General features: G+C 63.4%; 55 protein-coding genes and 1 pseudogene (1 of these 56 cut by a window edge). 37 read left to right on the top strand and 19 right to left on the bottom strand.

Features of this window, described 5'->3' with window-relative positions; all coding sequences use genetic code 11:
* The 5 genes from ACO2Q4_RS05775 to ACO2Q4_RS05755 all read left to right on the top strand — a co-directional run.
* Positions 1-553, top strand: the 3' portion of a protein-coding gene (locus ACO2Q4_RS05775; protein WP_311758052.1) for an ABC transporter permease. The gene continues 572 nt to the left of window position 1, outside the view; the window shows 553 of its 1125 coding nt (coding positions 573-1125); its start codon lies off the left edge, out of view; its stop codon occupies positions 551-553.
* An 8-nt stretch (positions 554-561) separates the two neighbouring features.
* Entirely contained in the window at positions 562-2283 is a 1722-nt protein-coding gene (locus tag ACO2Q4_RS05770) for an ABC transporter ATP-binding protein (protein WP_311758051.1), read from the top strand.
* Positions 2280-3470, top strand: a complete 1191-nt coding sequence (locus ACO2Q4_RS05765; protein WP_423317965.1) for a mandelate racemase/muconate lactonizing enzyme family protein — start codon at positions 2280-2282, stop codon at positions 3468-3470. Before ACO2Q4_RS05770 ends, ACO2Q4_RS05765 begins: the two co-directional genes overlap by 4 nt.
* 84 nt (positions 3471-3554) lie before the next feature.
* The gene (locus tag ACO2Q4_RS05760; RefSeq protein ID WP_423317963.1) at positions 3555-4691 is read left to right on the top strand and encodes a mandelate racemase/muconate lactonizing enzyme family protein; all 1137 of its coding nucleotides are present in this window, start codon (positions 3555-3557) and stop codon (positions 4689-4691) included.
* Between the two features lie 53 nt (positions 4692-4744).
* On the top strand, positions 4745-5707 hold the full coding sequence (locus ACO2Q4_RS05755; protein ID WP_423317961.1) for a mannonate dehydratase: 963 nt from the start codon (positions 4745-4747) through the stop codon (positions 5705-5707).
* A gap of 42 nt (positions 5708-5749) precedes the next feature.
* Here ACO2Q4_RS05755 and ACO2Q4_RS05750 read toward each other — a convergent pair whose 3' ends face one another.
* From ACO2Q4_RS05750 to ACO2Q4_RS05725, 6 genes are read right to left on the bottom strand one after another with little or no spacing between them, the layout of a single operon-like run.
* On the bottom strand, positions 5750-6937 hold the full coding sequence (locus ACO2Q4_RS05750) for a galactarate dehydratase (RefSeq protein WP_423317959.1): 1188 nt from the start codon (positions 6935-6937) through the stop codon (positions 5750-5752).
* A gap of 31 nt (positions 6938-6968) precedes the next feature.
* Positions 6969-7751, bottom strand: coding sequence for an ABC transporter ATP-binding protein (locus ACO2Q4_RS05745; protein WP_395135316.1), 783 nt, complete (start codon positions 7749-7751; stop codon positions 6969-6971).
* A 3-nt stretch (positions 7752-7754) separates the two neighbouring features.
* The gene (locus ACO2Q4_RS05740) at positions 7755-8600 is read right to left on the bottom strand and encodes an ABC transporter ATP-binding protein (RefSeq protein ID WP_395135315.1); all 846 of its coding nucleotides are present in this window, start codon (positions 8598-8600) and stop codon (positions 7755-7757) included.
* Positions 8593-9507 (bottom strand): nickel transporter permease, encoded by a 915-nt coding sequence (gene nikC / locus ACO2Q4_RS05735; protein WP_423317957.1) that lies wholly within the window; start codon positions 9505-9507, stop codon positions 8593-8595. The genes ACO2Q4_RS05740 and nikC overlap by 8 nt, the downstream gene beginning before the upstream one ends.
* Positions 9508-9509: 2 nt before the next feature.
* Positions 9510-10586, bottom strand: coding sequence for an ABC transporter permease (locus ACO2Q4_RS05730; RefSeq protein ID WP_423317956.1), 1077 nt, complete (start codon positions 10584-10586; stop codon positions 9510-9512).
* Between the two features lie 22 nt (positions 10587-10608).
* Positions 10609-12204, bottom strand: coding sequence for an ABC transporter substrate-binding protein (locus ACO2Q4_RS05725; protein ID WP_423317954.1), 1596 nt, complete (start codon positions 12202-12204; stop codon positions 10609-10611).
* A 109-nt stretch (positions 12205-12313) separates the two neighbouring features.
* On the opposite strand from ACO2Q4_RS05725, the gene ACO2Q4_RS05720 reads away from it, so the two are divergent.
* The 5 genes from ACO2Q4_RS05720 to ACO2Q4_RS05700 all read left to right on the top strand — a co-directional run bounded on the left by ACO2Q4_RS05720 (position 12314) and on the right by ACO2Q4_RS05700 (position 19068).
* Entirely contained in the window at positions 12314-13003 is a 690-nt protein-coding gene (locus tag ACO2Q4_RS05720) for a GntR family transcriptional regulator (RefSeq protein WP_311758041.1), read from the top strand.
* A gap of 4 nt (positions 13004-13007) precedes the next feature.
* Positions 13008-13919, top strand: a complete 912-nt coding sequence (locus ACO2Q4_RS05715; RefSeq protein ID WP_423317951.1) for a dihydrodipicolinate synthase family protein — start codon at positions 13008-13010, stop codon at positions 13917-13919.
* A gap of 309 nt (positions 13920-14228) precedes the next feature.
* On the top strand, positions 14229-15449 hold the full coding sequence (locus ACO2Q4_RS05710) for an alpha-xenorhabdolysin family binary toxin subunit A (RefSeq protein ID WP_423317949.1): 1221 nt from the start codon (positions 14229-14231) through the stop codon (positions 15447-15449).
* Positions 15450-15589: 140 nt separating this feature from the next.
* Positions 15590-17929: a hypothetical protein gene (locus ACO2Q4_RS05705; protein WP_423317947.1), complete on the top strand. Its 2340-nt coding sequence runs from the start codon at positions 15590-15592 to the stop codon at positions 17927-17929.
* Positions 17926-19068 carry a hypothetical protein gene (locus ACO2Q4_RS05700; protein WP_423317945.1) on the top strand — a complete coding sequence of 381 codons (1143 nt, stop codon included), beginning with the start codon at positions 17926-17928 and terminating at the stop codon, positions 19066-19068. Before ACO2Q4_RS05705 ends, ACO2Q4_RS05700 begins: the two co-directional genes overlap by 4 nt.
* Positions 19069-19159: 91 nt before the next feature.
* On the opposite strand, the gene ACO2Q4_RS05695 is transcribed toward ACO2Q4_RS05700, so the two are convergent.
* Both ACO2Q4_RS05695 and ACO2Q4_RS05690 read right to left on the bottom strand, forming a co-directional pair.
* The gene (locus ACO2Q4_RS05695; protein WP_423317943.1) at positions 19160-20419 is read right to left on the bottom strand and encodes an ATP-binding protein; all 1260 of its coding nucleotides are present in this window, start codon (positions 20417-20419) and stop codon (positions 19160-19162) included.
* Positions 20420-20430: 11 nt separating this feature from the next.
* Positions 20431-21147: a response regulator gene (locus ACO2Q4_RS05690; RefSeq protein WP_311758034.1), complete on the bottom strand. Its 717-nt coding sequence runs from the start codon at positions 21145-21147 to the stop codon at positions 20431-20433.
* A 237-nt stretch (positions 21148-21384) separates the two neighbouring features.
* On the opposite strand from ACO2Q4_RS05690, the gene ACO2Q4_RS05685 reads away from it, so the two are divergent.
* A complete protein-coding gene (locus tag ACO2Q4_RS05685; protein WP_423317941.1) occupies positions 21385-21930 on the top strand; it encodes a hypothetical protein in 546 nt (181 codons plus the stop codon).
* Positions 21931-21985: 55 nt separating this feature from the next.
* Here ACO2Q4_RS05685 and ACO2Q4_RS05680 read toward each other — a convergent pair whose 3' ends face one another.
* Positions 21986-23920: a MacB family efflux pump subunit gene (locus ACO2Q4_RS05680; protein WP_423317939.1), complete on the bottom strand. Its 1935-nt coding sequence runs from the start codon at positions 23918-23920 to the stop codon at positions 21986-21988.
* A 3-nt stretch (positions 23921-23923) separates the two neighbouring features.
* Complete coding sequence (locus ACO2Q4_RS05675) at positions 23924-25135, bottom strand: efflux RND transporter periplasmic adaptor subunit (RefSeq protein ID WP_423317937.1); 1212 nt, start codon at positions 25133-25135, stop codon at positions 23924-23926.
* 235 nt (positions 25136-25370) lie between these two features.
* Between ACO2Q4_RS05675 and ACO2Q4_RS05670 the strand changes: the two genes are divergently transcribed.
* From ACO2Q4_RS05670 to ACO2Q4_RS05650, 5 genes are all read left to right on the top strand, one after another.
* Positions 25371-25610, top strand: a complete 240-nt coding sequence (locus ACO2Q4_RS05670; protein WP_311758030.1) for a hypothetical protein — start codon at positions 25371-25373, stop codon at positions 25608-25610.
* A gap of 251 nt (positions 25611-25861) precedes the next feature.
* Complete coding sequence (proV, locus tag ACO2Q4_RS05665; RefSeq protein ID WP_423317935.1) at positions 25862-27049, top strand: glycine betaine/L-proline ABC transporter ATP-binding protein ProV; 1188 nt, start codon at positions 25862-25864, stop codon at positions 27047-27049.
* Between the two features lie 21 nt (positions 27050-27070).
* On the top strand, positions 27071-27964 hold the full coding sequence (locus ACO2Q4_RS05660; RefSeq protein ID WP_423317933.1) for an ABC transporter permease: 894 nt from the start codon (positions 27071-27073) through the stop codon (positions 27962-27964).
* A 68-nt stretch (positions 27965-28032) separates the two neighbouring features.
* A complete protein-coding gene (locus ACO2Q4_RS05655; RefSeq protein WP_311758027.1) occupies positions 28033-28899 on the top strand; it encodes a glycine betaine ABC transporter substrate-binding protein in 867 nt (288 codons plus the stop codon).
* Between the two features lie 125 nt (positions 28900-29024).
* Positions 29025-29729: a GntR family transcriptional regulator gene (locus ACO2Q4_RS05650; RefSeq protein ID WP_311758026.1), complete on the top strand. Its 705-nt coding sequence runs from the start codon at positions 29025-29027 to the stop codon at positions 29727-29729.
* Here the strand turns inward: ACO2Q4_RS05650 and ACO2Q4_RS05645 are convergent, their stop codons facing one another.
* Together ACO2Q4_RS05645 and ACO2Q4_RS05640 are read right to left on the bottom strand one after the other, a co-directional pair.
* Entirely contained in the window at positions 29730-30548 is an 819-nt protein-coding gene (locus ACO2Q4_RS05645) for a sugar phosphate isomerase/epimerase family protein (RefSeq protein ID WP_423317930.1), read from the bottom strand. It abuts the gene before it with no gap.
* Positions 30549-30559: 11 nt separating this feature from the next.
* Entirely contained in the window at positions 30560-31300 is a 741-nt protein-coding gene (locus ACO2Q4_RS05640) for an SDR family NAD(P)-dependent oxidoreductase (RefSeq protein WP_311758024.1), read from the bottom strand.
* Between the two features lie 128 nt (positions 31301-31428).
* Between ACO2Q4_RS05640 and ACO2Q4_RS05635 the strand changes: the two genes are divergently transcribed.
* Positions 31429-32127, top strand: coding sequence for a hypothetical protein (locus tag ACO2Q4_RS05635; protein ID WP_423317928.1), 699 nt, complete (start codon positions 31429-31431; stop codon positions 32125-32127).
* The gene (locus tag ACO2Q4_RS05630) at positions 32124-33065 is read left to right on the top strand and encodes an NAD-dependent epimerase/dehydratase family protein (RefSeq protein ID WP_423317926.1); all 942 of its coding nucleotides are present in this window, start codon (positions 32124-32126) and stop codon (positions 33063-33065) included. The genes ACO2Q4_RS05635 and ACO2Q4_RS05630 overlap by 4 nt, the downstream gene beginning before the upstream one ends.
* Here ACO2Q4_RS05630 and ACO2Q4_RS05625 read toward each other — a convergent pair.
* A complete protein-coding gene (locus ACO2Q4_RS05625; RefSeq protein WP_423317924.1) occupies positions 33028-33690 on the bottom strand; it encodes a TetR/AcrR family transcriptional regulator in 663 nt (220 codons plus the stop codon). The genes ACO2Q4_RS05630 and ACO2Q4_RS05625 overlap by 38 nt on opposite strands.
* 181 nt (positions 33691-33871) lie before the next feature.
* On the opposite strand from ACO2Q4_RS05625, the gene ACO2Q4_RS05620 reads away from it, so the two are divergent.
* The 11 genes from ACO2Q4_RS05620 to ACO2Q4_RS05570 all read left to right on the top strand — a co-directional run bounded on the left by ACO2Q4_RS05620 (position 33872) and on the right by ACO2Q4_RS05570 (position 41335).
* Positions 33872-34702, top strand: coding sequence for a transporter substrate-binding domain-containing protein (locus ACO2Q4_RS05620; RefSeq protein ID WP_423317922.1), 831 nt, complete (start codon positions 33872-33874; stop codon positions 34700-34702).
* Positions 34703-34786: 84 nt separating this feature from the next.
* Positions 34787-35221 carry a type II 3-dehydroquinate dehydratase gene (gene aroQ, locus ACO2Q4_RS05615; protein ID WP_311758019.1) on the top strand — a complete coding sequence of 145 codons (435 nt, stop codon included), beginning with the start codon at positions 34787-34789 and terminating at the stop codon, positions 35219-35221.
* Positions 35218-36285: a Gfo/Idh/MocA family protein gene (locus tag ACO2Q4_RS05610; RefSeq protein ID WP_423317919.1), complete on the top strand. Its 1068-nt coding sequence runs from the start codon at positions 35218-35220 to the stop codon at positions 36283-36285. The genes aroQ and ACO2Q4_RS05610 overlap by 4 nt, the downstream gene beginning before the upstream one ends.
* Positions 36282-37115, top strand: a complete 834-nt coding sequence (locus tag ACO2Q4_RS05605) for a sugar phosphate isomerase/epimerase family protein (RefSeq protein ID WP_423317917.1) — start codon at positions 36282-36284, stop codon at positions 37113-37115. The genes ACO2Q4_RS05610 and ACO2Q4_RS05605 overlap by 4 nt, the downstream gene beginning before the upstream one ends.
* Positions 37112-37933 (top strand): aldo/keto reductase, encoded by an 822-nt coding sequence (locus tag ACO2Q4_RS05600; RefSeq protein WP_395135290.1) that lies wholly within the window; start codon positions 37112-37114, stop codon positions 37931-37933. Before ACO2Q4_RS05605 ends, ACO2Q4_RS05600 begins: the two co-directional genes overlap by 4 nt.
* A 26-nt stretch (positions 37934-37959) precedes the next feature.
* On the top strand, positions 37960-38622 hold the full coding sequence (locus tag ACO2Q4_RS05595; RefSeq protein WP_423317914.1) for an amino acid ABC transporter permease: 663 nt from the start codon (positions 37960-37962) through the stop codon (positions 38620-38622).
* Between the two features lie 12 nt (positions 38623-38634).
* A complete protein-coding gene (locus ACO2Q4_RS05590) occupies positions 38635-39279 on the top strand; it encodes an amino acid ABC transporter permease (RefSeq protein WP_311758014.1) in 645 nt (214 codons plus the stop codon).
* A 13-nt stretch (positions 39280-39292) separates the two neighbouring features.
* Entirely contained in the window at positions 39293-40054 is a 762-nt protein-coding gene (locus ACO2Q4_RS05585; RefSeq protein ID WP_311758013.1) for an amino acid ABC transporter ATP-binding protein, read from the top strand.
* A 95-nt stretch (positions 40055-40149) separates the two neighbouring features.
* Complete coding sequence (locus ACO2Q4_RS05580) at positions 40150-40581, top strand: GNAT family N-acetyltransferase (RefSeq protein WP_423317911.1); 432 nt, start codon at positions 40150-40152, stop codon at positions 40579-40581.
* 53 nt (positions 40582-40634) lie between these two features.
* On the top strand, positions 40635-40973 hold the full coding sequence (locus ACO2Q4_RS05575; protein WP_423317909.1) for a zinc ribbon domain-containing protein YjdM: 339 nt from the start codon (positions 40635-40637) through the stop codon (positions 40971-40973).
* Between the two features lie 32 nt (positions 40974-41005).
* Positions 41006-41335, top strand: coding sequence for a glycine zipper 2TM domain-containing protein (locus tag ACO2Q4_RS05570; RefSeq protein WP_311758010.1), 330 nt, complete (start codon positions 41006-41008; stop codon positions 41333-41335).
* 119 nt (positions 41336-41454) lie between these two features.
* Here ACO2Q4_RS05570 and ACO2Q4_RS05565 read toward each other — a convergent pair whose 3' ends face one another.
* The 3 genes from ACO2Q4_RS05565 to ACO2Q4_RS05555 all read right to left on the bottom strand — a co-directional run bounded on the left by ACO2Q4_RS05565 (position 41455) and on the right by ACO2Q4_RS05555 (position 45846).
* Positions 41455-42804: an amidohydrolase family protein gene (locus tag ACO2Q4_RS05565; RefSeq protein ID WP_423317907.1), complete on the bottom strand. Its 1350-nt coding sequence runs from the start codon at positions 42802-42804 to the stop codon at positions 41455-41457.
* A 286-nt stretch (positions 42805-43090) separates the two neighbouring features.
* The gene (locus ACO2Q4_RS05560) at positions 43091-43624 is read right to left on the bottom strand and encodes an acyltransferase (RefSeq protein ID WP_423317906.1); all 534 of its coding nucleotides are present in this window, start codon (positions 43622-43624) and stop codon (positions 43091-43093) included.
* A gap of 227 nt (positions 43625-43851) precedes the next feature.
* On the bottom strand, positions 43852-45846 hold the full coding sequence (locus ACO2Q4_RS05555; protein ID WP_423317904.1) for a TonB-dependent receptor domain-containing protein: 1995 nt from the start codon (positions 45844-45846) through the stop codon (positions 43852-43854).
* A 226-nt stretch (positions 45847-46072) separates the two neighbouring features.
* On the opposite strand from ACO2Q4_RS05555, the gene ACO2Q4_RS05550 reads away from it, so the two are divergent.
* Positions 46073-46906 carry an amidohydrolase family protein gene (locus ACO2Q4_RS05550; protein WP_423317902.1) on the top strand — a complete coding sequence of 278 codons (834 nt, stop codon included), beginning with the start codon at positions 46073-46075 and terminating at the stop codon, positions 46904-46906.
* Between the two features lie 4 nt (positions 46907-46910).
* Here the strand turns inward: ACO2Q4_RS05550 and ACO2Q4_RS05545 are convergent, their stop codons facing one another.
* Positions 46911-47702, bottom strand: coding sequence for a MauE/DoxX family redox-associated membrane protein (locus ACO2Q4_RS05545; RefSeq protein WP_423317900.1), 792 nt, complete (start codon positions 47700-47702; stop codon positions 46911-46913).
* Between the two features lie 84 nt (positions 47703-47786).
* Here ACO2Q4_RS05545 and ACO2Q4_RS05540 point away from each other — a divergent pair, with 84 nt between their 5' ends.
* A complete protein-coding gene (locus ACO2Q4_RS05540; RefSeq protein WP_423317898.1) occupies positions 47787-48167 on the top strand; it encodes a MerR family transcriptional regulator in 381 nt (126 codons plus the stop codon).
* A gap of 15 nt (positions 48168-48182) precedes the next feature.
* Here the strand turns inward: ACO2Q4_RS05540 and ACO2Q4_RS05535 are convergent, their stop codons facing one another.
* Positions 48183-48992: a helix-turn-helix transcriptional regulator gene (locus tag ACO2Q4_RS05535; protein ID WP_423317895.1), complete on the bottom strand. Its 810-nt coding sequence runs from the start codon at positions 48990-48992 to the stop codon at positions 48183-48185.
* Between the two features lie 120 nt (positions 48993-49112).
* On the opposite strand from ACO2Q4_RS05535, the gene ACO2Q4_RS05530 reads away from it, so the two are divergent.
* From ACO2Q4_RS05530 to ACO2Q4_RS05510, 5 genes are read left to right on the top strand one after another with little or no spacing between them, the layout of a single operon-like run.
* Positions 49113-50231 carry an ABC transporter ATP-binding protein gene (locus tag ACO2Q4_RS05530; protein WP_311758002.1) on the top strand — a complete coding sequence of 373 codons (1119 nt, stop codon included), beginning with the start codon at positions 49113-49115 and terminating at the stop codon, positions 50229-50231.
* Positions 50232-50253: 22 nt separating this feature from the next.
* A complete protein-coding gene (locus ACO2Q4_RS05525; RefSeq protein ID WP_423317893.1) occupies positions 50254-51396 on the top strand; it encodes an ABC transporter substrate-binding protein in 1143 nt (380 codons plus the stop codon).
* 16 nt (positions 51397-51412) lie between these two features.
* Positions 51413-52270, top strand: a complete 858-nt coding sequence (locus ACO2Q4_RS05520; protein WP_311758000.1) for an ABC transporter permease — start codon at positions 51413-51415, stop codon at positions 52268-52270.
* Between the two features lie 7 nt (positions 52271-52277).
* Complete coding sequence (locus ACO2Q4_RS05515) at positions 52278-53081, top strand: ABC transporter permease (RefSeq protein WP_423317890.1); 804 nt, start codon at positions 52278-52280, stop codon at positions 53079-53081.
* Positions 53082-53090: 9 nt separating this feature from the next.
* Positions 53091-53855, top strand: a complete 765-nt coding sequence (locus tag ACO2Q4_RS05510; protein WP_423317888.1) for an SDR family NAD(P)-dependent oxidoreductase — start codon at positions 53091-53093, stop codon at positions 53853-53855.
* A gap of 321 nt (positions 53856-54176) precedes the next feature.
* Here the strand turns inward: ACO2Q4_RS05510 and ACO2Q4_RS05505 are convergent, their stop codons facing one another.
* Positions 54177-54920, bottom strand: coding sequence for a helix-turn-helix domain-containing protein (locus ACO2Q4_RS05505; RefSeq protein ID WP_311757997.1), 744 nt, complete (start codon positions 54918-54920; stop codon positions 54177-54179).
* Between the two features lie 251 nt (positions 54921-55171).
* On the opposite strand from ACO2Q4_RS05505, the pseudogene ACO2Q4_RS05500 reads away from it, so the two are divergent.
* A pseudogene (locus tag ACO2Q4_RS05500) lies at positions 55172-55354 on the top strand (MFS transporter); the annotation flags it as partial.

Raw genomic sequence — 55354 nt, 5'->3', positions numbered from 1 at the left:
GGGTTATTACGGCGGGCGGGTCGACTTCGTGATCCAGCGGGTGATCGAATTCGTTCTGGCCCTGCCGACGATCCCGATCTGGCTGGCGCTCGCGGCGGCGCTGCCGCAGAACTGGCCCGCGACGCTGCAATACATGATGATCACCATCATCCTGTCCCTCACGGCCTGGGCGCAACTGGCGCGGGTGGTGCGCGGACGTTTCCTGTCGCTTCGATCCGAGGAATTCGTGGCCGCTGCCCGGCTTGACGGCGTCCCCGAGCGGCGGATCATCTTCCGCCACATGCTGCCCAGTTTCGCCAGCCACATCATCGCCTCGGTCACGCTGGCCGTTCCCGCAATGATCCTGGCCGAAACCTCGCTGTCCTTCCTGGGGCTGGGCCTGCAGCCGCCGACAATTTCCTGGGGCGTGCTTCTGCGCGAGGCGCAGAACATCCGCTCGATCGCGACGGCACCCTGGCTGTTCCTGCCCGGCGCGGCCGTGGTGGTCGCCGTGATGGCGCTGAACCTTCTTGGCGACGGCCTGCGCGATGCGGCCGATCCCTATAACAAATGAGTGCGCCCATGTCCGATGCCCCGTCGCCCGCCGGGCGCCCCCTGCTGGAGGTCCGCGACCTCGTCACCGAATTCCCCCTGCGGACGGGGGTATTCACGGCCGTGAACGGCGTGTCGTTTTCCATCGAGCCGGGCAAGACCCTGTGTGTCGTGGGCGAAAGCGGATCGGGAAAGTCGGTCACGGCGCGTTCGATCCTGCAGATCGTGGATGTGCCGGGCCGCATCGCTTCGGGTCAGATCCTGTTGAACCGGCCGGATGGCAGCTCTGTCGATCTTGCCCGGCTGGATCCGCGCGGCAAGGCGATCCGCGCGGTCCGTGGGGCCGAGATCGCGATGATCTTTCAGGAGCCGATGTCTTCGCTGTCGCCGGTCCATACCGTCGGTGACCAGATCATCGAGGCGCTTCGCCTGCATCTGAAGATGGGCAAGGCCGCCGCGCGCGCGGAAGCCATCAACCTGCTGCGGCAAGTCGAGATCCCGAATCCCGAAAAGGCGGTCGACCGCTATGCCTTTGAGTATTCGGGCGGGATGCGGCAGCGGGCCATGATCGCCATGGCGCTGGCCTGCAAGCCGCAATTGCTGATCGCGGACGAGCCGACCACCGCGCTGGACGTGACGACCCAGGCCGAGATCCTCGACCTGATCGCAAAACTGCAAAAGACGCATGGCATGGCGGTGCTGTTCATCACCCATGACATGGGCGTGGTCGCGCAGATCGCCGATGACGTGCTGGTCATGCACCATGGCGTCGTCAAGGAATATGGCCCCGTCGAGCAGATCTTCCATGCGCCCAAGGATGACTACACCAGGATGCTGATCGGCTCGGTCCTGAAGCTGGAGCGCAAGGCCGAGGCCCGCGTCAACCGCCCGCCGCTGGACATGAGCGCCGCGCCGATCCTGGACATCCAGGGCCTGACGATGAAGTTTGGCGAGCTGACGGCGCTGGACAAGGTGTCGATCACGCTGCAACCGGGCGAGACACTGGGCATCGTGGGGGAAAGCGGGTCGGGCAAGACGACGATGGGCCGCGCGGTGATGCGGCTTTACGACCCGACCGGCGGGCGTATTTTGTATCGTCGCGCGGATGGGAAGCAGGTCGACCTGACCGCGCTGCACGGGGCCGAGCTGAAGGCCGTACGGCGCGAATTGCGCATGGTCTTTCAGGACCCGTTCGGCTCACTCAACCCCCGGATGACGGTGGCCCAGATCATCGGCGAGCCGCTTCTGGTCAACGGTCTGGCCCGCGGGCGGGCGCTGGACGAACGGGTCTGCCACCTGATGGAGCAGGTCGGGCTGAACCCCTCGACCCGCGAACGCTATCCCCACGCCTTTTCGGGGGGGCAGCGGCAAAGGATCGGCATCGCGCGCGCCATCACGCTGAACCCGCGCGTGATCGTCGCGGACGAGGCGACATCGGCGCTGGATGTCTCGGTCCGCAGCCAGGTTCTGGACCTGCTGATGCGGCTGCAGGACGAACTGGGGCTGGCCTATATCTTCATCAGCCACGATATCGGCGTGATCCGCTACATGTGCGACCGGGTGGGCGTGATGTATCGCGGCAAGCTGGTCGAGGTGGGGGCGGCCGAAAAGGTCTGCAATGATCCCGACCACCCCTATACCCAGGCGCTGCTGTCCGCGATCCCGCGACCGGACCCGCGCGACCGCGACCGTTCCCGCCGCTTCCGCTATCGCGCCGAGGATGCGCCTGCGCCGACAAGGGCTTTCGGATGAAGATCACCGCACTCAAGACCTTCCTGATGCATGCCGAATGGCCCGGCGCCCCGCTGGAGCCGGCGCCCGGTGCATCGGGCACGCGCAACTGGCTGTTCCTGAAGATTGAGACGGATGCGGGGATCACGGGGATTGGCGAATGCTCGGGCTGGCCGCGCGTCGTCGAAACCGCCCTGCGCGACCTGACCCCGCTGCTGGTCGGAGAGGATCCGCGCAATACCGAACTGATCGCTCAGAAGCTGACCATCGCGATGATGGGGCATGGCATGATCGGCACGGTCGGTGGCGGTGCGCTGACAGGCATCGACATGGCGCTATGGGACATCAAGGGCAAGGCGCTTGGTGTCCCGGTCTGGATGTTGCTGGGTGGAAAGCTGCGTGACCGCATCCCGATCTATTCCCATGCCAATACTCCGGCTCAGGCGCTGGCCCTGAAGGCGCGTGGCATCAAGGCGATCAAATGCGGTGGCGTGGGCGATCCGGTGCGCAAGTTCGCCGACCTGCGCGAAGCGGTCGGGGACGATGTGGACATTGCCATTGACCTGCATGGCCCGCCGTGGCTGACCCCGGCCGATGCGGCGCGGGTGGCGCGCGCGCTGGAACCTTACGACCCGCTATGGATCGAGGATCCGGTCGCGCCCGAAAATCTTGACGGTTATCGCCGTATCCGCGACGCCGCGCATGTTCCCCTGGCGGCGGGCGAGCGGATGGCAACGATCTTCGGCGAGCGCCAGTTGATCGAAGAGGATCTGGTCGACGTGATCCAGCCCGATACCGGGCGCGCGGGCGGCTTTACCCAGATGAAGAAGATCGCCGGCATGGCCGAGGCGCATTACATCCAGGTCGCGCCGCATTCGGGTTCGCTGGGCCCGGTCGCGGAATATGCCGCGCTGCACCTGCTGGCCTCGATTCCGAACGGGTTGATCCTTGAACGTTTCGACGATGACTGGGCGGGGCGGGTCAGGACGATCCTGCCACATCCGGTCGCGCGGGACGGGTTTCTGGACGTGCCCGATGCCCCGGGGCTTGGCTGCGACATTGACGAGGATTTCGTGCTGAGCCGCCCGACCCGCGGGAATGTCTCGGCGCCGTCCGAGAAGTCCGGCAGCGAGTATCTGCCGGGAACGGCGCGCGAGCATCTGCATGTGCAAAGCCGGCTTGGCCGCCGTCGCTATTTCAACGCCTGACCCGAGAGGTCGGATCCTCGTTTGCCTGCGGGCGCGGCCGACGCTGCGCCCCGGCCTGGTCGAAATGCCGAAAGAGAAGAAGCCATGAAGATTGTCGATGTCCGAGCTGAAGCCTGCCGCCTGCCGCCCTCGGTCCCGTGGGAGGATGCAACGAACCGGGTCGATGGCCTGGAGTTCGTCTTCGTCGAGGTCGAGACCGATACCGGCATCATCGGCACCGGCTTTACCTATACGGTCGATATCGGTGGCAGCGCCATTCTTGCGCTGGTGCAGGATTACCTGGCCCCGCTGGTCATCGGGATGGACCCCCAGGATTACGAACGGATCTGGGCCAAGATGCAGCGTCAGTCGCGGCGGCTGGGGCTTGGCATCAACGCGATGGGGATCGCCGCCATCGACATCGCAGTCTGGGACATCCTTGGCAAGCTGCATGATCGTCCGCTTTACCAATTGATCGGTGGCGCGCGGGACAGCATCCCAGCCTATATCAGCGAGATCGTGATGAAGGAAAGCGACACGCTGGCGGACGTCCTTGGTCGCGTCGACGGCTACCTGTCGCGTGGCTATCGCGCGGTCAAGATCAAGATCGGCCGCGCCGATATCGAGGAGGATATCGAGCGCATCACCCGGATCCAACAAATTCTGGGCCGGCATGGCAAGCTGTTCGTGGACCTGAACCAGAAATGGACGGCCCACGACGCGCGCGTCCATGCGGGCCGTCTGGACGGGTTGGGCCTTGGCTGGATCGAAGAACCCTTGCCCTTCACCGACCTTGATGCCCATGTCGCCTTGCGCCGCGCGATCCGCACGCCGATCGCACTGGGGGAAAGCCTGCATTCGCGGTCGCAGGTTCTGGCTTATCTGCAGGCGGGCGCGGTCGATTACGTGCAGGCGGACGTGGCCTTTATCGGCGGGATCACCGAATGGCTCAAGATCGCGCATCTGGCCGAGATCTTCGGCAAGCCCGTCGCGCCCCACTACATGATGGAGTTGTCATTGCAGCTTCTCTGCGGGGTTCCGAACGCCTTCATGCTGGAAAACGTGGTTGGTGGCAGCTTCACCGAACTGGGTTTGCTGGAAGAGCCGATCGAGCCGCAGGATGCGGTGGGCATTCCGCCCGCGCGGCCCGGTCATGGAATTCGCTTCGACAAGGCGGCGCTGGCTGCGGTGCGGCTTGATCCCGACCGCCTGCGCAGAAGCTTCACCGGCGGCAGCAAATAGCATTTTCAGCCGGGACTGCGGACCGCACCCGGCGCAATTCGACGAGGATCGTGATGTATCTTGGCACGCAGCTTCCAGCGCGGAACGACGATGACTACCGGGTGATGAAGCAGCTTGGCGTGGATCATGTCTGCGCCGACCCCGATGGCGACTGGCGGGGCTGGGACGTGGCGCATCTGTCGCGCTTCCGCGAGCGGATCGAGGGGTTCGGGCTGACGCTGGACATGCTGCAATTGCCGCTGGGCTCGGTGCCGGTGGATCGCGCGAAATGCCCCGACATCATGCTGGCCGGGCCCGAGCGCGACCGCCAGATCGACGGCATCTGCAAGCTGATCGAGGATTGCGCCGCCGTCGGCATCCCCTCGGTCAAGTACAATTTCAACTATATCGGCATTCCGCGCAGCCCGATGGAGGCCGGCCGCGGCGGCGCCCGGGCCGAAGCCTTCCGCTGGGATCTGATGGATCAGGACGAACCCGGCCCCGCCGGCCAGATCGCAGAGGACGAGATCTGGAGCCGCATCGACTATTTCCTGGCCCGCATCGTCCCGGTCGCCGAGGCCGCCAATATCCGGCTGGCCTGCCACCCCCACGACCCGGCCACGCCGCCGGGCTACAAGGGCGTGACCCGTGTTCTGGGCACGGTCGAGGGCATGAAGCGCTTCGTCTCGATGCATGAAAGCCCGGTCCACGGCCTGAACTTCTGCATCGGCACGCTGGGCGAGATGATTGACGACGTCTCGGAAGTGCCCGCCATCACCCGCTGGTTCGGCGAGCGTGGCAAGATCATGAACATCCATTTCCGCAATATCGCCGGTGGCCTTTATTCCTTCCGCGAGACCCTGCCGGACGAAGGTGACATCGACATGCCCGCGGTCATGGATGCGCTGCGCGACACCGGATACCGCTATATGGTCATGCCCGACCACGCGCCGACGCTGTCGGGTGAAAACGAACGCGGCGTCGCATTCGCATTCTGCTACGGCTATATCGCGGCGCTGCTACAGGAAAGAAGATAGGGGCGCGGGGCCGGAACGCATCGCGTTCCGGCCCCCAATCCTTCAGGCAAAGGCGTAGGAACCGTCGGGACGCTTCGGGACCTTGCGCTGCCAGTGGACATAGCCGTCTTCCAGCATCGCCTTTTCGTCCATTTCGACCCCCCAGCCGGGACGGTCGGGACGCAGTTCCAGATAGCCGTCCTTCGGCAGGTAGGGGTCGACGACATAGCGCGCTTCCATTTCGCGCTGGTCGACCTCGGTTCCGCCATAGACATAACCCTGTCCGACCGGCAGGCGGTATTCGAGGATCTTGAAGTTCTGCTGCGCGGCCGAGAAGTGGACGTTGACGGCGGTGGCCAGCGGGCCCATCGGGTTATGCGGCGCGACGCTGACGAAATGCGCCTCGGCCAGCGTGGCGATGCGGCGCATTTCCGAAATCCCGCCGACCACGCAAATGTCGGGCTGGATGATGTCGGCGCCACGGACCTGCAGCAGGCGCAGGAACTCGTTGCGGTGATAAAGCGACTCGCCGGTGGCCAGCGTGCAGTTCAGGCCCTGCTTCAGGTCGGCATACATCTCGATATTCTCGGGCCGCAGCGGCTCTTCGAAGAATAGCGGGTCATAGGGGGCTAGGGCATTGCCAAGCTGCCGGGCCGCCGCAGGTTCGAAGATCTTCGCATGGGCATCGAAGGCGATTTCATAGCTGTTATCGACCGTCTCGCGCAGCTGGCGGAAATATTCGGCCGAGCTGCGCACGACCTCGCCCCAGCGATGGCTGTTCGGTTCAAGCCGCCAGGGGCTGAGCTTGAAGGCGCGGAAGCCCCACTGCTCGTTCAGGCGGTCCAGTTCGTCGCGCGCGGCCGGAACGTCAGGGGCGGTATAGACCCCGGCATAGACCTTGACCCGGTCACGGACCGCGCCCCCCAGCATCTTGTAAACCGGAACGCCCGCCGCCTTTGCGGCCAGATCCCACAGGCAATGATCCAAGCCCGAGATCGCCGCCAGTCCCAGCGCCCCCGGGGGGAAGCGGCATTGCTGGATCATCAGGTTGTAGAGATGTTCCACCCGCGTCGGATCCTGCCCGGCGATGAAACCGTAAAGATAGTCAAGCAGCGGCGGCAGCGCCAGATCGGGGCCGTGGTTGTAGCATTCGCCCCAGCCCGTCAGCCCGTCATCGGTGTCCAGCGCAACGATGACGCGGGGACGGTCCTTGTCACGGGTCATGAACACCCGCATGCGGTCGATCTTCATCTTGTTCCTTTCAGATATGGGTGTCGCACGCCTACTCGGCCGCAAGGGTGCCGGTGGGCCGATAGCCAAGGCTGCCATCGCGCAGCTGGCGGGTATAAGGATGCTGAAGCTCGCCCCGGATCATCGCGTCGCGGCTGGCGACCTCGACGAAGCGGCCCTTCTGCATCACGGCGATGCGGTCGCAAAGATGGGTCACGACCGCCATGTCGTGGCTGACCAGCAGATAGGTCAGGCCGCGTTCCGTGCGCAGGTCCTTGAGCAGGTTCAGGATCTCGGCCTGAATCGAGACGTCAAGCGCCGAAGTCGGCTCGTCCAAAAGCAGGATCTGGGGATCCAGGATCAGCGCGCGGGCAATCGCGACGCGCTGGCGCTGGCCCCCCGAAAGCTGGTGCGGATAGCGGAAGCGGAAGCGCCGCGGCAGACCGACCTGATCCAGCACCGTGTCGATGCGGGCATCGCGGTCGGGAATGCCGTGAATGTCCAGGGGTTCGGACAGCACGGTCCCGATCGTGTGGCGCGGGTGAAGCGAGCCGAACGGGTCCTGAAAAACGATCTGCTGGCGGCGCAACTGGTCCAGCTTGCGACGTTCCGGGCTGACCTCTTCTCCGGCGATGCGGATTGAGCCTTGCCATTGCTTCACCCGACCCGCGATGGCGCCCAGGATCGTCGACTTGCCGCAGCCGGATTCCCCGACCAGTCCGAAGCATTCGCCCTGCGCGATGGCAAGGTCCACGCCCCGAACGACGCGGTTGATCTTGCGTCCCTGGCCGAAACTGACGTTGAGGCCGCTGACCTCGATCATCTGGCGGTTCATGGCTTACCCCTCTGCCCAGGCAGGATCGCGGCGCAGGACGCTGAGACGGTCCTTGGGTTCGGTCAGGTTGGGCAGGGCCTCAAGCAGGCCCCGCGTATAGGGATGGCGGGCCTGATCCAGATCGCAGGCGCGCAATTCCTCGACCACGCGGCCCGCATACATGATCAGCACGCGGTCGCAGAAGCTGCGCACCAGGTTCAGGTCGTGCGAAATGAAGATCAGGCCCATGTCGTTGCCGGTCACAAGCTCATCCAGAATGGACAGGACCTGCTGGCGGACCGAGACATCCAGCGCCGAGGTCGGTTCATCAGCGATGATCAGCGCGGGCTTTGCGATCAGCATCATCGAGATCATGATGCGTTGTCCCATCCCGCCCGAGATTTCGTGCGGATAAAGTCCCATCACGCGTTTGGGGTCGCGGATATGGACCTTTTCCATCATCTCCATTGCGCGCTGACGCGCCTCGCGACGGTTCAGGCGTTCGTGCAGGATCGCCGTTTCGGCGATCTGCTCGCCCACGGTCATCACCGGGTTCAGCGAGTATTTCGGATCCTGCAGGATCATCGAGATACGATGACCGCGGATTGCGCGCATCTCGCGTTCCGGCAGGGACAGCAGGTCGCGGCCGGCAAACTCCATCCGATCGGCGGTGATCCGGGTCTTGGGCGGATGCAGCCGCATGATCGCGCGCCCGGTGGTGCTTTTCCCCGAACCGGATTCCCCGATGATGCCGACCTTTTCGCGTCCGACATCGAAGCTGACATTGCGCACCGCGGGTGGCAGCAGATGCAGCGAAGGGAACGAGACCGTCAGGTTGCGGACGGACAGCAAAGGCTGGGTGTCAGGCATGTTTCGGGTCCAGGATATCGCGCAGCCCGTCGCCGAGCAGGTTGAAGGCAAGGCTGACGACCAGAATGGCCAGCCCCGGCACCGCAGTCAGCCACCAGGCGTCCAGCAGGTATTGCCGGCCCTGCGCGGCCATCGCGCCCCATTCCGGCAAGGGGGGCTGGGCGCCAAGGCCCAGGAAGCCCAGACCCGCCGCGGTCAGGATGATCGAGGCCATGTTCAGCGTCAGGCGGATGATGACCGAGGGCGCGCAAAGCGGCACGATATAGCGGAGCAGGATCCGCTGCGTGCTGGCGCCCTGCAATTCCGCCGCGACCACGAAATCCGCCTTGCGGAAGGTCAGCGTCTCGGCCCGTACCAGTCGGGCGACGGGCGGCCAGATCGTCAGGGCGATGGCGATTACCGCATTCTCGATTCCGGCGCCAAGCGCGGCCGAAAAGGCCAATGCCAGGACCAGGCTGGGAAATGCCAGGAAGATGTCGGTCACCCGCATCAGGACAGTATCGACCCAGCCTCCCAGATAGCCCGCCGCCGCACCGATGACGAAGCCGATCGGCCCGACGATCACTGTCACGAGAATGGTGATGTAAAGCGTCGTCCGCGCGCCATAGACCAGCCGCGAAAAGACGTCGCGGCCCAACTCGTCCGTGCCGAACCAATGCTCGGCCGACGGGGGTTGCAGGGCCAGCGCGAAGTCCTGCGCCAGCGGGTCATGGGTCGCGACCCAGGGCGCAAGCAGCGCCGCAACCACCAGCAGCACCACCACCAGCAGCCCGCCAAAGGCGAGGGGGTTGGAGCTGAACCGCAGCCACGCGACATAGGCCTTATGGGCGCGGGCCTGCCGGGGCGAGGTGAAATCCTCGCTCAGCAGCCAGGCGCGCAGTCCCTCGTTCTTGTGGATCATGGTCATGGTCAGCGGGTCCTGGGGTCGACGAGTCGATAGACGACATCGGAAAGCAGGTTGATGACGATCGAGATCAGCCCGATCAGCAGCACCGCGCCCAGCACGGCATTCATGTCGGCATAGAACAGGGCAGCGGTCAGGTATTGGCCAAGACCGGGCCAGCCGAAGACCGTCTCGATCAGCACGGCCCCATCCAGCAGCCCGCAAAACGCCAGCGTCACCACGGTCAGCAGTTGCACCCGGATGTTGCGGAAGGCGTGCTTCCAGACAATGGACGGTTGCGCCAGCCCCTTGGCGCGGGCGGTCAGGATATATTCCTGCCCCAGTTGTTCCAGCATGAAGCTGCGGCTCATCCGGCTGAGATAGGCCATCGCGGCATAGCCAAGCAGCAGTGCGGGGGCCAGGATGTGGTGAATGGCCGACCAGAACACTTCCCATTCCCGCGCCATCGCGGCGTCAAGGATCAGCAGCCCGGTCGGTCCATCGACCAGCCCATCATTGTACAGGTCGATGCGGCCGCCGCCCGGAATCCAGCCAAGCATGGCATAGAAGATCAGGATCACCATCGTCCCCAGCCAGAAGATCGGGGTCGAGTGACCCAGCAGCCCGACGATGCGTGCGACGTGGTCAATCCAGGTTCCGCGCCGCACTGCCGAGACGATGCCCAGAGGCACGCCAAGGACCGTGCCGATGCAGATGGCCAGGAAAGCCAGCTCGACAGTGGCGGGAAAGACCCGCGCCAAATCATCGACGACAAGATTCTTGGTCACGTTGGACTGCCCGAAATCCAGGTGCAGCACGCTCCAGACATAGTCGAAGAACTGGACGTAAAGCGGGTGGTTCAGTCCCAACTCCTGATAGACGCGGTCATAGGCGGCCTGGTCGAACGTGTCGCCCAGGATCGCAAGGACCGGATCGGCCGGAACCATCCGGCCAATCACAAAGGTCAGGACCAGAAGACCGAACAGGGTGGTCACGATCACGGCAAGCGAGGTCAGGACCTTGCGGCCCGCATCAAGCAGGCCTTGGAATCTGCTCTCGTCCCCGGTCTCTTCCTCGATCTCGGACAGGTCGATATCACTCACTTCGATCTCCCGGTCTGCCGGTTCAGGCCTTGGTCACGGTGTCCCAGCGCGTCACCCATGTCGGGTGGCCGGTATAGCCGCTGACGCGCTTGCCGACGGCCTTGACGTCGATCCGCTCGAACGACGTCACCAGCGCGGGCGAGCAATGCAGGTATTCCTTGTTCAATCCGCTGTAGATCTCGGCCCGCCGGGTGGCGTCGGTTTCGCGCGCGGCGGCCAGAACCTGGTCCTGCATGTCCTTGGGCACGTCCCAGGCCGAGCGCCAGGCCAGAAGCCCGCTGAGTGGGGCGTCATCGCTGTTGTCCGAATTCGACGCATAGGATTGCAGGATCGAATGCGGGTCGGGCAGACGCTCGCCGCTGCGGGCGAAATAGATATCCGTCGTCCGCTCGCGGAACTTGCCAAGATAGTCGCCGACCTGCAGGTCGAGCTTGATCCCCGCTTTCGCGGCATTCGCCTGCAGCGATTGCGCGAATTCGAAATAGGGCGTGCCCGAAGGCAGATAGCAGGTCTTGGCAAAGCCGTCCGCCAGCCCAGCCTCGGCCAGCAGGGCCTTGGCCTTCTCGACATCAAGCTTATAGGGTGCCTCGTCGACGACCCCCGGAAGACCGGTGGGAATGATGGTCTGACGCATCACGCCGTAATAGCGCATGATGGATTTCGACAGTCCGTCATAATCGATCAGATAGCGGAAGGCCTCGCGCACCTGGGGACGGGACAGGATGTCGTCTTTCTGGTTCAACGCGATGTAATAGAAGCCGAAGCCCGGCACCTTCTGGATCGCCACGTTGCCCGCGCTTTCGAATTTTGCCAGATCGGTCGAGGACAGGCGCGTCGCCACGTCCACGTCGCCCGCTTCAAGCTGAAGTCGCTGAACCGAAGATTCCGGCATGTGCCGCATGATGACCCGACGCATGGCCGGGGTGCCGTTCCAGTAGTCCTTGAATGCATCCGCCATCAGCAGGTCGTTCGGGCGGAAGCTGCGCAACGAGAAGGGGCCGGAGCCCGCATCCGCGGCCTGCATGAAGTTGCGGCCCATGTCGCCGTTCTGTTCCTTGCTGAGCGCAAGTTCGCGGTCGACGATCGAACAGCCGGAACTGGCAAGCGATGCAAGGATCAGGCTGTGGTTCCAGACCTCGGGTGTCTCGATCACCAGCGTCTGCGGATCGGTGGCGCGGATCAGCGTCTCGACATTGGTTTCATCAAAGCCCCATTGCCGCAGGTCGATTGCGGGCGACAGGCCCAGCTTGACCAATCGGTGCAGCGACCATTCCGCATCCTTGGCGGTCAACGGGTTCCCCGAGTGGAACTGCACGCCGTCGCGGATCTTGAAGGTGAAGGTCTTTCCGTCGGCCGAAACCTCCCACGAGGTGGCAATCTGGGGCTTCGGCTCGGCCAGGTTGTCGGGCTCGAAATAGACGAGGCGGTCATAGAGGTTGGCGAGAATTTCGCAGGATTCGATCTGGTTCGCTTCATGCGGGTCGACGCCGCGCATGGTCGTCATGTTGGTCGCGATGACGAACTGATCTTCCGGGGTGGCTGCCAGTGCGAACTTGACAGGCGCAGCCGAGGCCACCGCCGCAATCGCGGCGCTCGCCAGAAACTGACGTCTTAGCATTTGTTTTTCCTCCCTCATCCGTTCTGCCGAGTGCTTTTGAGTCGACAGCCCATGAGATGTGATATATCACATTTCATATCGAGCATCTTTCGTCAACAGGAGAAATTCCATGGGGCCCCCGGCAGCCACCCTTGCGCCACTGGATTCCCATGCCTTGGCAGGCCTGCGCGAACATGTGCACCGCGCCCTGCGGCACGCGATCCTTTCAGGAGGATTCGAGCCCGGCGCGCGGTTGAACGAACGCGCCATCGCCGAGCAACTGGGCGTCAGCACCACCCCGGTCAAAGAGGCGTTGCGCCTGCTTGAGGCCGATGGACTGGTCAAGACCAAGCCGCGCAGCGGGGTCATCGTCAATTTTGACTATGCCTGGGCAGAAGAGATGATCCTGGCCCGGGCAGCCATTGAATCCACCATCGCCCGCCTTGCCGCGCAGCGCATCTCGCAGGATGAGCAGCCGGTGCTGGAGCAGATCCTGTCCGACATGCGCAGCGCCACCGCAAGCGAGGGCGCCGAAGAGTTGGTCCGCCTGAACGAGCTGTTCCACGGGCATATCCGGTCGATCGCACGGGCCAACTACCTGCGACAGTTGAACGACCGGCAGGATGTCTACGATTCCGACGCAAGGCGCGTCATCCACTCGAACCCCGCCGAACGGGAACGCGCGCTGGCCGAGCATTCCGAGATCGGCCGGGCGATCATCGCGCGCGATGCCGAAGCCGCCGAGGCGGCGATGAAGGCCCATGTGCTGCGCGCGGGCGAAAGTTACCTCGATCTCGTATTCAGGAAGAAGAAGGACTGACATTGTGACGAAGGACATGCACTCGATCCGCCGCGCCCTGACCGGGATCTCTGGCGTGCCCGTGACGCCTTATGGGGCGGATGGCGAGATCAACGAGGCTCTGCTGGCGAAGCTGATCTCGCGACTGGCGGATGCGGGGATCCACAACCTGATGGCAGCGGGGAATACCGGCGAGTTCTTCTCGCTGTCGCTGGACGAGATCCGGCGCGTCCATGCCGTTACGGCCGAGGCGGCGGCGGGCAAAACCCTGATCAGTGCGGCAGTCGGCCGTTCGCTGGTCGAGGCCAAGGCGCTGGCCCGCGATGCCATCGCCGCTGGCTGCGGCGCGATCATGAGCCATCATCCGATGGATCCCTTCGCCGGTCCCGCCGCGCAGGCAGATTACTTCCTGTCCCTGGCTGACGCCTCGACCGTGCCGGTAATCGCCTATGTCCGGACGGACACCTTTTCGGTCGCGGACTTCCGGCGGCTGGGCGAGCACGAGAATATCGCGGGCGTCAAGTTCGCATCCACCACCCTTATGCTGCTGGCGGATGTGATCCGCTCGACCCGTGACCTGCCCACAATCTGGGTCTGCGGTCTGGCCGAAGCCTGGGCACCGGCCTTCTATGCCATCGGTGCACAGGGCTTCACATCGGGCTTCGTGAACGTCTTCCCCGAGGCCTCGCTTGCGGTCCACGCGGCGTTGGGTCGCAATGACTTCGCGGCTGCGCGCGCCCTGATCGATCGCTTCGCCGGGTTCGAGGAATTGCGCACTCATTACCGCAACGGCTCGAACGTCACCGTGGTCAAGGAGGCGCTTTCGATCCTGGGCCATGACGTTGGATCCGTGCGGCTGCCCGGCGTCCCGCACCTGTCCCCGGCCGAGCGTGCCGAGCTTGAGGCGATCATCCAGGCGCAGCTTGTTCCGGCCTGACGGCGGTCTCTCGCGCTCGACTAGCGGCGAAAGCCGTTGAAAACGCGCCCGAACGAAAATGGAAAGGCTGGTTTCCAATTCGGAAACCAGCCTTTATCCATATTGAAGGCAGGATGCAAAAAACTCCAAAAGACAACACGGGATTCTGCGCTGTCCTTGTTAATGAAAAATTAAGAACAACTTTGCGATGGCTTGTTTTGGGTGCGCTACCTTTCGGCGAAGAAGGAGCCATTTTTCAACGCAGGATTTTGTATCACGATCGCCAGAATCACCAGTTAATTAATTTCACATATTTATGGTGAGAACCGCGTGGGTGATGACAATCCTTTCAAGGACAAAAAGGGGCTGAATGACGGGGTGGCATTATTCGCCACCGAGGACTGGATCAACCTGATGGTCTTTTTCAGAGTTGCCGCATATGACAGTCCCAGCACCGAAAGCACGATGCGCCTGCGGCTTGGAATGCAGTCGCAAGATACGGTAACTGCCGAGATCGCAAAGGCAATCAAGGATTTCAGTGCGCTTGAGGGGATTGGCAAGGATTTCCTGACCACGACGGTCGACAAGATCCTTGGCCTTGCGGACAACATCAAGCATTACGAATTGAAAGCGGTCACCATCTATGACCGCCTGGCGCAGCTGATCGATTATTACGATCTGGGATTCGATACCCCGGCCGATACCCAGAAGAAGTTGGATGAGCTGATCAAGCTGTGGAAGGCCGGCGCCGACGACGACATGTCACAAAAGATCAAGGTCCGGATCAAGGAACTTCTGGTCGGTCTGGCTGGCGAAGCCGATGGCTATGCGAAGAACGCAGAAGAGCTTTACAATGCGATCGGTGATACCGGCGGTGGCAACAACAGTTATTACAAGCGCCTGAACGACTGCTCGACAGAGTTCGATGGCGATGCGAAGGCCTTCGAAAAGAAATATGGCGAGGAAAGCTCTGACGTCACCACATTCAAGGCCAAGATCGAGACGCTGAATAGTGAACTGAAGACCCTGCGCAAGAAGGAAAGCGACGAGGTGATCGTGCTGTCCTCGTCCCCGGCCTATCTTCTTATCCCGCTTTTTGGGCCATTCATCCTTGCAGGAGTCAATGTCGGGGTGGGAATCGATCTTGCCCATGTCCGCGCCGAGATCGAATCCAAGGTCAAGGAAGGCGAATTGCTGCAGGGCAGGTTGGATGTCGCATCCCGATTCATGACCTATTACACCAACGGCAGGACGCTGGTTGAGGCCACCGCCAAGTCCATCCGCGAGATCCTGCCCAAGATTGATACGCTGGGCCGCGCGTGGCGGGCAATCGGCGCAGACCTGAACAAGATTGCCGGTTCGCTGAACGTGGATGGCGTCAGCCAGCTTGAAGGTAGCGATTGGAACAATCTTGTCGCGACGCTGGCCACGGCAAACCGCAGCTGGAAAGAGATCGGGGCAAGGGCGGACCGTTTTCGGTCCTTCGCGCAACCCGAGGTCGCGACAAGCGTCGAAGATCTCTTGAGTAAAGTCAAAACCAAGGCCGCGTAACGCTGACAATTGGCTTGCGGGCCGGTCGGTCCTGAACCGACCGGTTCATTCTGGCCAGGAAAGGATGCAGGATGTCGGTTGCCGAGCTTTAGCAATTGGTGAATGGCGCTGTCGAACGGGGACAGATCCCGGCGCAGCCCTTGGTGGACATCTCGGCGGGCCCCGGCCGGGTCGAGGTTCTTGCCGCTCTGGTCGTCGATCTGCCCCAGGCGATCGCCAAGGCGCAAGAGGCCAAGGCGCGGTCGCTGGACATCTATGCCGACACATTGCAAGTGCCGGGAAAATCGGTGACGCGCATCCAGGCCCCACTGCTGCATGTCACCATCATCGCGCGCCGCATCGTGGTCGATGATACAGGGCAGATCTATCTTGATCATTCGGGGGACAATCCGCTGGCGGCATTGCGTGTGCTGACCGCGGAACTGGCGTGTCCTCTGGCCATCGCCTCTGCCCGCGCGGGGAAACATCCCAACTACGACCTGCAAAAGCTTTCCGAAAAGCAGGATGTGCCGAAATTCACCAATTTTGTCTGGCGCGATACCGGACCGGCGATCGGGGAAACCAACGTGCCTCCGGGGCTTCTGGCTCGGGGAGAGGCGTTGCACAGCACGCTTGCGGCGACGTTCCACCTGGTGGCGGGGCTGCTTGCCACCGGGGACGAGGATCCCGAGGTGCTGACGCTGTGCCATTCGATGCTGCGCTGGATCGCCTCGTGGTCCGGGTTGCAATCAGACCTGGCGCAGATTGCCCGGCTCGCGGATACGCTGCGCGCCATCATGCCCAGTTACACTGCAGGAAAGCTGGTGCGTCCAATCCCGCCGCTGACCGCGGCCACTTATCTTTCGCTGGCGCGGGCGCGCAAGGATCTGGCCAAGGCGATTGAGCTGGATGCCCATTTTCTGGACCAGTCCAACGATACGGGCCAGATCGCGAAGCTGTTCGTCAAGGCGAACCTTGGCCGTGACGATGCCGAAAGCAAGCTGATCGTCAACAGCATGGAGGCGCTGCAAGCCGAGATAGACAGCATCCAGGAGGCGCTGGAGCGTGCGGCGCGCGCGCTGAAGGAGCGCCAGCTTGAGCAGGAACTTGACGAGATCTACCTGGAGCGGGCACAGGCCCATGACCAGATCGACAAGATCGTCGATGCCTCGTTCCAGCTTGCGATCGGACTGGTCACGCTGGGCGTCAGCATCGCCGCCATCTGCATGGGTGTCCCTGCCGATCCGACGGCCTCGGCCAAGAAGGATATCCAGGGCGTCCAGGGGCTGTTTGACGCAATGAAGAATACCCGGCAGGTCCTGCCGGGGGGCACGTCCGCCCCTAACGAACTGAAGAACATCCTGCGGCTTTATGCCTTGCCGTTCACATTCGCCTTCAACAACATCAAGGATCACAAGGACAGCATCAAGGCGTTGGCGGAATCCGCGGTGCAGATCAAGAAGGCGGCCAGCGCCATCCTGAAAAGCGGCAAGCCCGGGGATGAGCAGGCCGATTTCGCAAGTGAGCTGGGCGAGGCCACGCGCCGGCTGGCAAGCTCTCCCTCGCCGTTGGAGGCGCGGGCGGCGTGGGATTCGCTTGAGGCAACGGCCGTGAACGCGCTTGACGTTGTCATCAACGATCCCGACACGGCGGGGTCAATCAAAAAGGCGGCCGTCGATTACAAGACCGCGATCCAGAAGGTTGCGATCTATGGCCGCCTGATGGCCGAGCAGCAGGCCCGCAAGGATGCTGCGCTGCGGGCCCTGGGGGCCATGACGTTGCAGAAGCTGGCACAGGCCGAAAAGACGGCCGCCTATGCCCGCCTTGCCACCGAACTGACCGATCGCGAAGCGCTGGCCGCGCGGATCCGGTCCGAAATCGACGTTCGTCAGGACGAAGCCGCGCGCAGCTTCTTCTGTGCCTGCTACGGGCTTCGGGGGGCGCAGTATTACGAAACCTATACCCCGCCCGCGACATTGCCCGCCTTGCCACATCGTGCCGCCGATCTTGAGGCGATCTATTCAGATTTCACCGGCGATGTTGAGGCGACCTCAGGTCTGCGCGGAAAGGCCATGGATTTCACCCGCGACATCATCATCAACGATCCCGAAGTCCTGAAGGATTTCGCGAATGGCAGGCTGGTTTCGATCAGGGTGCAACCCGATCACCCTGACCTGAGCAAGCTGAAGAGACTTCGCCTGACAGGGTTGGAAGTCTGGGCCGAAACCCGCCCCGAGCTGAGCGACATGGTCGGGATCGACATCATCTCATCGACCACCTTCGACGATCGGGGTCCGGCCGATCGGCCGCAATTCACAGGTGAAAGCCGCCGGATCAGTTTTGAATACCAGGGCAACCAACCCCGGCTGTCATGGACCGGGGCGGCGGATTCCGTCCTGCCCACGCCCTTTGCGGAATGGTCTGTGACGCTTTACCGCCCCAATTCGATCCCGGTGCCCGAGGCGCTGCGCCTGCGGCTTGTCGGGAAAGCCCTGGCATGAGGGTCCTTTTCGCCGCTTTCGTGGCGTTGCTGGCGGGGGCGATCACCGCGTCTGCTTGCGACCGTGGCATGATCGCGCCCACGCCGGTCGAGCCGGTGCCGGCCTCGGTCTGGCGGGACAATGCCCGGTTCAGCTTCCTGCTGGGTCGCGATTACGATTCGCCCGATGTCAGAATGGAACTGATCTCACGTTTTCGGACGATCCCGCATTTTGCGGAACTGCGCGGGGGCGCGGCCAATTGGCCGGCGGATTATCGCGCGATGCAGGCACTGACGCAGGACATCCAGCGCGATGCCTCGATTTCAAACCGCCTGAATCAGCTTTGCGAAGCCATTGATCGCGCCGCACTTGGGGGCGCCCCGCTGGATGAGCAGGAATGGACCGCCGAATTGCGGGGCATCACCCTGCGGCTGGACCAGCTTATCGGGCAGGCGTCGGGGGTTGGGCCGCGACTGACGCAATATGCCGATGTGCTCAGTGCGACCTCGGAGCATTATGCTCGCGCCGGGTTCCGGCCCATCGACTTTGCCGATATCGGCCCGGATCCAGCGGCGGTGTCGGTCGCGCTCGACAGCCTTCGGGGGCGCTGGCACGCGCTGCAAGCGGATCTGGAGTTTGCGCGCAAATCGCTGCCCGCCGGTCCCGCGCTGGATGAAGCGACGATCGAGGGGCTGGCTTTGGCCGGTGCGTCCTTTCGGCTGGTCACGGCCGAAGCGCAGGGACTGGGCGCGAATTTCCTGCCTGCCCAGGAATTCGAGGCACTGGCCAGCGGCAGCTATCTGTACGACGCCTGCAAGGTAGCCGAATCCGGGTCAATCCAGTTGCGTAACCGCTTTCAGCCTGAAAATGCGCTGACCTTGCAGGGGGACAAGACTGTTGTGGCGCAGCCGGAAGGCGACAGGGACCGATCGTGCTGGACCTTGCACCGACAGGAGAACGGTTACTGGACAATTGCGAACGCAGCATCCGGCGGCAAGGTTCTGGAGGTCGCGAACCTGCCCGCCGCTGCCTTTTCCCCTACGCCTGACGGACGGGGGTGGGGTGCCGCGCATGTCGCAGCTTTGGCGCTGCTATCCGTCGCGTTTCGCCGGGTTTTTCCGCCTTTCCAACGCCACGCTGGGCGAGGGGCGGTCGCTTGACACCTATTCTGACGTACCGACAGCCATCCTGCTGCCGACGGGCGATTTTTCGGGCCAGACCTGGCAGGTGCTGCACTGAACGCGTGATGTACTAGGCCTTGCAGGGCAGGGTGCAGACCTGCTCCAGCCCGCCCGAGGCGCGATTGGCAATGGTGATCGTGCCCTGATAGCGCTCGATGATCTCGCGTGCGATGGCCAGTCCCAACCCTGCGCCGGGGACAGACTTGCGCCGGGCCTGGTCGACCCGGAAGAACGGCTCGAACACCTGCGAGATCAGGTCCGGGGGAACACCCGGCCCCTCGTCTAGAATACGGATGATCGCGGCCCCGCCTTCTCGGTGCAGTTGAACCTGCGCCCCGCGTCCGTGGGTGGCGGCGTTTGTGATCAGGTTGCGCAGGGCCCGTTTCAGGGCGATGGGACCGGCATTGACCTCAACCGGCGGAGGGGCGTCCAATACGACCTTCTGACCAAGCAGGCGCAATTCGTCCGCGATCTCGGTCAGGATGCGGTCAAGGCGCAGCGGCTCGGCGTCGTTCGCGCCGACTTCCTCGCGGACAAGGCGGATGGCGCTGTCGGCAATCGCGTTCAGCTCTTCAAGATCGGAAAGCCATTTCTGCCGTTCATCGTCATCCTCGATGAACTCGGCGCGCAGCCGCATCCGGGTCATGGGCGTGCGCAGATCGTGACCGGCCGCCGCGACCAGACGCATCCGGCTTTCCATCGACTGGCCAAGCTGCCGCGAAAGGCGGTTGAGGGCGCGCGCGGCGGCGCGGACCTCTTCTGGACCGGTTTCGGGGATGGGTTGCATGGTCCCGTCCGGTCCGATCTGGTCCACGGCATTTTCGATCAACTGCAGGGGTCGGGTCAGCCGCCGCGCCGAATGGATCGAGATCGCGGCGCTGCCAAGACCCATCAGCGACAGCCAGACGGCCAGCACCTTCCAGCGGCCGGGTGGCGGGCTGAGATCGGGGATCTGCAAAAGCACCCAGCCCTGATCCCCGACCGGGACCGAGGCAGTCAGCGCAGCTTCGCCCGCGATGCGCGAGACGATGACCTCCAGCGGCGCTCCGGTCCGTTCCAGCGCATGCCGCAGGAACCGTGTCATGCGGATATCGGTCACGCCCCCGGCCGGATCGGGCTGCAGCTTTGGCGCAGGCTGCCGGTCGCTGCCGTGGCCCAGAAGTGTCAGGGTCATGTGGATCTGGCGTGCGACCGGTTCCATCGTCGCCTGCGGCGAAGGAGGCTGCATCACCCGCGTCGCGGTGAACGTCGCAAGGATCACGACCGAGAAGATGGCAAGGACCAGCAGGACCGCGATCCGGGTCTCCATCGATTTCATGCCGAACTTCATGGGTTTGCCCTTCACGCAGCGCCTGTTCCGACGCTGACAGGCACGGCCAGCTGATAGCCGCCGTTGCGCACGGTCCTGAAGATCGCGCCCGGCTCTTTCTCGGCCAGCTTGCGACGCAGTCGGCTCATCAGCACGTCGATCGAGCGGTCCATCGGATCGCGGTCGCGGCCCTGTGTCAGGTCCAGAAGCTGGTCACGCGACAGCAACCGGCCCGGACGTTCAAGAAAGACATGCAGAAGGTCGAATTCCGCGCCGGTCAGCTCGATCTCGGTCCCGTCGGCAGCCAGCACGCGGCGCTGGCCGGGATCGACGTCGAAACCGGCAAAGGCATAGGTGCGGACCTCGGGCGCGGGGCTGTCGTCGGGGCCTGCGCGGCGCAGGACGGCCTTGATCCGGGCGACCAGTTCGCGTGGGTTGAAGGGCTTGCCAAGATAGTCGTCCGCACCCAGTTCAAGCCCGACGATGCGGTCGACATCCTCTTTCAGCGCGGTCAGCAGGATGATCCGCAATTCGGGGCGGTGTTCATGCAGGCTGCGGCAGATGTCCAGCCCCGACCCGTCGGGCAGCATCACGTCCAGAACGATCAGGTCGGGCCGGGAATCCGCAATCCGCGCCTCACATTCGCGTCGGTCCGCGGCGGCCGAGACGCGGAATCCCTGCCCCTCAAGATAGCGGCGCAAAAGGCTGCGGATCTCGGGGTCGTCATCGACGATCAGGATATGCTTCATCGTCATCACCTTGGGCTGCGGGAATCTTCTAGCTGCTTTTCACTCCACGCGCTGCGCCAAATTTGTGACGAAACATTGCTGTCTGGGGGGCGGAAACACGCGGAAACAATTCGGTCGCCACCAGAGATGTTTCGTCACGCGCGGGACCTATTCCCGACAACGCAAGCCCCTAGCGTCAAGCGGAACCGGGGGCATTCTGCCCCGGTGACGAACGAGCAGAAAAGCAAGGAACATATGATGCGTCGCTTTCTGATGATGACTGCCATTGCGGCCACCACGCTGGGGGGAACCCAGTTCGCGCAGGCCGACCAACGCCCCGGCGCCCCGACCCCGGTCTGCCACCAAGACAAGAAGAAATGCCCCGAAGCTCCGCACCGCGAGCCCGGTCGCAACGACCAGAAGAAACACAAGGACCAGAAGCCCGCTCCGCAGGGCGACCGCCGGGACGACCAAGCCCGGCCCGGTGACGACCGCCGTCTGCCGCCCGCCGGTGTCCGCGAAGGCCGCGATGACGGTCGGCACCACCAACGGCCGGGCGAGCCCGAGCGCCGGGCCGATCGTGGCCCGGATCGCCGGATCTTCGAACCCGGTCGCGACCAGCATCATCTGCGCGTCGGCGACAGCGGTCGCGGTGGCGAGATCTACAAGCCCGGCCGTCACAGCGCGCTGCGCAAGGCCCCGCATGGCACCGAGTATCGCGTGATCCGTGATCAGTTGGTTCTGGTCGACAAGAAGGACAAGCGAATTGTCGATGTGATCGGCCCGACCTCTCGCCTGCGCTGAACGCGGTACCCTTGGACGAATTGCGGCGGCCGGTCATCCCGGCCGCCGTTTTCGTTCAGCCCACGGAAAGAGCCGCGACCGGATCAAGGCGCGAGGCGTTCACCGCCGGAAGATAGCCGAAGACCAGCCCGATGCCGCAGGAACTGGCCATGGCCGCGATGATCGAGGCAGCGGAATAGACCGGCTGGAAACTGCTTCCGACCTGTTCGAAGATCAGACCGAAGCCAAGCGCGGCCATGACGCCCGCAACCCCGCCGATCAGGCAGACCAGCACCGCCTCGATCAGGAATTGCGCACGGATATCCGACCGTCTGGCACCCACCGCCATGCGCAGGCCGATTTCGGAAATCCGCTCGGTGACCGAGACCAGCATGATGTTCATGACCCCGATCCCCCCGACCAGAAGAGAGATCACGGCGATTGCCGCGATCAGGATGGTCATGGTCTCGGTCGTGCTGGTGATGGTGGCGCGGATCTGGTCGTTGTTGATGATGAAGAAGTCCTTGCTGCCGTGGCGAAGCGTCAGGAATTCGGTGACGGATTGCTGGGCAAGGGCCATATCCACGTCATCAGCGATCCGCAGTGTCAACCCGCTGACACTGGTCGAACCAAGATAGCGGGCCTGAACGGTACTGTAGGGGGCATAGATCGTCAGGCTGGTGCTTCCGCCCGGACCGCGCTGGCTGGCCTTGGCGACGCCGACTACCCGCAGCGGCACTTTGCCCGCCATCACCACCTTGCCCATCGGGTCTTCTTCGGAAAACAGGCTCTGGCGGGTGTTTTGATCGATGACGACGTCCTGGCTCATGCGGGCGACATCCGCCGCGTCGAAACTGCGTCCCTGCGTCAGGGTAATACCCGCGACGTCGAAATACTGCTCGCCCACGCCGCTGATCTGGGCGGTCGCTTCGGTCGCCCCGTAACGCAGGGTCTGCGAACTGCTGACGGTCGGGCTGACGGAGGCGACATAGGATTGCCGGGCAAGCTGTGTTCCGTCCTCAAGCACCAGCGTCGTGACCCGGCCCGAGCGCGTGTCCCCGAAGCTTTCGCCGGGAAAGACCTGCAGCGTGTTCGTGCCCAGGTCCGAGATATTGCGCAGCACCTGCTGACGCGAACCTTCGCCCAGTGCCACCACCGATACGACCGAGGCGATGCCGATGATGATGCCCAGCATGGTCAGGAAGCTGCGCAGCTTGTGCGCACGCATCGCCAGCAGGGCCATGCGCAGCGCCTCGGCCAATTGCCCCAGCACGGGCACCGTGCCTTTTCCGGCATCCGGCGTCATCTTGGCCGCCGGAGTATGGCCGGGGGTCGACCGGTCCGACAGGATGCGTCCGTCGGCGATCTCGATCACTCGCCTTGCGCGCGCCGCGACCTTGGGATCGTGCGTGACGATGATGACGGTGCGTCCCTCGGCGTTCAGTTCTTCAAGGATCGAGAGCACTTCCTCGCCGCTGTGGCTGTCCAACGCGCCGGTCGGTTCATCGGCCAGGATCACGCGTGCATCGTTGACCAGCGCCCGCGCGATGGATACCCGCTGCTGCTGCCCGCCCGAAAGCTGTCCGGGGCGATGATCCAAGCGGCTGCCCATGCCGAGCCGCCCCAGAAGGGCCGCCGCCCGGCCGCGCCGGGTCGCGGCGGGTGTGCCGCGATAGATGGCCGGCACCTCGACATTCCCCAGGGCCGTCATTTCGGACAGCAGATGGTATCGCTGGAACACGAAGCCGAAGAATTCGCGCCGAAGGGCGGCCAGGTCGCCGCTGCCCAGTTCGGCGATCTCGCGCCCGTCCAGCAGGTAGCTGCCGGCGCTGGGTCGGTCCAGACAACCCAGGACGTTCATCAGCGTCGATTTGCCGGACCCGGAAGCGCCGATGATGGCGACGAATTCGCCCTGCGCGATGTCCAGATCGATGCCATGCAGCACCTGCAATTCACCTTCGCCGGACGGATAGCTGCGGGTGATGCCCTGAAGGCGGATCAAGGGGGTCATGTTCTAGCCTCCCATCGGGGGCGGGCCCATCATGCCGCCCGTGTTCCCGGTCGTGGCCGAGGCCTGCATGGCTTCTCCGGTCACGACCTGCTCGCCCTCGTCCAACCCCGCCACCACCTGTGCCACGACTTTGTCGTTCAGCCCGATCCCGATCTCGCGAGTCTCGACCTTGCCGTCCGAGGCCAGGACGCGGACCGGATAGCGTCCGTCCTGGGAGGGCGTTCCCAGCGCGGCGGACGGGATGGTCAGCGTGTCCCTGGCCTCGCCCAGAATGATGCTGACCTGCGCCGTCATATAGGTGCGCAGCGCACCGTCCGGGTTCTCGACCGGAATGATGCCGGTGTAATAGACCGCCTCGCTGCTGGAGGACGAGGCGCTGTCAGGGTCGATGGCGCTGTCGTTCACGATGCTTTCGGGTGCGGGCGCGATCTCTTGCAGAACGGAATCATAGCTGCGCCCGGTATCTCCAAGCAGATGAAAGCGCACCTTCTGCCCGACGGCGACGCGGCTGATATCGGCTTCCGAGATTTCGGCGTGGACATTCATCCGGTCCAGCTGCCCCAGCACGACGATCGTGGGCGAGGACTGGACTGCGTTCACCGTCTGGCCCGCCTGGTTCACGACCGCCAGCACCGTGCCATCGCTGGGGGCGGTGATGCGGGTATATCCCAGGTTCGCCTGCGCGGTCTCGATCGCGACCTGCGCCCCCGCGATCTGTGCGTCAAGACCGGCGATCTGGGCTGTCGCGACGCTGACGGCCTCTTCGGCGCTGTCGTAGTCGCTGTGGGCGGTCGTGTTGCTTTTCAAAAGCTTGTCCTGCCGCGCCAAAGTCTTTTCGGCCAGCGCCAGAACCGCCTGCTGCTGGTCCTTTTGCGCCTGATAATTCGCCAACGTCGCCTGGGCGGTGCGCAGGGCATTTTCCTGCGTGACCGAGTCGATCTCGGCAATCAGGTCGCCCGCCTTCACCTGCTGACCCAGCGTGACCGCAAGCGAGGTGATCCGCCCCGAGACCTGCGCCCCGACCGCGACAAGTTTCTCCGGCTTCAATTGGCCTTCGGCCATGACCGTGACCTCGACATCTCCGCGCAAGACGGGGGCCGTCAGATAGGTCGCTGTCGCGGCGTTGCCGGGGGTCAGGCCCGCCGACCGCAGTGCGATGCCCCCGACCAGCAGGACGGCGACGACCAGCACAAGGGTCGCGTATCTGCGCATCATTCCTTCCTTCCAGACTTCCGTTCGAGAGGCGTCCGCTTGGCGGCGCCACTGAAGCCCAGATAGGGTCCGCGCGTTTCAGGGGGCGGTCCGCAGGGTAAGGAAGTGTTTCCCCGCAGGCCGATTTGTAAGCAAGTGTTTCCGGCGGGGGGCGGGAAACAATTCCTTACAAATTTTCGGATGCGGAAACGCGTGATGCGGGCAAGATGCGGCTCAGGACGATGGCATCGGATGCGATATGACCGACAGCGAACTGGCCCTGGCCAAGCGGCGGATGCTGCTTGGCGTTCCACGCGACGAAGGCGCGTCCGTTGCGGTCCGCGAACTGTCTCCGGTGTCGTTCAGCGTGACCGAGATCGGGCCGGATCACGTCCGGTTTCGCCTTGTCGATGACCGGGGTTTATCCCTCGATCTTGTCCTGAACCCCGTGGTCGCCGCGGCGCTGCGCGACTGCATCAAGGCGTCCCTTTCAGTCTGAAGTTGATGGCTGTTTTCCCTTTTGGGCGGGAATCCGTCCCGGCGGGTGGACACCAGATCTTGAGGCTATATACTTGAACACACACATCATTGATCGCCGGAATGATCCGGTTCGCGTTTGAGGGCTCTGCCTTCGCGCTTTGATCGCACTGGAGAGCACGCAAGGTAGCCCCGTGTCGCACACGCGGGCCCATCATTATTTGGAGTCAGCTTTTGACAGATTTGCAGACTGGTCACGTTGGTTCGCCCAGCGTGAAAGTTCGGGCAAGAAACGTCTACAAGGTCTTTGGCGACGAGCCGGACCATGCGTTGAAAATGGCCAGGGCCGGAAAGGCCAAGACCGACATTCTCGCCACCACGGGATGCTCGATCGGCGTCGATGACGCCAGTTTCGAAATCCACTCGGGCGAGATTTTCGTCATCATGGGTTTGTCGGGTTCGGGCAAGTCCACGTTGCTGCGGTTGCTGAACCGCCTGATCGAACCGACCTCCGGCAGCATCGAGATCGAAGGGCAGGACATCACGCGCATGTCCCGGCGCGACCTGATCGAGGTGCGCCGCCGGGAGATGAGCATGGTGTTCCAGTCCTTCGCCCTGCTGCCCAACCGCAATGTGCTGGACAACGTGGCCTTCGGGCTTGAGGTCTCGGGCATGCCCGAGGCGCAGCGCAAGGACAAGGCGATGGCCGCGCTTGAGGCGGTAGGCCTGAAACCCTATGCCCAAAGCCGTCCCGACGAGCTTTCGGGCGGCATGAAGCAGCGCGTCGGTCTGGCCCGCGCGCTTGCCGGCGAACCGGGTGTCCTGCTGATGGACGAGGCGTTTTCCGCGCTCGACCCGCTAATCCGCACCGAGATGCAGGATGAGCTGATGCGCCTGCAGGCCGAAAGCAGTCGCACTGTCGTCTTTGTCAGCCATGACCTCGACGAGGCGATGCGCATCGGTGATCGCATCTGCATCATGCAGCATGGCCGGATCGTGCAGATCGGCACCCCGGACGAGATCGTCTCGAAACCGGCGAATGATTATGTTCGGTCGTTCTTCCGCAATGTCGATGTCAGCCAGGTCTTCAAGGCCCGCGACATCGCCCGCAAGGGTCGCCTGACGATTATCGAGCGGCAGGGCGTTTCGGCAGCTTCGGCGCTGCGGCAGATGGAACGGTCCAGCCTGGACTTCGCCGTGCTGGTCGGGCGCGACGGCCGTTATCACGGCATGATCGGTCAGGACTTGCTGGTCGAGAAGCTGCGCGCGAATGCGCCGGATCCCTATCGCGAAGCCTTCCTGCGGGAAAGTGAGCCGATCCCGGCGTCCGAGCCGCTGTCCAATATCCTGGGCCGCGTCGCCGAAAGCCGCTGGCCCCTGCCGGTCGTTGAAGAGGATGGGCGCTACATCGGCTCGATCAGCAAATCCTCGCTTCTTGAAACCCTTGACCGCGCCGGTTGAGCCGAACGGAACGGATAAATCATGAAGCTGGATTTCAGTGTCGGCCAGGGCGCCGACATGGTCGTCAATTACATTCTGGACAATTTCACCCCTGCGCTGGACGCGATCGCCGCGGCGATCGGCTTTGTCGCGAACGGGGTCGAAAACCTGCTGGTTGCGGTCCCGCCGCTTGCGGGCATCGCTATCCTTGCGCTGCTGTCGCTATGGCGCGTCGGGTGGAAATTCGCGGTCTTTGCGCTGCTTGCGCTGTCGCTGGTCCATCACATGGGTCTGTGGCAGGGCATGATGCAGACTCTCGCGCTGGTCCTGTCGGCCACGCTGATCGCGGTGGTGCTGGGCATTCCGCTGGGCATCGGCATGGCCCGCTCTGAACGCGCGGCGTCGCTGGTCAGGCCGATCCTTGACCTGATGCAGACGATGCCCGCCTTTGTCTACCTGATCCCGGCGGCCATGTTCTTTGGACTTGGCGTGGTGCCGGGAACCATTGCGACGGTGATCTTCGCGATGCCTCCGGTCGTACGCCTGACCAACCTGGGCATCCGTCAGGTCGATTCCGAATATGTCGAGGCGGGTCTGGCCTTCGGCTGCACCCCCTCGCAATTGCTGTTCAAGGTGCAGTTGCCGAACGCGATGGCCTCGATCATGGCGGGGGTGAACCAGACCATCATGCTGTCGCTGTCGATGGTCGTCATCGCCTCGATGATCGGAGCGGGCGGGCTTGGCAATCACGTCCTGACCGGCATCCAGCGGCTGGATGTCGGCGCAGGGTTCGAGGGCGGCCTTGCCGTCGTCATCCTTGCCGTGATCCTGGACCGTATCACGCAAAGCTTTGGCAAGGGCGGGTCGGGTTTCTTCCGTCGCCTTTCCCTTCGCTCGGCCGATGTGCCGCTGGTGGGTGAACCCGCCCGCAAGTGACCCTGCCGAACCCAGTGGTGGCGCCTGGTCCGCGTCGCCCGAACTCCTGAACCAAACAAGGAGAACACATGTTCAAGACTTTCAGAACCCTTGCGCTGGCCGCCGTGACGGCAGGCGCCTCTGCCACCGGCGCGTTTGCCCAAGGCGGCGAGCCGGTCAAGATCGGCTGGTCCGCCTGGTCCGACGCGGAATTCGTCACCAAACTGGCCCAGAAGGTCATCCAGGACAACCTGGACACCAAGGTCGAGCTGGTCCAGACCGACATCGCGCCGCTGTATCAGGGCCTGACGCGCGGCGATATCGACCTGATGATGATGGCCTGGCTACCCGAAACCCATGCCGACTATTACGCGCGGGTCAAGGATGACGTCGAAAATCTTGGCGTCATCTATGACGGCGCGAAGCTGGGCTGGGTCGTTCCCGCCTATGTCCCCGAAAGCGAGATTTCGTCGATCGAGGATCTGAAGAAGGACGAGGTCAAGGAAAAGCTGGGCGGCGTGGTTCAGGGCATCGATCCCGGCGCCGGCCTGACGCGGCTTTCGCAGCAGGCGGTCAGCGATTACGGGCTGGACTATCAGCTGCAGATCTCCAGCGAGGCCGGGATGCTGACCACGGTGGATCGGGCCATGCGCTCCAAGAAATGGTTCGTCGCGACCGCCTGGAGCCCGCATTGGATGTTCGGCAAGTATGACCTGCGCTATATCGACGATCCCAAGGGCTCGCTGGGCGAGGCCGAGACCGTCAACATCCTTGCCGCGAAGGATTTCAAGGCGGACCACCCCGAAGTTGCGGCCTTCCTGTCGCGGATGAAACTGCCCATCGATGAACTGGAGGCAGGCATGTTCGAGGCTCAGGAAACCTCGTATGAGGCCGCGGTCGAGAAATTTGTCACCGACCATCCCGACCGGATCAAGGAATGGCTTGGCGAAAGCTGATCCGTTTCGCGGCGCGGCGGATCCCGTCGCGTCGCCCAAGCCATCGGCCGCGGCGCGGATCTTGCCGCGGCAGTCATGACATACTAGTGTCCCAAGGGTAACATCCGCCATCAACGAGAGATCCGATGGTCGAACCCCGTATTCGCGGCTTCCTGACTGAGCGGATCACTGAGCGCCTGCGCCGGGCCATCATGGACGGAGAGCTGCAGCTGGGCCAGCTTTTGTCCGAGGACAAGCTGGCGCTTAGCCTGGGGGTCAGCCGCAGTCCGGTTCGCAAGGCCTTCGCCGCCCTTGAACAGCAAGGTCTGATCGTGGTCCGGCCGCAGCGCGGCAGCTTTGTCTTCTGGCCGACCGCACGCGACATTGAAGATCTGGCCCAGTTTCGGCGCCTGATCGAAGTCGAGATGTTGCATCTGGCGTTCCGGGAAAAGCGCCGCGTGACCCTCGCTGCGATGGGGGATGCGGCCGACGCGATGCGCAAGGCGCTGGATGTGGGCGATACGCTGGCGGCGGCGCGCGCCGACATGGCCTATCACGACGCGATGATCGAGAATTGCGAGAATTCCTATTTGCTGGATGCCTATCGCATGGTGGCCGGCAAGGTCGCCGCACTGCGTTCGCATCGCGCCGTCTCGCCCACGCAGGAACGCGCCAGCGCCGAGCATTTCCAGATCATCGCGTTGCTAGAACAGGGCGACCTTGCCGGGGCAAGCGATCTGCTGGGCGAGCACATTCTGAAGATGGCCGACCGGTTCAAGGAAGAATGGCCAGTGGGGCCACGGCCAGGGCGCGGCCCGGTGCTGGAGGGCATCGGACCGCTGGAGGACTGACTATCGCCCAAGCGAAGCAAGGAAGCGGCGGCTGAAATCCATCCCTTTTTGTGCCTTCTGGATGAAGTCCAGCGCATGATCGGCGCTGTTCGGGGTCTCGACGCTGATCGCAATATCCGCAGGCAGAACGTCCATCAATTCGCGCAACCACAGCGCGCCGGTGCCCGGTTGCAGGCGCCCGCCGCGTGCCTCGGCGATGCATGACGGATCGTCGGCTGGCATCTCCGCCCCGGCATCGCACAGTTGCAGATACAGGATCAGGTCGGAGGGAAGGGCGGCGACGGCCGCAGGCGAGCCGCCCGACCGCGACAGATGCAGCGCGTCAAGCAGGATGCCGACATTCCGTGCCCCTGAAAGCCCGGCCAGTTCCGCCGCATCCTCGATCGTCGCGGCGGTGCGCCAGCGCATGAACTCGATCGCCATGGCGATGCCGTGATCCGCGCCCATGCCGGCGATACGGGCCAGGTTGTCCGCAGCGCGGTTGCGGTCGGGATCCTCTGACGTGATCTGCATGAGCGGCATGGACAACTCTGCGGCAGTTTCCAGCACTGCCTGCCATTCACGGACATCTGTAGCCGGGGTCAGGGTAAAGACTTCTCCGTCAAGGAAGTCGACACCCAGCTCCGCGGAAAGGCTTTTCAACCGTCCGATCAGTGCCTTGTCGCCCACGATCGGATGGGCGAGGTCCAGACCAAGGGGTGCGATCAGCCGCAACCCGGCCGAGTCGTAACCCGCGGCCGCTGCGGCGCGAACGTGATCCAAAGGCGGGCAACCCTGGACCGTGAGATAGGCGAGCGAAAGCCGGTGATCTGCATACATCCCCTGTCTCCTCAATACGTCGCGCGGCCGCCAGAGACGTCAAAGACGGCCCCGGTCGAGAACGAGCATTCCTCGGATGCCAGCCAGGCGACCAGCGCTGCAACCTCATCCGCGCGGCCCAGACGGCCCACGGGGATTTTCGAGGTGACATAGGCCCGGAACTCCGGCGTCAGCTGCTGCATCATCTCGGTCTCGATTGCGGCGGGGGCGACGCAGTTCACCCGGATCCCGGTCGTCGCAAGCTCTCGTCCGACCGATTTCGTCAGCCCGATCACGCCAGCCTTGGAGGCGGAGTAGGCGACGGCATTCGGGTTGCCCTCTTTCCCCGCAATCGAGGAGATGTTGACGATGCGTCCATAACCGGTCTTCAGCATCTCGCGAACGCCGGCCTGACAGCAGTGGAACACCGCGTTCAGGTTCAGCGACATGACGAAATCCCACCCCTCTTGCGGATAGTCGGCAAAGGGGGCCAGCGGTCCGTTATGGCCCGCGCTGGTCACAAGAATCCCAAGCGGGCCCATATCCGCGACCACGCGGGTGGTCGCCGCATTCACGGCGTCCCGGTCGGTGACGTCGACGGCATACCCGCGCGCGCCCGGAAGTCCCGCCGCGGCGGTTTCGGCGCGTTCGGCGTCAAGGTCCCAGATCGCGACCTTATGGCCCTTTTCCGCCAACCTTTGGGCAATGGGCAGGCCCAGTCCCCCGGCCCCCCCGGTCACGATCGCCACGCGCGGCGTTTCCTGCGTCTGCATGATTTCCCTCCCTCCGGTCGTTCCGACTCATCGTTCTTGACAAGACGGCCAACTAACATCCTAGTAGCCTAACTGGCGCGCGGGGAGGCGGCCTGTCAAGCGCGACATCAAGGGACGGAGGATACCGAATGGGACTGAAGGGCGGCGCATTCCTGGCGATCTGGCATGACATTGCCGAGGGCGCGCATGAAAACTACATCGAGTGGCACACGCGTGAGCACATGCCCGAACGACTGTCGATCCCCGGCTTTCGCACCGGAAAGCGCCTGCATGATCGCGATGCCGCGCGCTATGTCTTCGGCACCATCTATGCGGGAGAAGATGTCGAGGTCTTCCGTTCGCCCGCCTATCTGGAGCGTCTGAACAATCCGACCCCCTGGACCTCGGACGTGGCGCCGAGTTTCCAGAATTTCCTGCGCATCGCCTGCCGCCGCATCGCTCATGCCGGGCTTGGCGATGGTGGGGCCATGGCCACCATACGCTTCGCCTTTTCCGGTGAACGGGGCGAAAGCGGGCTTGAACAGGGGGCACAGCCGCTGGTCGATGCGATCCTGTCACTGCCCGGCGTTGCGGCCGTCCATCTGGGTGTGGCACGGGCCGAAGTCTCCTCCGTCCGCACGCGCGAAACGGAAATCCGCTCGGAAATGGCCGAGAAGGGTTTCGACGCGGTGCTGCTGGTCGAAGGATCGTCCCGGCCCGGATTGGTCGCCTCAGTTGGCCGCGCGCGCGACCTTGCACTTCAGACGGGCCTGCTGACCGGGGCTGAGATCAACCTGTATGATGTGGCTTTTACCCTGACCTCGGAAGACATGGAGGGTGCGGCATGAGCCGTTTCCTGATCACCGGCGGTGCCGGCTTTCTTGGGGCATGGATCCTGCGCGAACTGGCGGGGCAGGGGCATGCGATCCGCATCTTCGACCGCTCGACCGACCGCCGTGTGCTGCATGAGATTGCGGGTGCCGAAGCCGGACGGGTGGAATGGGTGCAGGGTGACATCACCGATGCCAACGCCCTGCTGGACGCGGCGCGCGATTGCACGGCGATCATTCATCTGGCTGCGCTGTTGACCCCGGCGTGTCGGCAAGACCCGGTGCTTGGCGCGCAGGTGAACGTGATCGGCACGCTGAACGTGTTTCAGGCGGCCCGCGCACAGGGCATCCGCCGCGTGGTCTATGCCAGCAGCGCGGCGGTCTTTGGTCCCGACGATGGCGCCGTTCCCCATCCCGTCACGCAGTACGGGGCGTTCAAGCTGGCCTGTGAAGCATCGGCCCGCGCCTATTGGCTGGACGAAGGGATCGCCAGCATCGGGTTCCGTCCCACCATTGTCTATGGTCCGGGCCGCGAGGTCGGGCTGACCGCCGGTCCCACCCTTGCCTGCCGCGAAGCGGTCGCGGGTCGTTCCTATACCATCGGCTACTCCGGTCCCCAGGATCTGGTCTTCGTCGGCGACGTCGCTGCGGCCTTTGCCGCCGCGGCCACATCGAGCGCCGATGGGGCACATGTCTTTCCCCTGACCGGTGGCACTGCCGACCTGCCCGAAATTGTCGCCGCGATCCTAACGGAAGTGCCGGGGGCCAGGATCGATTTTGCGGGCCCCGAAGTGCCGATGGCGCCCGAAATTCGCGACGTGTCCTTTGCACATCTGCTGGGGCCCGCGCGTCGTACGTCGCTTTCCGAAGGCATCGCCCAGACCGTCGCGCATTATCGCGAACTTCAATCCGTGGCGGTCAATCCGCCCGCAGATAGCGAAGGATCATCTCGGTGATGGTGCGCAACCGCTCCTCGGCGCGCTCGGCTGCCAGCAATTCGCGGCCGAACAGGACTTCAAGCGTATGGCGGTTCGAAACATAGGTGAAACCAAGGGCAGAGATCGAGATGTACAGATCCAGCACATCGATTCCGGGTCGAAAGACGCCCAGTTCGACCCCGCGGTCGAGTATGGCACCCAATTGATCCAGTATCGTCCGGTTCAACTCGGTCATGTCCCGCGTCGCCTTGAGATGGGCCGCGCCGTGCAGGTTCTCGGTATTGATGATGCGAACGAAGGCCGGATGTTCGATGTAATAGCGGAAGGTGAACTCGATCAGCCGCGTCACGGCTTCTTCGGGACGCTCCGGGTTGAGGTCCAGCGCCATCTCTGCCTTGCGGATACCGGCGTAGATGTCACGAAGCGCAGCAAGGTAAAGGTCCTCCTTGCTGCCGAAGTAATGATAGACCATCGCCTTGTTCGTCCGGGCGCGATTCGCGATCCGATCGACCCTGGCCCCACCAAGGCCGAAGGTCGAAAACTCCTCGATCGCCGAATCAAGCAGGGCGCGACGGCGCCGTTCAGGGGCGCGTTCCCCCGGAACAACCTTGGTTTCTTCATTCAGATCAATGCTGTTGGTCATGTCATCCGCCTCGCGTCCTTGCTTTGGAAGCAGGATCATCCTAGCGCGGTCGTTGACATTAACCAACTAGTTGATTAACACAGAGGAGCGAATGGAGGATTCGCCCGATAAGCAACTGCGCGGGCCATCGTTGACCGCGCGGGTTCCCAACACAGGTCGTCTCAATTTCTGGGGAGGAAGAATGACGTTGAAATTCTCGTTCCGCGCAGCCGCGCTTGGACTGGTTGCCGCGATGGGGTTGGCGGGCTTCGGCTCGCACGCAGAAGCCCAGACACTGGAAAAGATCAAGGAAGCCGGCGTCGTCCGCATCGGCGTCATGGGCGAACAGGCGCCCTGGGGTTCGATCGATGCCAGCGGTCAGAATATCGGCTATGACGTCGACGTGGCCCGCCTGATTGCCGAGGAGCTTGGCGTCAAGGTCGAGTTTGTTCCGGGAGCGGTCGCCGCGCGCATTCCCAACCTGCTGACCGGCAAGGTCGACCTTCAGATGGCCGTGATGGGCATGTATCCCGAACGCGCCAAGGTCGTGCAGTTCACCGAACCCTATGCCGGGCTGAAGATCATCCTGCTGTCCAGCGCCAAGAACAAGATCGAGACGATCGAGGATGCGCGCAGCATGAACATCGGCGTTCCGCGCGGCGCGGCGCAGGACACGGCCATCACCAAGCTTCTGGGCGACGTGCCGAACATCCGCCGCTTTGACGATGACAGCTCGACCATGCAGGCGCTCGTCTCGGGTCAGGTCGATGCGATCGGGGGCAACACCACCTACAAGATCAACCTCGACAAGGCTGCGCCGGGCAACGACTTCGAACAGAAGGTCGTCTTCCAGGAGCAGTGGATGGGCGTTGCCACCAAGCCCGGCGACAAGGAAGCGAACGACTGGCTGAACGCTTTCATCCAGAAGATCAAGGCCGACGGCCGGCTTGAGGCGATCAGCCAGAAATGGCTGGGGGCCGGGTTGCCGCAATTCCCCGCCTCGCTCGAAGGCGTCCCCTATACCGTCCAATAATCGACCGGCCCCGTGCTGGTGACAAGAACGATGGCAGCCGCACGATGCGGCTGCCAGCCGACCGAACATGTGCGAAGGCTGACGATGCGAAAGATCTATGTCCTGAACGGCCCGAACCTGAACCTTCTGGGTCAGCGCGAGCCCGAGATTTACGGCCACATCACGCTGGACCAGATCCGCGAATGGTGCGAGGCCGATGCCGCCGAACTGGGGCTGGAGGTCGTCTTCCGCCAGTCAAATTTCGAAGGCGAGATCATTCAGTGGATCCATGAGGCCCGGACTCAGGCCGACGGCATCGTCATCAACCCGGCCGGATATACCTTCACCTCGATCGCGATCCTTGACGCGCTGAAGACCTTCGACAAGCCGAAGATCGAACTCCACATCTCGAACGTGCATCAGCGCGAAGAGATCTATCACAAATCGCTGGTTTCGCGCACGGCCACCGCGGTCATGGCGGGCTTCGGCGCCTTTGGATACCGGCTTGCCCTGCGGGCGATGAAGGAGTGGACCCAATGATCCGCATTGCCTTGCTGGGTGCCGGCCTGATCGGCCGCGAACATGCCGAACTGATCCAGGCCCATCCGGGCGCGGAACTGGCCGCCATCTGTGATCCCTCGCCCGAGGGGAAGGCACTTGCCGAGCGGCTTTCCGTTCCGCATTTCTCCGATTACGTCGAGGCGCTGGACAAGACCCGTCCCGACGGTGCGATCATCGCCCTGCCCAATCGCCTCCACGAAGCCGCGGCTTTGGCCTGCATCGATCGCGGCATTGCCAGCCTGGTCGAAAAGCCGGTGGCGGATACCGTCACCGCCGGAGCGCGCATCGCCGAGGCGTCCGAGGGCAGGGGTGTCCCGGTACTGGTCGGCCATCACCGCCGGCACAGCCCCGATATCCGCGCGGCCAAGAAAAGCATCGCCGCTGGCGAACTTGGCGACCTGGTCGCCGTCAACGGGATGACTCTGTTTGACAAGCCCGAGCCCTATTTCCAGGCGGAATGGCGTCGCCAGCCGGGTGGCGGGCCGCTGCTCATCAACCTGATCCACGACATCGACGCGCTCCGCCACTTGGTCGGAGAGATCGAAAGCGTGCGTGCCTTCACCTCGTCGGCGGTTCGGGGTTTTGCGGTCGAGGACACGGCCAGCATCGCCATCCGCTTTCGCAATGGCGTGCTCGGCAGCTTCGTCATCTCGGATGCCGCGGTCAGTCCGTGGGCTTGGGAATATTGCTCGGGCCAGGCCCTTTATCATCCGTCGCAGCCCGGACCGTGCCTGTTCATCGCCGGACGCAAGGCGGCGCTGTCGGTGTCCGACATGTATCTGTGGCGTCACGCCGAACAGGACCACCACTGGCAGCATCCCCTGCTGCGCGAACATCGCCCCGGCGATGGATCGCGCACCTATGTCAATCAGCTCGACCATTTCCTTGCGGTGATCCGGCGCGAAGCGGCGCCGCTGATCTCGGCCCGCGACGGGCTGGCGACGCTGGCCGCCACCCTGGCCGTCGAAATGGCCGCGCGCGAGGACCGCACCGTCACGCTGGACGAGATGCTGGCCACCGCCGGACAAAGGGCCGTCGCATGAACCGCGCCCTGTCACTTTCCTTCCTGTCCTGCCTGTCTGCGCCCCCCGAAAAGGCGGCCCGGGTCGCGGCGGCAACCGGCTATGATTTCGTCGGCCTGCGGATGCTGCCCGCGGCGCCCGGCGGGATCGCTTTTCCGCTGATGGAGGATGGCATCCGTCGCCGGGCACTGCGCCGCCAGCTTGACGACAGCGGCATCGGGGTCTTTGACGTCGAGATGATCCGCCTGGCCCCGGATTTCAGCGCCGGGGCATATCTGCCCTTCCTTGAAGCCTCGGCCGATCTGGGCGCCCGCGCCATTCTGGTTGCTGGCGATGACCCGGATGAGGCGCGCCTGACCGCTTCATTTGTGGCGCTTTGCGAGGCAGCGGCCCCGTTTGCCCTGTCTGCCGACCTTGAATTCATGCCGCAGTCCGATCTGGCGGACCTTGCCGCCGCGCTGCGGGTCCTGCGCGCCGCTGGCCAGCCCAATCAGGGCGTGATCGTCGATGCGCTGCACGTCTCTCGCGCCCGTGTCACCCCGGCAGAGATCGCGGCCATTCCGCGTGAGTGGTTGAACTATGGCCAGATCTGCGACGGCCCCGCCGAAATTCCGTCGACCCGCGATGCGCTGAACTTTGCTGCCCGGCACGAAAGGCTGGTGCCGGGACAGGGCGGGATCGACCTTGGCGCGATCTTCGCGGCGCTGCCCGCCGATCTGCCCGTCGCGGTCGAGGTTCCGAATGACCGCCAATCGGCGGGCATGACACCCGAGGCATGGGCAGGCCTGCTGCGTGAAGCAGCGCTGCACGTGCTGGACCCGCAACCTGTCCGGAAAGGGGCCCGGTCATGATGTGGAAGACTATTCGCGGCGAAAGGATCCCCGCCCTTGGCTTTGGAACCTTCGAGCTGGTCGGCAGCGCCGGTGAGGACGCGATCCGCGCGGCCATCGAGATGGGCTATCGCCAGATCGACACCGCCATCCGCTACGGCAACGAACGCGAGGTTGGCCGCGCGATCCGCGCCTCGGGCGTGGCGCGGGACGAGCTATTCGTTACCACCAAGATCTGGTTCGACAACCTTGCGCCCGGCAACATCCACGCGCGGCTGGACGAAAGCCTTGACCGGCTTGGTTTCGATCAGGTGGACCTGCTTCTGGTCCACTGGCCGACGCGCGAGGTTCCGTTGGGTGAAACACTCGCCGCATTTGCCGAGGAGCGCGCGCGGGGGCGCACGCGCCTGATCGGCGTCAGCAACTTCACCGTGGCGCTTCTTGACGAGGCGCTGGACGTGCACAAGGCCGATCTGTTTTGCAACCAGGTCGAGTATCACCCCTATCTTTCGCAGGAGAAGCTGCTGGCACGGATGCGCCGCGCCGACATGCTGCTGAATGCCTATCAGCCGATCGCGCGGGGCAAGGTATTCCAGTCCGACCTGCTGAACCGGATCGGGGCGAAGCACGGGAAATCCGCCGGGCAGGTCACGCTGCGCTGGCTGGTCCAGCAGGACCATGTCGGCGCGATCCCGCGTTCTTCCCGGCCCGAAAACATGCGCGCGAACCTTCAGATCTTCGACTTCGAGCTGGATGACGAGGATATGCGCGCCATTCACGGTCTGGCGCGGGGCGAACGGTTCTCGCGCTTCGACTGGGAACCGGAATGGGATGAATAGGTCCATATGCCAAGGGGGAGGGGCAGATGACACTTGATTTCAGCGTGGTGGCGAATGCCTGGCCAGCCCTGTTTTACGGGGTGCTGGGCACGATGCTGCTGGCCGTCTGCGGCATGATCCTTGCCATGATCATCGGCGTGGGCGGGGTCGCGATCCTGCGCGCCCAAAGGCGGCTCTCCAGCTTCCTTGTGACGGCTTTTGTCGAAATCATCCGCAATACGCCGTTCCTGGTGCAGATCTATTTCATCTTCTTCGCCTTGCCACTGGCCGGCATCCGCCTGAACCCCACGGTGACGGCAATCCTGGCACTTGGGCTGAATGGCGGCGCCTATGCGATCGAGATCATCCGGGGCGGTGTCGAAAGCATTCCGAAGGGCCAGACCGAAGCCGGGCTTGCGCTGGGGCTTCACAGGGGCGAGGTGTTCCGCATGATCGTCCTGAAGCCCGCGCTGAAGGCGATCTATCCCTCGCTGTCCAGTCAGTTCATCCTGCTGACCCTGACCACGGCGATCTGCACCTCGATCTCGGCCTATGAGTTGACCTCGGTCGGGCAGCGCATCGAGGCCGAAACCTTCCGCAGCTTCGAAGTCTATTTCACGCTGACCATGATCTATCTCGTGATTTCGCTGATCACGATGTGGGCGCTCGCAGCCATCGGGCGGCGTGCCTTCAACTATCCTGACCGCTGAACGGAGGACGACATGGGACCGCAAGAGCTTACCTATCTCGTGCAGGGGTTGGGATGGACGCTGATCCTGACCGCCATCGGCTTCATCGGCGGGATCATCTTTGGCATGATCGTGGCCCTGATGCGGGTCTCGTCGCGGGCCTGGCTGCGCTATCCCGCGATTGCCTGGATCGGGTTGTTTCAGGGAACGCCGCTGCTGATGCAGCTTTTCGTGGCATATTTCGGTTTGCCACTGATGGGCTTCGACGTCCCCGCCTGGGCCGCCGTCGCATTCGCGCTGAACGCCCATGCCAGCGCATTTCTGGGCGAGATCTGGCGCGGCGCGATCCAGTCCGTGCCCAAGGGCCAGACTGAGGCCGCGAATGCCCTTGGCCTGCACGCCCGCAGCCGCATGTTCGACGTGATCCTGCCGCAGGCATTCAAGCTGTCGCTGCCAGCGACGGTGGGCTTTCTTGTGCAACTGCTCAAGGGCACCTCGCTGGCGGCAATCGTGGGGTTTGTCGAACTGGCCCGCGCGGGGGTGATCGTCTCGAACCAGATCTACAAGCCGCTGATCGTCTTCGGCGTGGTCGGCGTCATGTATTTCGCAATTTGCTGGCCGCTCTCGCTTTACGGCCGTTACCTTGAACGCCGCATGTCGGCCGGCGTCTCGAAATAGGGAAGGATGACAGATGGACCAGTCCCAGAAGGACGGAGCCGCCATGATCGAGATGCGCAAGGTCGACAAATGGTACGGTTCCTTCCACGCGCTGAAATCCGTCGACCTGACGGTCCGCAAGGGTGAAAAGATCGTGCTGTGCGGGCCGTCGGGGTCGGGCAAGTCCACCCTGATCCGCTGCATCAACCATCTGGAAACCATCCAGAGCGGCGAAATCACCGTATCGGGCCATCGCCTGAACGACAGCCAGAAGGCCGTCGACGCGGTGCGCTGCGAGGTCGGGATGGTCTTCCAGCAGTTCAACCTGTTCCCGCACAAGACGGTGCTGGAAAACTGTATCCTGGCACCGATGCGCGTGCGCAAGCAGTCCCGCGCGGATGCCGAGGCGACGGCGCGGCGCTATCTTGATCGCGTCCGCATCGGGAACCAGGCGGACAAGTATCCGGCGCAGCTTTCGGGCGGCCAGCAGCAGCGCGTGGCCATTGCACGCGCGCTGTGCATGGAGCCGAAAGCCATGCTTTTCGACGAACCGACCAGCGCGCTTGACCCCGAAATGGTCAAGGAGGTGCTGGACACCATGATCGGGCTGGCGCGCGACGGCATGACCATGATCTGCGTCACGCATGAAATGGGCTTTGCCCGGCAGGTCGCCGACCGCGTGATCTTCATGGCCGATGGCGAGATCATCGAGGAAAACGACCCCGAAACCTTCTTCCACAATCCGGGCCATGCGCGGACTCGCGCCTTCCTCGGCGAAATCCTGGCCCATCACTGATCCGCAGGACAGGTGACAACGGAAAGTGGCCTTGTCCACAGGGCTGCTTTCCGGTCTTTGGGGTGAATGCCCACACATATGCAGGACATCCCGACATGCAGATCAGGCCCGCGACGCCAGCTGACGTTTCCGCCATCTTCCATATCCGGACCTCGGTGACCGAAAACCAGCTGACCACGGCCGAACTGGCCGGGATGGGCATTACGCCCGCCTCGATCACTGCGATGATCCTAGCGTCGCCTTGCGCCTGGGTGGCTGACAAGGACGGACAGGTTGTCGGTTTCTCGATGATAGACCCGGACACCGGATCGCTGTTCGCTGCCTTCGTCCTGCCCGTGCATGAAGGGCAGGGGATTGGCCGCAAGCTGGTCAAGGCGGCTGAGGACGCCTTGTTCGCAAACCACCCGGTCACATGGCTTGAGACGGGCAAGACCACCCGCGCGGCGAGTTTCTATCGCCACCTTGGCTGGAGCAACGAACGCCAGGCAGACGCTGGTGACATCCGCCTGGAAAAGCGGCGGCCCTGACAACGGGAACCCCGGGCTGTCCTTCTGGTGCGTGTCGCGCTATGGGCGAAGCCATGACCGAAACCTTGCCCCCGTGCCCCGAATGCCGTTCTGCCTATACATATGAGGCGGATTCCCTGCTTGCCTGCCCCGAATGCGGACACGAGTGGTCGCCTGCCGCCTCGGATGCCGGGTCCGAGATCCGCGACAGCGCGGGCAACCTGCTGGCGGATGGGGACACGGTGACGGTCATCAAGGACCTGAAGGTCAAGGGGTCTTCAAGCGTCATCAAGGGTGGCACCAAGGTGCGCGGCATCCGTCTGGTGGGTGGTGATCACGATATCGACTGCAAGGTGCCCGGCTTTGGCCAGATCGGCCTGAAATCGCAATTCGTGAAAAAGGTCTCGGACTAGGTCGCAAGGCTGTCGGTTTTCCGCCGATCGGCATGGCCGGGTTGATTGACACTGACCGCGCCAAGGCAGAGTTTGGCCGCGCCACGGTCGCAGAATGCGGCCGTGCTTCAATGAAACGGGACAGGCAGGAGATCGAATTGATCAAAGCAGTCATTATCAGCCTGGGTGCAGTACTTGCCTTGGCAGCGTGCAACCCCACTCCGCAGCAGCAAGCGGCAATGCGTTGCGGCGCATCGACGGCCGGCGGCGCAGCGGTGGGCGCGGGCCTTGGCAGCGCCATTGGCGGCGGCAAGGGCCGGGATATCGCCATGGCGGCAGGCGCGCTTGGCGGCGGCGCGATGGGCCACCGGATGGGGTGCTAAGCACCCGCCGATGACCCGCAATCGCCCGCCTGACGGTCGGGCAATTGCAATTCGGCTGCAAAGGCAGGGAACTCTGGCACCCACGACCGGGCTTCTGGTTTCCCTGCCGATGCGCCAATCTACTCCGACAGGGTATTCTTGTAGATCCTGCCGTCCTTCATGATGATCAGCAGGTTGCGCTCTGCGTCAGCGAGCAGGTCGATATTGGCAAGCGGGTCGCCATCGACCAGCAACAGATCGGCAAACGCGCCTTCCTCGACCACCCCAAGCTTGCCCTTGTAGGGACTGCGCAGGCCGGAAAGCTGAAGCAGTTCGGCATTCGTCGATGTTGCCTGGCGCAGGATTTCGGCGGGCGTGAACCATTGCTTCAACGACACAAGCATCCGCCCCTGCTGGCGAGCCATCGCTTCCGAGAACAGGACATCGGTGCCAAAGGCAAGCTTCAGGTTGTATTTCTTGGCCAGCTTGTAGAGGCGGTCGGTGCCCTCCATGACCTCTGCGGCCTTCTGGTCCTGATCCGAGCCGGGCGGGAACATCCCGCCGAAGAATTCATGCGTGATCGGTTGCGCCGACAGCCAGATGCCTTTTTCGGCCATGTATTTGGCCGTGTCCTCGTCGATCAGCTGGCCGTGCTCGATCACCTTCACGCCGGCATCGATCGCCCGGCGCACCGCGGCCGAGGTATAGGCGTGCACCGTGACATAGGTTCCCCAGTTCGATGCCGCCTCGACAGCCGCGCCCAGCTCTTCGGGGGTAAAGGTCGACACGTCGATCGGGCTGTGAGGAGAGGCGACTCCACCGCCCGCGGTCAGCTTGATCTGGCTTGCCCCCAGCATCAACTGTTCGCGCGCGCGCTGGCGCACCTCGTCAGGGCTGTCCGCGATCATGGCGCCGCCCAGTTCTTCTACCCTGGACAGCGGTTTCGAGCTGTCGCGGGGCAGATCGCTCAGCGGACGGAAATCCCCATGCCCGCTGGTGACAGAGATGATCGCACCCGAGGGCCAGATCCGGGGACCCGGTACGACGCCAGAGTCGATGGCCTGTTTCAACCCGAATGAGGGGCCGCCGAGGTCGCGCACCGTGGTAAAGCCGCGCATCAGCGTGGCCGTTGCCTCGGCCCCGGCCAGCAGGTTGATCAGGCCGACATCGCCAAACAGCATCTGTTCGGGTGTCTGGCGGATCAGCATCGTGTGCCAATGTGCGTCGATCAGCCCCGGCATCAGGGTCCGTCCGCCGCCGTCGATCACGGCCGCATCGGCCCCGGCCGTGGCGTCATCGCCGATCTCTGCCACCAGATTTCCGCGCACCAGCACCGAGGTCGGCGCGCTGAGGCTGTCGCCCTTGCCATCATAGACCCGCACGTCCGTGAACAGCGTTTCGGGGGCCGTCTCGGCCGCAATCGCCGGCGTCGAGATCAGGGTCGCCAGCAGCGCGCCGGCAGCAAGCAATGTTCGTTCGGGTCTGACCATCGTGACTTCTCACCTCCGTCTTTCGAATATCCTGCCGGGGGGCGGGACAGCTCCGGGGGACGCCCAAGGCATCGCCCCGATACAAGCGCAGTATTCTTTCGGGATTGTGACCGGATTCCGGCCGGCCAAGGCAGTGATGGTTCATTCTGAAGGCATATTCGACGCAAGGTAAACAGTTTTCCTTGGCGAGGGGCAATATTATCAACCTGTTAGGATGCTTGGCAGAATTCCGTCGAAGCCCATCCCGCGGGGCAGGAGGTTGCCACCCCCGGACGGGCGCGCCATGTCAGGGGGCCATGCGCTCTCCGCGCCGCCGCAGTAGCCGCGCTGGTGCGCCGACATAAATGCCGCCGGGAAGTGTCCGGCCCTTGACGACCGCACCCGCGCCGATGACAGAGCCCCGTGCCAGATGACTGCCCGCCAGGATCTTGGCCCCTGCTCCGATCCAGACATCGTCCTCGATGACGACCTGCTCCTTCAGCAGGGGTTGTCTGCGAATGGGCGTCCGGGCGTCGTCGAAGCCATGTTCGAACGAGACGATGATGGCATGGGCGGCGATGCGAACCTCGTTGCCGATGGTGATGCCGCCGTGACCCAGAAGCACCGCATAGTCATTGATCGAGACGTTGTCGCCGATGTCGATCAGGCCGCTTTGCGCGTCGATGACCACCCCGTTGCGCATCGAAACCCGATCTCCGATCCTGATACGCCCCTCGCGCCAGCGGAACCGGGGCCAGTAAAGCATCTTCGGCCGCTTTCCGATCGTCAGCGCGCCGCGGGAAAGCAAAGCCTTGATCTTGACGAGGCGGCCGATATTCACATGGCTGCCCGCGCGGAATTGGCGATGGGCGGCACTGCCTTTGCCCAACGGGTTGGACGGACTTTCCCGTGGGTATGGATCGAAAGCCTCGCCATCAATTTCCCCCCGCCGCTATGGCCGTGAAAATTACTAGGGAATCCGAGGCGCAGAGAGTCAAGTGAAAGGGAGGGGTGCCGGAATGAGGAAAGGCCCCGCAAAGGGGCCTGTCCCGGATCTGCAAGGATCGCTTAGAAGTCCATCGTCAGGCCCAGCGTGACCGTCCGGCCGGGGGCGTAAAGCGGATAAACGCTGCGTGCATCGTATTGGACATAGCTGGAACGCTCGTAATAGGTTTCGTCCAGCAGGTTGTCGACGCCCAGATGCAGAACGACATTCTCGTAGTTCTGCGGCCGCCACTCGCCATACAGGTTCACGACGGTATAGGACTCGTGATCCTCGAACCCGGCTTCGGTCAGATAGTCGCCGTCAAGCTTGCCTGCCCATTCGATGGTCCCGCCGACTTTCAGGTTATATTGCGGGATCTCCTGATCGACATAAAGCGTGGCGATGTTCCCGACCGGAACGACGGTTCCGCCATTCGGCAGCACGTCCTCTCCGTTCTGGGTCACGTCGGCCTTGGTGAAGCTGGTGCCGACGCGGCCGCTGCCCCAGCTGTAGTTGCCCTGAAGGGTGAAGCCCTTGCTGCGATAGTCGTCTGCGTTGGTCAGATAGCCGATTTCGGTATCGTATTCCCCAAGGCCCTTCAGGCGGGTGTCGAAGAAGGTCAGGTTCCCGGTCCAGTTGCCCTGGTTGGCATTCAGGCCCAGCTTGATGTTGCTGGCTTCGGCCGGGTCATAGCCGGGATCGGTGGCGAAGGATTCGTCGCGGGCATGAAGCAGGCCGAATTCGCCCACCTGATAGCCCAGCCAGGTTTGCGAGGCGCCCGCAAAGACCTCGTAACCCTCAGAGAATTCATAAGAGACCGTGCCGTTCACGCTGGCGCCGGTATCGCTGAACCGCTCTCCGTTCCAGTCGGTGAAGCGCTGGTGATCCAACCGAAGGCCGGTCGAGACGTCGATGCCGTTGTCGAATTCGAACCGGCCCTGGACGAAAGCCCCGATCTGCATGGTCTCAAGCGTGTGGATGCGCGGCGCGCGGTCGCCGTAATTGTCCACGCGGTAGTCGTCATAGGCCCAGTCGATGCCGGCCGTGATCGTGCCCGGACCGGTGGTATAGGTGTTCTTCATCTCGCCGCCGATGGTCTTGACCTCAAGATCCATGTCGCCGTTCACGGGGCGCGCGCCGGTCGCATAATTCGGACGCCAGTATTCATTGCGGGTGACATAGACCAGCGCTTCGGGATCCCAGGCATCGGTCGGCGCGGTTGAGCTGTATTTCAGGGACAGCGTGTTGCGCGTGACTTTCAGCGGAAAGACCTCATCCGCGTGGTCAAGGTCCATGTTCATCTTGATGACGCGGTCGTCATCGTCCTTGCTGTATTCATAGGCCAGCTCGACACGATGGCCTTCGAATTCATAGCCCAGCTTGGTCAGCGCGCCCTGGGTCGCAGGTGCGGTCCCGGGCATTTCGCGGCCGTCGCCATTCTCGTAATTGTCGCCATCGGCGGCGTGGAGCATCACGAACCAGTCGAAGCCGGCATGGATACCGTAGCCGGCCAACGAACCGGCCACCCCGCGCCCGTTCGTGCCATAGGACAGTCCCACGCGGCCGCCCTGGGTCTGGCCATCGGCCAGCATGTCCTGCGCGCCGACGGTTTCATAGCGCACGGCGCCCGCCGCGGCGCCAAAGCCTGAATCCGCGGCTGCGGCGCCCACCTCGACCTCGACCGATTTCAGGAAGGCGGGGTCGATGACATTCGATCCCGTATGGTGCCAGCTGGTGACGCCCTGCGGGACGCCATCCACGCTGACGGCCAGGTTCGACTGTTCCATCCCGAAGACATGGATGCGCTTGGACGGACCGGCGCCGCCCGAAACGGTGATCGCGGAATCCCGCGCAAACAATTCGGAGACATCGGCAGGTTGCAGAACCTCGATATCCTCGGGGGTAACGGTGATGCCACCCGTGGCCTCGACGTTTTCCCGGCCATCGGCGACCAGTGTAATCGGGGCCAGGACCACGCTGTCCGTTTCGGGGGCGGTCGCCAGATCCTGCGCGCTCAGCGCCGAGGCGAGTGCAAGCGTCGACACATTTGCCAGCACGAAGATAAGTCTTTGTTTCATAAGTTTCCCTCGTCTTCCGAAATGTTTGGGCGCCTTTTATGGAGGGGAAAATGAAAACACAAGTATTTTACTCAGGAATCGGTGACGCATTCGAAACCGGCGCTTCGGCGTGCCAGAGATGCAACTGCGCGGCGATCTTCGCGGGTGATGGACCTGTCCCTGACAAGCGGCTAGCACTGGGCCTGCCGAATGCGGTGGTGCATCGGCTGAACAGGGGAAGAGGTCCGTGACGGGCAAGCAGAACATGATCGACTGCCATCTGCATCTTTTCGATCCGGTGCGCTTTCCCTATGCGCCCGATACGCATTACCGTCCCGCCGGGCACGAGATTGCCACGCTTGCCCAGATGCGCGCGGTGCTTGCCGCAAATGGCATCGAACGCGTCCTACTAGTGCAGCCGAACTCGGCCTATGGCACCGACAATGCGATGATGCTGGATGCGATTGCGCAATCAGGCGGCCTGTGGCGCGGGATGGCGGTGGTCGATCCGGATATCGACATCGACCATCTTTGCGCCCTGAAGCGGCAGGGCGTCATCGGCGCGACCTGCGTGCTTCAGAACTATTCCCCCGAAGGCTTGCGCCGCTTTCCCGCACTGATCGAAAAGCTTGTGGGGCTGGACATGATCTTTGACGTCCAGTTCGCGGGGGATGAGATCTTTGCCGCCCAAAGCCTGTTTGCGGGCAGTCCGGTGCGCCTGGCGATCGACCATTGCGGCAGGCCGGATCTGTCGCAGGGCCGCGATGCGCCGGCCTTTCGCGCGCTACTGGATCTGGCAGATCGCGCCGCGCCGACCACCATAAAGATTTCCGGCCACCACAAATTCGCACCTTTCCCCTGGCCCTTCGAAGCGGCAGATCCCTTTATTGCCGAGATCCTCTCCGCCTTTACCCCGGCGCGCAGTGTCTGGGGGTCGGACTGGCCTTTCCTGCGCGTGCCCGAGCGGGTGGATTACAGTCCGCTGCTGCCGCTTGCGGCGCGATATCTGGACAGCGACGCAGCCCGCGACCAACTGTTCCGCCGGACAGCCCTGCGCGAATTCTGGGGCGAACGGGACTGACCCCCTACATCGCATGACCCCAGGTCAGCAGGCCAAGCGCGCCAAGCGCCATCCAGACCGCCATCGCGATCATCATCAGGTTCTCGGTCAGCGAGACAAAGCCAAGCGGCACATTGCTTGACCCGCCGACGCAGGCGCATTTCAGCTCTCGCCGGTCGACATAAACTGCCTTGAAGACCGAGACCGCGCCGACCGTTCCGATGAACAGCGCGACCGGCACCGACAGCCATGTCAGCGCGCCGGCGATCATCAGGATGCCCGCCAGTCCCTCGGCGAAGGGATAGATATAGGAATAGCGCACCCACCGCCGGGCAAGCAGGTCATAGTTCAGGAACATCGTGGCAAAGGCCTCGACATTCTGCAGTTTCAGAAGGGCGAGAGCCGCCATGCTGAAGCCGATGAACCATTCGATGCCCCGGATCGTGAAGGGGGTGCCATAGACGGCGAAGCTGGTCGCCAGCCCCATCAGCAGCGTCATTGCGAACAGCGCGATGACCGGACGATAGCTGGTCGCCTTTGGGTCGACGACCCGCTTGCCCAGGTGCCGCCGCAAGTCGCCATAGCCACCGATCCGCTTGTCCCCGATGAAGATCTGCGGCGTGGTGGCGACGCTGTGCGCGGCCTTGAAGGTATCGACCTCGGCCCGCGTGGCAAGGTGATGGTCCTCGACCGCGAAACCCGACCGCTTCAGCAGGTCCAGTGCCTTCAGGCCATAGGGGCAGGTGTGGTCGGGCATCATCATCCGGTACAGGCGCGCGATCTTGTCCGGGCGGGAATTTGCGCTGGGTTCCGACATCCTGGTCACTCCCTCTCGTGCTTGTGGATGGGTATGTCGGTACGTATATAGGTGCCGTACCATGGTACGGGATCAAGGGGTAAAATGCTCACGATTGGAAAGCTTGCCAAGGCCGGGGGCGTGGGCGTGGAAACCGTCCGCTTCTATCAACGGCGCGACTTGCTGGGAACGCCGTCGCGCGACGGCGGCATCCGCCGCTATGGCGACGAGGATCTTCGCCGCCTGCGCTTCATCCGCAAGGCGCAGCGGGCAGGCTTTACGCTGGAGGAAATCAGGGAACTGATCGCGTTGGACAATGGTCAGGACCGTTTCCGCGCCCGTGAACTGGCCGAAGCACGACTTGCCAAACTGGACAGGGATATTGCCGATTTGCAGGCCGCCCGGAACAGCCTGCAACGATTGGCCCATGCCTGCGCCCGGGACCATCAGGGCACATGCCCCATCCTGGCCGCCTTTGAAGAGTAAGGCCGGTCGCCGGTCCTAACGCTCCATCTCGGACAGCGCCGCGATGAAGCGCGAAAACAACTCTCCCTGCGAACCGATCCGCAGCTTGCCATAGATGTTGCGGCGGTGGATGCGGACCGTGCCGGGCGAGATGCCAAGCGCGATCCCAGTGGCCTCGGCCGAATGACCCTTCAACGTGAACTCGACGATTTCCACCTCACGTGGGGTCAGCAGGTTCTGGCCAAAGCTGCGGAAAGCGGTGTCGATCAATCCCGCCAGCCGGGTGCCCCCATCGGGGGTGGGGGCGGGGGCGGGCGCATTGGCGAAACGGTCGGCGACATCGGCCCAATGGTGGCGAACGACGGCCGCGACAAAGGGCAGGATCGTCGCCATGTCGCGGAACTCGCGGGCCGAGAAAACGCGCGATGTCCGCATGGCCGAGATGACGACCCTTGCTGCGCCCACATCGACCATGAAGCCGATCTCTTCGGCCAGTTCGGTCTGGACATAATAGTTGCGGAAATACTCGCCCTGATAGAAGCGGTCCGGAGCAAGGTCGCGCAGGCGGACCAGCCGCGGCTCGGTCGATTCCGTGCAGTGCAGATAGAACGGGTCCAGAAGATAGGGACCGGCCTGGTAGTCCTCGACCATGACCTTGTGCTTCCATTCCGGGAACTCTGAATGCAGCGCCAGCGGCGGGCGGTCTTCCAGATAGGCAAAGGTCACGCTGTGCTCGAATGGCGCGACCTGCCTGATGGCATCGACCAACGCCTGGGGGAAGGCCGGCGAATGCAGTGCCGCGACCGCGCGGGCTGATCCCTCGATCCAATCCTTTGACCAACTCATCCGATTGTTCCCTGCGACTATGCCTTTTGTGGTATATACAACAAAAGACGTGTTTCTTATCATTTTTATGCAGAAGGGAATAGTCCGCAAGAGACTTGACCAACAGGGAAAGACGTTCAGATGGCATATGTGACGGATGTAAGCCCAGCCGAGGCCGTGGCGGAGTTCGCCGATACGACCAAGCGCTATGGCGCGGTCCTGGCCGCTGACCGGCTGAACCTGCGCATCCGGCGCGGCGAATTCCTGTCCTTTCTAGGCCCGTCAGGATGCGGCAAGACCACGGCGCTGCGCATGCTGGCCGGATTCGAGACCCCGACCGAGGGCGAGGTTCTGATCGATGGCCAGTCGGTCGGCGCGACCCCGGCCTATCGCCGACCGGTCAACATGGTCTTCCAGAACTATGCCCTGTTCCCACATATGACGGTGGCGCAGAATGTGGCCTATGGCCTGAACCAGCTTCGGCCGCGCCTGCCCAGGGCCGAGATCGAATCGCGCGTCGCGCGCGCGCTTGATACCGTGCGGCTTGGTGATTTCGGGCCGCGACGCATCTGGCAGATGTCCGGCGGGCAGCAGCAGCGCGTGGCGCTGGCGCGCGCCATCGTCAACCAGCCCAAGATCCTGCTTCTGGACGAACCCATGGCCGCGCTGGACGCCAAGCTGCGGGGCGAGATGCAGATCGAGTTGCTGAACCTGCAACGCAAGCTGGGAATCACCTTCGTTCTGGTGACCCATGACCAGCAAGAGGCGCTGTCGATGTCGGATCGCATCTGCCTTATGGGCAAGGGCCGCATCGCGCAGATCGGCACGCCGCGTGACCTGTATGACCGGCCCGCGAACCGCTATGTCGCCGATTTCGTCGGACGCGCCAATATCCTGTCGGCGCGGGTCGAGACGGTTTCTGGCGGGATCGCCACCGTGGCGCTGGCCTCGGGCGAGCGGGTCGCCACCGCCGCGATCAATCCGGCATCGGCGGGCGACAGAGTCGAGGTCGCGATCCGCCCCGAGACGCTGCGGATCGCGAATGCGCCAGACGGCCAAACGCCGTCGATCCCGGCGCAGGTCACGAACATGATCTTTCTTGGCGAACATATCGAATTCCTGCTGGCCCATCCCGCGCTGGGGGCGCTGCAGGTTCTGCTGCCCCGACAGGCCGAACGGGCCTTGCCGGGCATCGCGGTGGGCGCGACCGCCCATCTGCATTGGGATCATGGCGCCGGCCTGATCCTTGGACAGGAATAGGACCAACAGGGGGAAGCACGAGATGACAAGGGACGACAAGCCTGTCTCGCGGCAGGAATTCATGGCGGAACTGCGCCGCTACCAGAAAGGCTCGGTCAGCCGCCGGCATTTCCTGGCGGTGACGGGACTGGGCGTGGCGACGGCCGCGCTGGCGTCAGCGATGCCCGCACGGCTTTGGGCGGCAGGGATCGGCGATCAGGTGTCGATGGCGACCTGGCCGAATTACGACGACCCCGACAACCTGGCCCTGTTCCAGAAGCAGACCGGTGCGGCGGTACAGGTCAATGTCTTCGGATCGAACGAAGAGATGTTCGCCAAGTTGCAGGCGGGTGGCGCGGGCTGGGACGTGGTCGTCGCCACCAACTACACGATCAGCACCTATGCCGGGCAAAAGATGATCGAGCCGCTCGACCTGTCGAAGCTGCCGAATCACGACGCGGCCTCGTTCGATCCGCGCTTCGCGGATCCCGGCACGGTGGATGGCAAGCTTTACGCCATCCCGAAGCTGTGGGGCACGACCGGCATGGCCTGGGACAGCAGCAAGGCCAAGCAGCCCTTCACCAGCTGGAAGGATTTCTTCGATGTCACGAAGGCCGACTTCTCGGGGCGCACGATCATCCATGACTATCAGCTGACCGCAATCGGCAACGCGCTGAAATATTTCGGCCATTCCTTCAACTCGGTCGATCCGGCCGAGTTGGCCGAGGCAGAGAAGCTGCTGATCGAGATCAAGCCGCACCTGTTCGCCATCACCTCGGACTATCAGCCGTCGATGCGCAATGGCGATGCGTGGCTGACCATGTGCTGGACGGGTGATGCCAAGCAGATGAACCGCGACCTGCCCGAGATCCAGTACACGCTGGGCAAGGAAGGCGGCGAGATCTGGTCGGATTTCTACACCATCCCGACCAGCGCCCCCAACCGCGAAGGCGCCTATGCGCTGCTGAACTTCCTGCTGGACCCCGAGGTCAACGCCCGTGAGGCGCTGTTCCACGGCTATCCGGTTCCGGACAAGCGCGTCGATGCCCTGATCCCGGCAGAGATGTTGAACGACCCGATCCTGCATCCCGCGGCCGAGCTGTTGTCGGCGCTGGAATTCGGCGCCGCGGTCACGCTGACCGATCCGAACCGGGCCGAGATCATGGCGCGGTTCAAGGCGGCATAGGACAGGCGGGCAGGCGATGGCGATTTCCAGAAGACAGGCGCGCTGGCTGCTGCTTGGCCCGGCTGGCCTTTGGTATGCGGCGCTGCTGGTGCTGCCGCTTGCCCTGGTCCTGGTCTATTCCTTCGGTGAACGCGGCGCGGTGGGCGGCTATCAGCCCGCCTTCACGCTGGCGCAATATGCCAACCTGGGAAGCCGCTGGACGGCTTTCCAGAACACGCTGATCCTTGCTCCCGCAGGTACCATCGCCGCTCTGCTGATCGCCTATCCGCTGGCCTATTACCTGGCGCTGCGGGTCGGTGCGCAATGGCGGACCCTGTTGATCGTGCTGGTGATCGTGCCTTTCTGGACCTCGATCCTGATCCGGTCCTATGCCTGGATCTTTCTGCTGGGCGGCCGCGGGATCCCGCAACTGCTGTCCTCGATGGGGCTGGGGGATTTCCGGCTGATCAACACACCCTTCGCGGTGCTGGTGGGCATCGTGTATGGCTATTTGCCGCTGATGTTCTTCCCGATCTACGTCAGTCTGGAAAAGCTGGACCGCCGCTTGCTTGAGGCCGCGGGCGATCTGGGCGCGCCGCCCTGGCGCAGCTTCCTGCAGGTTACGCTGCCGCTGTCGCTGCCCGGTGTCGCCACCGGCTCGATGCTGGTCTTCATCCTGCTGATGGGGGAATACCTGATCCCGCAGATGCTGGGCGGCGGCAAGGTCTTTTTCGTCGGCAACGCACTGGTCGACCTGTTCCTGCAATCGCGCAACTGGGCCTTCGGCTCGGCAATGGCGGTCACGCTGGTGGCGGTCATGCTGCTGGTGGTCACGCTTTACATGCGTTTCCTGCGCCGCATCGGCGCGGCGCGCGACGATGTCGGCCTGATGTGAGGATGTGATGCGGATCTATGCCCTTGCGGTCTATCTGTTCCTTTACCTGCCGATCGGCATCATCGCGCTGTTCAGCTTTTCGGCGGGACGCTCGGCCAGCCAGATGCAGGGCTTTTCGCTGCAATGGTATGGCAAGGCGCTGGGGAACCCCTTTGTCGTGGACGCGCTGAAAACCTCGGCCTCGGTCGCGTTCACCTCGGCTGTGCTCGCCAGCATCTTCGGAACGATGGCGGCACTTGCCCTGACCGGGATGCGTGGGCGCCTGCGCGTGCTGTTCGACGGCATGATCTATGTCGCGGTGATGATCCCCGGCATCGTCATCGGCATCGCCACGCTGATCGCGCTGGTCACGGTCTTCGGCGCCGTCAATCCCTGGCTTGAGCCGCTGACCGGGTGGAAGCTGTCGATGGGCTTCGGCTCGCTTGTGGGCGCGCATGTGCTGTTCACCATGTCGCTGGTCATCATCCTGGTTCGCGCCCGGATCGAGGGCATGGATCGCGCGCTGATCGAGGCATCCTCGGACCTGGGCGCGGGGCCGATCGCCACCTTCCGTCAGGTGACGCTGCCCATGCTGGCACCTGCGATCTTCGCGGGATTCCTGCTGAGTTTCACTTTCAGCTTCGATGATTTCATCATCGCCTTCTTCGTTGCGGGTCCGCAGACGACCCTGCCCATCTATATCTTCTCGTCGATCCGACGCGGCGTGACGCCGGAAATCAATGCCATCGGCACGATGGTGATGGCGGCGTCCCTTGCCGTGCTGATCGTCGCGCAACTGACGCTGCGCCGGGGCAAACCGGACGCGCACTAGGAGGACTTCATGTCATCTCGTCTTGAAGGGCGCATCGCCCTTGTCACCGGCGCTGGGTCGGGGATCGGTCGCGCTGGCGCCATTGCCATGGCGGGCGAAGGCGCCACCGTCATCGTCACCGACCTGCGCGCGGATCTGGCGGATGAGACAGCGGCCCTGATCCGCGCAGCCGGGGGCCAGGCCGAGGCTCATGCGCTGGACATGCGCGACGATGCGGCCATCGAGTCGCGCATCGCCGATGTCGCGGGCCGTCACGGGCGGCTTGATGTGGTCCACAGCCATGCCGGCATCCAGATCGCCGGCAAGCTTGAAGAGGTGACCGCCGAACAGATGGATCTGTCCTGGGCATTGAACGTCCGGGCACATTTCATCATCGCGCGGGCAGCGGTCGCGCCGATGCGGGCGCAGGGCGGCGGGTCGGTCATCGTCACAGCGTCGAATTCCGGCTGCCAGTATGACCGGGGCATGATCGCCTATGCCACGACCAAGCATGCCGCCGTCGCCATGGTGCGGCAGATGGCGGCGGATTACGCGCGCGACAACATTCGCTTCAACGCGTTGTGCCCCGGTTTCGTCGACACGCCCTTCAATGCCGGGTTCGAACGCCAGATGGGCGGTCGCGCCGCGCTGGAAAGCTATGTCGCCGACACCATTCCCATGGGCCGCTGGGCTTCGACCGAAGAGATTGCCGAGGGCATCCTTTACCTCGCTTCGCCGCGCTCGGCATTTGTCACCGGGCTGGCGCTGGTCATCGACGGCGGCGAGGTGCTTTGATCCGCGCCGTTGTGTCCCGTCCCAAGCCGGCGACAACCCTGGGCCGGTTGCATCTCATGCCCTGCGGGTGGGCGCGAATGCCAATCAATCGTCTGGTTTAAAAGAAAGCCCTGTCGCCACAGAATTGCAGCTGGAGAGGGGAATTGGCGATTTCAGTTCGCCAATTCGGGGCTTCCGTCCGGCATCATTTCCGGACGGTCTGCGCGGCATTTCGGCAAGCGGCAAATTGCCACATTGTGCCGGGGAAATGTCATGACAAATCCATGTCGCAGCGAGGCTTTTCGCAATTCCGTCGCGGATTAATCGCGACCCCAAAATCGCCTACCAAGAACCGGGATGCGGCGACCACGGTTCTGCCCTGCCATTATCCGGCCCAAGGTCATCCATCATCGCATCAAGGCCCGCAACTTCGGCCAGTCGGGCGTGATCGGCGATGATGACGCGTGATCCGTCCAGCGTGATCCCTTCGGATTTCAGGGCGTTGAAAACCCGTGACAGGCTTTCGGGTGTCATCCCCAGATACGAGGCAAGGTGCCGCTTTTCGAAAGGCAGGGTGAAGGTGTGCAGGTTCCCCTCGCGCCGGGCCTGGCTGAGCAGCCAGGCGATCAGCCGTTCGCGCCCGGTGCGCAGCTTCAGGTTCTTGGCCTGCCGGACCATGCCGCGAAAACTCATTGCCAGATGGCTCATCACAGCGCCGGCCAATGCCGGGTCACGCCCCAGTGCGGTGCGCAGGTCAACGGTCGGCAGCATGATGATGCGCGAGCGTTCCTGCGTGCGTGCCGACATCAGATAGGGCGCATCCGGGATGCAGGCCGCGACGATGAAGCTGGAAACCGGCCGGATGACGGCCATGATCGCCTCTCGTCCCCTCCATTCGGTGTGCAGCTGGACCGAGCCCTCGACCAGGATATGCAGGAAATCCGCGCGGTCTCCCTGCCGGAACAGGTCAAGCTGGGGCGGGAATTCCTGCGAGTATGTGGCTGCCATCAACGTGTCAAATGTCTCGTCCATGATGCCCCGGAACAAGGGCAGGTCACGGATGGCTGGCTTCTCGTCGTTGCGCACGAATCGACCTTCTGGAAGTTTTATAATTGATCTTTGGTAATTGCTGCTCCCGAAAAGGGCAATCATCTGCGGTTGAATGGTCAACTGGACCCTTGACCCTTGTCAGGAGAGTGAAGGGTAAAGATCAATCGTTGTAGCTTTTTGGAAAGTCTTCCGAAAAGATTGATCCATATCAAATCGGATGCTACGAATCCGTGGTGGTTCTGCATCGAAGACTTCGGACTATTTCCGTAGATACTCAGGAGCAAGCCATGCAGGAACGGGTGTTTCCTACGCACAGCGAACAACAACGAGCGCTTTGGCTCAGTACGTTGTCCTTTACGCTGTGCTTTGCTGTCTGGACTATTTTTTCGATCATCGGAATTACCATCAAGGATGAACTCGGCCTGTCCGAGTTCCAATATGGGTTGCTGATTGCGACCCCCGTGCTGACC

It is taken from the genome of Paracoccus sp. KR1-242, assembly GCF_049446195.1.
In the GTDB taxonomy this organism is placed as follows: domain Bacteria; phylum Pseudomonadota; class Alphaproteobacteria; order Rhodobacterales; family Rhodobacteraceae; genus Paracoccus; species Paracoccus broussonetiae.
The sequence above is the reverse complement of the archived record's forward strand: the minus strand, read 5'-3'. Positions and strand labels throughout refer to the sequence as shown.

What these genes read in the sequence shown, in the direction of transcription:
- ACO2Q4_RS05540 (WP_423317898.1), top strand. Translation starts at nt 47,787, where the DNA reads ATGCTCACGATTGGAAAGCTTGCCAAGGCCGGGGGCGTGGGCGTGGAA.
- ACO2Q4_RS05695 (WP_423317943.1), bottom strand. Translation starts at nt 20,419, where the DNA reads ATGAAGTTCGGCATGAAATCGATGGAGACCCGGATCGCGGTCCTGCTG.
- ACO2Q4_RS05555 (WP_423317904.1), bottom strand. Translation starts at nt 45,846, where the DNA reads ATGAAACAAAGACTTATCTTCGTGCTGGCAAATGTGTCGACGCTTGCA.
- ACO2Q4_RS05660 (WP_423317933.1), top strand. Translation starts at nt 27,071, where the DNA reads ATGAAGCTGGATTTCAGTGTCGGCCAGGGCGCCGACATGGTCGTCAAT.
- ACO2Q4_RS05605 (WP_423317917.1), top strand. Translation starts at nt 36,282, where the DNA reads ATGAACCGCGCCCTGTCACTTTCCTTCCTGTCCTGCCTGTCTGCGCCC.
- ACO2Q4_RS05635 (WP_423317928.1), top strand. Translation starts at nt 31,429, where the DNA reads ATGGGACTGAAGGGCGGCGCATTCCTGGCGATCTGGCATGACATTGCC.
- ACO2Q4_RS05650 (WP_311758026.1), top strand. Translation starts at nt 29,025, where the DNA reads ATGGTCGAACCCCGTATTCGCGGCTTCCTGACTGAGCGGATCACTGAG.
- ACO2Q4_RS05575 (WP_423317909.1), top strand. Translation starts at nt 40,635, where the DNA reads ATGACCGAAACCTTGCCCCCGTGCCCCGAATGCCGTTCTGCCTATACA.
- ACO2Q4_RS05645 (WP_423317930.1), bottom strand. Translation starts at nt 30,548, where the DNA reads ATGTATGCAGATCACCGGCTTTCGCTCGCCTATCTCACGGTCCAGGGT.
- ACO2Q4_RS05590 (WP_311758014.1), top strand. Translation starts at nt 38,635, where the DNA reads ATGGGACCGCAAGAGCTTACCTATCTCGTGCAGGGGTTGGGATGGACG.
- ACO2Q4_RS05565 (WP_423317907.1), bottom strand. Translation starts at nt 42,804, where the DNA reads ATGGTCAGACCCGAACGAACATTGCTTGCTGCCGGCGCGCTGCTGGCG.
- ACO2Q4_RS05535 (WP_423317895.1), bottom strand. Translation starts at nt 48,992, where the DNA reads ATGAGTTGGTCAAAGGATTGGATCGAGGGATCAGCCCGCGCGGTCGCG.
- ACO2Q4_RS05750 (WP_423317959.1), bottom strand. Translation starts at nt 6,937, where the DNA reads ATGAAGATCGACCGCATGCGGGTGTTCATGACCCGTGACAAGGACCGT.
- ACO2Q4_RS05620 (WP_423317922.1), top strand. Translation starts at nt 33,872, where the DNA reads ATGACGTTGAAATTCTCGTTCCGCGCAGCCGCGCTTGGACTGGTTGCC.
- ACO2Q4_RS05680 (WP_423317939.1), bottom strand. Translation starts at nt 23,920, where the DNA reads ATGACCCCCTTGATCCGCCTTCAGGGCATCACCCGCAGCTATCCGTCC.
- ACO2Q4_RS05720 (WP_311758041.1), top strand. Translation starts at nt 12,314, where the DNA reads ATGGGGCCCCCGGCAGCCACCCTTGCGCCACTGGATTCCCATGCCTTG.
- ACO2Q4_RS05580 (WP_423317911.1), top strand. Translation starts at nt 40,150, where the DNA reads ATGCAGATCAGGCCCGCGACGCCAGCTGACGTTTCCGCCATCTTCCAT.
- ACO2Q4_RS05570 (WP_311758010.1), top strand. Translation starts at nt 41,006, where the DNA reads ATGGCCGGGTTGATTGACACTGACCGCGCCAAGGCAGAGTTTGGCCGC.
- ACO2Q4_RS05610 (WP_423317919.1), top strand. Translation starts at nt 35,218, where the DNA reads ATGATCCGCATTGCCTTGCTGGGTGCCGGCCTGATCGGCCGCGAACAT.
- ACO2Q4_RS05625 (WP_423317924.1), bottom strand. Translation starts at nt 33,690, where the DNA reads ATGACCAACAGCATTGATCTGAATGAAGAAACCAAGGTTGTTCCGGGG.
- ACO2Q4_RS05525 (WP_423317893.1), top strand. Translation starts at nt 50,254, where the DNA reads ATGACAAGGGACGACAAGCCTGTCTCGCGGCAGGAATTCATGGCGGAA.
- aroQ (WP_311758019.1), top strand. Translation starts at nt 34,787, where the DNA reads ATGCGAAAGATCTATGTCCTGAACGGCCCGAACCTGAACCTTCTGGGT.
- ACO2Q4_RS05725 (WP_423317954.1), bottom strand. Translation starts at nt 12,204, where the DNA reads ATGCTAAGACGTCAGTTTCTGGCGAGCGCCGCGATTGCGGCGGTGGCC.
- nikC (WP_423317957.1), bottom strand. Translation starts at nt 9,507, where the DNA reads ATGACCATGATCCACAAGAACGAGGGACTGCGCGCCTGGCTGCTGAGC.
- ACO2Q4_RS05670 (WP_311758030.1), top strand. Translation starts at nt 25,371, where the DNA reads ATGACCGACAGCGAACTGGCCCTGGCCAAGCGGCGGATGCTGCTTGGC.
- ACO2Q4_RS05685 (WP_423317941.1), top strand. Translation starts at nt 21,385, where the DNA reads ATGCGTCGCTTTCTGATGATGACTGCCATTGCGGCCACCACGCTGGGG.
- ACO2Q4_RS05755 (WP_423317961.1), top strand. Translation starts at nt 4,745, where the DNA reads ATGTATCTTGGCACGCAGCTTCCAGCGCGGAACGACGATGACTACCGG.
- ACO2Q4_RS05700 (WP_423317945.1), top strand. Translation starts at nt 17,926, where the DNA reads ATGAGGGTCCTTTTCGCCGCTTTCGTGGCGTTGCTGGCGGGGGCGATC.
- ACO2Q4_RS05515 (WP_423317890.1), top strand. Translation starts at nt 52,278, where the DNA reads ATGCGGATCTATGCCCTTGCGGTCTATCTGTTCCTTTACCTGCCGATC.
- ACO2Q4_RS05510 (WP_423317888.1), top strand. Translation starts at nt 53,091, where the DNA reads ATGTCATCTCGTCTTGAAGGGCGCATCGCCCTTGTCACCGGCGCTGGG.
- ACO2Q4_RS05630 (WP_423317926.1), top strand. Translation starts at nt 32,124, where the DNA reads ATGAGCCGTTTCCTGATCACCGGCGGTGCCGGCTTTCTTGGGGCATGG.
- ACO2Q4_RS05765 (WP_423317965.1), top strand. Translation starts at nt 2,280, where the DNA reads ATGAAGATCACCGCACTCAAGACCTTCCTGATGCATGCCGAATGGCCC.
- ACO2Q4_RS05770 (WP_311758051.1), top strand. Translation starts at nt 562, where the DNA reads ATGTCCGATGCCCCGTCGCCCGCCGGGCGCCCCCTGCTGGAGGTCCGC.
- ACO2Q4_RS05585 (WP_311758013.1), top strand. Translation starts at nt 39,293, where the DNA reads ATGGACCAGTCCCAGAAGGACGGAGCCGCCATGATCGAGATGCGCAAG.
- ACO2Q4_RS05740 (WP_395135315.1), bottom strand. Translation starts at nt 8,600, where the DNA reads ATGCCTGACACCCAGCCTTTGCTGTCCGTCCGCAACCTGACGGTCTCG.
- ACO2Q4_RS05675 (WP_423317937.1), bottom strand. Translation starts at nt 25,135, where the DNA reads ATGATGCGCAGATACGCGACCCTTGTGCTGGTCGTCGCCGTCCTGCTG.
- ACO2Q4_RS05595 (WP_423317914.1), top strand. Translation starts at nt 37,960, where the DNA reads ATGACACTTGATTTCAGCGTGGTGGCGAATGCCTGGCCAGCCCTGTTT.
- ACO2Q4_RS05745 (WP_395135316.1), bottom strand. Translation starts at nt 7,751, where the DNA reads ATGAACCGCCAGATGATCGAGGTCAGCGGCCTCAACGTCAGTTTCGGC.
- ACO2Q4_RS05760 (WP_423317963.1), top strand. Translation starts at nt 3,555, where the DNA reads ATGAAGATTGTCGATGTCCGAGCTGAAGCCTGCCGCCTGCCGCCCTCG.
- ACO2Q4_RS05690 (WP_311758034.1), bottom strand. Translation starts at nt 21,147, where the DNA reads ATGAAGCATATCCTGATCGTCGATGACGACCCCGAGATCCGCAGCCTT.
- ACO2Q4_RS05530 (WP_311758002.1), top strand. Translation starts at nt 49,113, where the DNA reads ATGGCATATGTGACGGATGTAAGCCCAGCCGAGGCCGTGGCGGAGTTC.
- ACO2Q4_RS05600 (WP_395135290.1), top strand. Translation starts at nt 37,112, where the DNA reads ATGATGTGGAAGACTATTCGCGGCGAAAGGATCCCCGCCCTTGGCTTT.
- ACO2Q4_RS05640 (WP_311758024.1), bottom strand. Translation starts at nt 31,300, where the DNA reads ATGCAGACGCAGGAAACGCCGCGCGTGGCGATCGTGACCGGGGGGGCC.
- ACO2Q4_RS05545 (WP_423317900.1), bottom strand. Translation starts at nt 47,702, where the DNA reads ATGTCGGAACCCAGCGCAAATTCCCGCCCGGACAAGATCGCGCGCCTG.
- ACO2Q4_RS05520 (WP_311758000.1), top strand. Translation starts at nt 51,413, where the DNA reads ATGGCGATTTCCAGAAGACAGGCGCGCTGGCTGCTGCTTGGCCCGGCT.
- ACO2Q4_RS05655 (WP_311758027.1), top strand. Translation starts at nt 28,033, where the DNA reads ATGTTCAAGACTTTCAGAACCCTTGCGCTGGCCGCCGTGACGGCAGGC.